The following is a 57,014-nucleotide window of genomic DNA, read 5'->3' on the forward strand; positions in this document are numbered from 1 at the left end:
CCCCCCCCCCCGTGGGGGCGCGGAAGGGGATGGATCGAATCCGTCTCGGTCGTGGATGACCGTCGATTAGTGTGATCACCCCTTTCTTTTCCACCAGACCTGAACGGAAACCAGGGCTTCGGGCCCGGATGACAAGAGTAGGACAGCGGAAAAGATGGACAATCCCATACCCCAAACCATCGACATCGACACCTCAAAAGCGACCCTTGATGTATATGCCCATCCTGCAGGCTGCGAGCGGCAGTTCACCAATACCGCCAAGGGCCACAAGGAGCTGATAGCGTGGCTCGGACAATGGTCGATCGATCGGATCGCCTATGAGGCTACTGGCGAATACCACCGACAGCTCGAGCAGGCTTTGTCGGATCTGCCAAGCGTCAAGCTCAACCCGGCTCGCGCGCGGCGGTTCGCACAAGCGATTGGCACTCTCGCCAAAACGGATAAAATTGATGCGGTAATCCTGGCCCGCATGGCGACGACGCTCCAGCCTCCCGTGCGCCCAGCCAATACGCCCCAGCAGGCCAAGCTCGCCGAATTAATCAGCGCTCGTGATGGCTTGGTCCGCGATAAAATTGCGCTTCAAAATCAAGCGAAGAACCTGACGCTGCCTCTCCTCAAGCGTCAGCACAAAAAGCGTTTGGATCAGATCGAACGGCATATCGAACAGGTTGATGCCGAGCTTGCGGCGATCATTGCGGCTGACTCAGAGTTGGCGCGACGGCACGAAATCATCTCCAGTATTGCCGGGATAGGCACACGCACCGCCGACCAGCTGGTCGCGACCATGCCAGAGTTAGGAGCACTCGATCCCATACAAGCCGCTTCCCTTGCAGGCCTGGCTCCCGTCACCCGACAATCAGGGCAATGGAAAGGGCGCAGCTTCATTCAAGGGGGACGGGCCAACGTAAGACGAGCGCTTTACATGCCGGCCCTCGTTGCCGCCCGCTACAATTCAGATCTCAAGGCAAAATATCAAAGCCTCGTCGCGGCCGGAAAACCGGCAAAGGTCGCTCTAGTCGCCCTTACGCGAAAGCTCATCATAATCGCCAACGCGCTCATCAAAGAAAACCGCCTTTGGGTCGAAAAACGGGCTTGATCACAACGGAAACTAATCGCGCCGCTGGATGCAAGCGGATTCTGCATTGACCGTATGCCGGGCCAGAGTCGTTTTCGCGGTCGGCATGAGCCGCCGCATGTTGGCTCTTCGAGGACGAAACCTTCCTATGTGGACGGCGCACTTGGCGAAGAACCAGTGCATCCCATCAGACGGAATGGTTCAGCCCACGTCCCGGCAGGGACAGAACCGCTAAGCAGCCTCTCGCCGGCGCGTGCTTACGCCGGGGCTCCGGCCGGCCTGTCGAACAGTTCTCCGAATTTCAGCATGGCGTGCAGAATAACGGCCAGTTTGCGGGCAACGGCGACGGCGGCGCGTTTAAAGCCGATCCGCTCCCGCAGCTTGAGGCGCCAGTCGCGCAGGGAAATCTGCGCCGAGCTGCGAGTCAGAATGACAGAGGCCGCTTCGTACAGCAGGCTGCGCACCTGATGATCGCCTCTCCTCGAGATATGGCCGTTATAGTTGACCTGGCCGTAAAATAGGGGCCGCCGCCAACGGTTTTGTTGCGGATAGGGGCTTTCTCCTGGATATTTAATCGCAGTGCGAATTCCGAAAACTCATTTTACCACCTCAAACCTCTGCGATGGGTGCCTAAAAGGAGCGCTTCAATGATGCGCGACCCACGGCAAAAGCTAGGGGCTTCCGCAAATCCGCTTTATCTCCGAACGACAAAGACCGGGTTCGTCCGGCGGAGATGCTGCTCGTTGGTGAAAAACTCTTCGACCTGGTCGTAGAATCCGAACAGCAGATAGCCGCGTTCCTCGAAGTGCGATTTGAAAGTTTCGAGTGGAACATGGCAATTATTTCCAGGGTACATCCCCGCTTCGACTTGGATCGCGGTGATGCGCTTCTCGCGAAGCATTTTTTCGGCGCCCTTTAGAACCTCGAAGTCGTGGCCTTCAGTATCAATCTTCATAAAATCGACATGCCCGACGACGCCGCCCCAATGGTCTACGGTGGAGACCTTGACCTCTTCGTTTCCGGATGGGTCTATCTGAAACATATCTGAAGAACCCTCCGCAGTTTTCATATGAGCGCTGCACGTTTCGGCGCCCAAAGCACACATTTCAGGTCGGAATCGACTAAGCTCGGGTGAGCGCCGATCAAATCGCACGTTCGTGATCAATTGCTGAAAGGTGCTGGCGACGGGTTCAAATGAGTATATCGTCGCGCGTGGAAATTCCTTCAGATACCGCTTTGCCGATTGGCCGATATTGGCGCCGACATCAAAGACAACTTTGGGATCCGGGATGATCAACCGCAAGTCATGGTATAGATCAAATCCTCGCGGCAGGCGCAATGTGGCCTTGGCAATGTTGCGGGCAAATCGGTTGATGGATTGAAGGGTCATTCACGATGACTAGCAAAAAATTCGCGGCCGTGAAGGGCGTTTGTTATGTAGCTATCCTGAGCGGCACAACATCAGGAGGATCGAGCAAGTGGTCAAGAACGTACGGCCAATTAGGTCGAATGGGTTGCTGCCGCGCTTGAACGTCGATTATCGTATGTTGGTATCGGTCGACCTGAGGCTCTTTTGGCAACTTTTAGCATACCCAATTGTGGCCCACCCACTGGCCGGTGCGCGACGATGTCGCGGCCGTGCTCACGGTGCGACTTTTCGAGGTTCTGGCGGCCAGTCCGCAATTGTCGCGTGCCGAGGGGCTGCAGCGCGTGGCGCGGGAGATAAGCGACGATCCGCGCGATGATCCTTACTTCAAAAGGTGGTCACATCCGAGCGCGTGGGCACCCTTTTCCCTGATCGGCGATGCTGGCCGCAACGCCCATGAGACGAGCAGGAACTAGCTGCAACAGCGTGACCCGTCAGCCTGCCATGCGGATAGCCTACCCTGATTCAGCCCGTGCACTTCGATGCTCGGTCTCGCCCTTGGCGCCACTTCTGCGGAGCGCTGCACCATATCTTAACGCGCAGCATGCAATTGTCCTCGCAGCCCCGCCTCTATGCGACCAAGGGAGGCGGGGCGACCAGGCGCTCGGCGACAAGCGGCCGATCCAGATCGGCGCCCGGCCAGGGCAATCGCGAACGACATCGAAGCAGGCGACGACCGTGAGAGTTGGGCGCAGATGGCTGATTTCACGGCGCGGCGGCTGCGGCGCGCGACAGATGATAGCGCGCCATGACCGAGGCCTGCCCGCCCCGCGATCGACGTTTGACCGGTTTCGCACCGGATCTCTTAGGGTTTTGTGACGATCACCTTGAGATAGGTGGCCGGGATCTCCGTCCGGTCAGCACCCGCGCGATTGTGTTGCTCGAAAAGCTGCGCCAAGTCGGCCTCGAGCTCAGCCGTGCGGCCATCCTTCGAAGCGGCGTCGAAGGCGTTCATCGTTGGACCATAATAATGTTTGAAGGTCTCCAGCAACGCGCGCGGGGGAGCGGGGCTGCGAAAGACATAGGTCGCGCGCTCGCAGCCGATGTTCTCGGCGGCCACGCCCGCCGCGGCGAAGCGCTCATAAACATTGTCTTCCACGCCCCAGCTGACGGGGCTGATGAAACCGTCAGGAGGGGGCGGCGTGTAGGCAGCACTCGTTTTCAACAATTGGGCGATCAGCGTCGGATCTCCAGGGATCCAGTTGCCCATGACGATACGTCCGCCCCTGCGGGTCACCCGCACCATTTCTTTGGCCACATCGAACGGGCGCGGCGCGAACATCGCGCCGAAGATGCTCACGACAAGGTCGAAGCTTTCATCCGCCAGCCCGCGAAGGTCGGATGCATCGCCTTCCTGAAACCTGAGCTTCTCCAGTCCTGCCGCAGCCGCGCGCACGTTACCGGCAGCGACAAGATTCGCCGCGATATCGACGCCCAGGACAGTCGCCCCGCGCTGTGCGGCCGGCAAGGCCGTCGTGCCATCGCCGCAGCCCAGGTCGAGTATCTCCATCCCGTCCTTCACGCCGAGGCTTTCGACCAGCTCCTCTCCGGATTCCCGCATCGCCGCGGCAATCCTGGTGAAATCACCCTTTTCCCAAAGCGCCTTGTTCGGATTCATGCGCCTGCTCCCATTTTCCTGCCCAGCCCGCGTCACCACGCTACCACATGCCAGTCCTGCCAATGATTTCCGCAACAGATCTTCTCGTTCGCTTTTGCGCCAGCTGCCAATCGCCAACAGCAGCGGCGCCGCTGCTATCGCTGCCCGTTGCCCGAAGGGCTCTCGCTATCGGCCTATCGGACCGGTTCAGGCGATACCGGCACTAGTGCGGGACGCCGCTGTAAATCCCGATCATCGAAAGCAGCGCGGTCCCTGCCAGCAGCGCCCAAAGCCATGCGCCGTCTTCCGGCTCCGTTTCATGCGGGTCAGTCGGTGGTAGCGGCATTGATCAGCGTGGCCCCATTTGCGGATCTCTCCCCTCGCCTGAACTTCAGCTCATCGCTGGATCAAGCTTTACCCCAATATCGCTGCCGCGTAAATCGAACCCCCATTTGGCGGCGGCCGATCACGGTGTCCCATATTGGACAGGCTGCGTTCGAGCGGAGGTTGACGCCCGAGGCCAATACGGTAAAATTGCCATAACTTTGGCCCTCCTAATTGCCTGGGGGCCGAGGGGGGCTGCATGCAATATGCCGGAAAGGCCGCGTTCCACTGGCGCGGCCTTTTTGCTTCGCCATGACCGACAATCGCGCGAAATATATTGGCACAACAATGGCGAGCAGGCGGGCAGATTTGCGGCTGCGCTGCCGGTTCGCGCCGCGATCGATCGACTGCCAGGCAAGTCAGGCAGCCACGCTAGCCGGGATGCGGACGGTCGCCGCAACCGACGGTCGGCGCCGACCGTCAGAGATTGGCTGGCCACCAGGCCAATCAGGCAATAGAGCGGCGCGTGCCGCGCCGCAGCCTTCGGCGCAGCGCCAGCGTTACGGACGAGCATGGCAAGGAAGATTGCATGAACGAAGAAATCGAATGGTGGGACTATGACAATGCGGCCGAAATGGCTGCCGCCGTAGCTGGCGATATCGGCTTCATCATCGAAAGCGCGATCGACGCGCGCGGCGCCGCGGTGATTGCGCTTGCCGGCGGCAAGACGCCGATCCCGATCTACGAGGCGCTGGCTGCGGCCAAGCTGGAATGGAAGCGCGTGACGATCGTGCCCGGCGATGAGCGCATTGTCCCGCTCAACGACCCGCTCAGCAATGTGTCCATGCTGGCCAAATTTTTCCTGCCGAAAGGCGCGCGCGTAATGCCGATCGTTCCGAACGCTGCCGCAGATTACAAGGCGGCGGGACGGTCCGCAGATGCCCTGATGCAGGATCTGCACTGGCCGCTCGACCTGTGTCTGCTCGGCGTCGGCAGTGACGGTCATGCCGCCTCGATCTTTCCGGGACCGGATTTCGATGAAGCGATGAGCGGCCCCAAGACGCAGCGCGCCCTGGGGGTCATGCCCGATCCGATGCCCGCCGACGCCCCGGTCCCGCGCGTGACCCTCAGCCTCGGCGCAATAGCCGCGGCCAGGGCCCTGCTGATCGCCGTCCGGGGCGACGAGAAGCGCGCCGTGATCCAGAGCGCGATCAATCAGGGCCGCGCCTCGCCCTACCCGATCGGCCGCGTCCTGGCAGAAACCGAACTACCAGTCGACATTCATTGGGCGCCCTAAGGCGATAGCACTGGTAGGGTCGTGCGGCCGCGTCGCGGCCCGGTCGAAAAACGACGCCAGCGACCAAGGCGGTCCGCCTTCGGCGTCAGTTTCCGCCCCATGCCGACCAGTTGTCTGAGCAGCGCGGCAGGCTGTGACAATCATTCATCGCTGTGCCGGAAACTCAAATTTTTCGTCGCTCTGAGGTCTGGCCGCTTCCGATTGGCGAGAAGGAAACCCCGAACGCTATCATGCCCATCTAATTTTAATCGGCGGGCGATCGGGTAGCTTCGGAAGCTTCAATGCGGTCATCGACGTCAGCTCCCGGTCCATGGACGCAGCACGAGATCCTTGTGGACGAGCACGTGCACGGGCGTGCCTGCCCGAATGATGAGCGTGGGCTTGATGTCGAGGCTCCGCCCAACGAGCCTGTCGCCTGCCCTGCTTCCGCTTTGCTGCGCGGAGCCGCGCATTGCGCGCACGAGCTCGCTCTCGTCGTTTCCGGTGCTCAATTCGGTGCCGACACCAAGGAGAGTGGAGAGCGCCACGCCCTTGATCAGTTGCCAGCCGTGCGCATCGACGCGGTCCCTGATCCCGGCAAAGCCGGAGGCATCGCTGGCGGGCGCATCGTCGAGGGTCAGCGATGCGCCATCGGGCCAGATGATCCTTTGCCACACGACGAACGCACGCTGCTGCCCGTAAGCCGTATCGCTCTCATAACGCCCGATCAGCCGCGCCCCCTGCGGTATCAGGAGCGTGCGCCCCGTGACGCTGTCATAGATATTCTCGCTGACCTGGCCGACGACGAGACCGGGCAGATCGCTATTGAGGCCAGTGACCAGGCTTCCCGCGATGACGCTGCCGCTGCTGATAAGCCACGGCGATGCCGCTGCCTCGATACGATGCGGGCTGACGTTCGAACTCGCTGCAATCGTCGGCCCCGGGCCAGCGGCTCGCGCCGATGGCACTTCTGGCTCGGCCAATGGCGGTGAAACTCCGCTTCGCGCGCCACCGGAGGACAATTCCTCGCGTCGCCCGCCAATCGACATCATGACGGCCGACTGGCGCGCCGCCGTCTCCTCGGCCGCTCGCCGCTCACGCTCGGCTTCGAGCGCGGCAGCGCGGTCGTCTGCCGCGAACGCGGGGGGATATTGCCCGTCCATCTTGCGCTGATGCTCAAGGATCGGCCGACCGAGGTCGCCCGGCAGCGGTGGCCCGAGCTTGGGAATCTCGTCATAACGGCCGGGTGTTCCAGCGAGCGCTTCCGGCGTCTTGCCCTGCGCCTTTTCGAACATCTCGTCGCCGCTCGCCGCGAGCCTGAAGGACATGGGCTTGAGCGCGATCCATGTCACGGCCGCAATAGCCAGGGCGCCCACGACCGCCACGCCGATGATGATCTCGCGCCGGAAACGCGCGACCCGGCGCGGCGAACCGCGCAGCACGAGCGTCTCGGGATCGACCTTGGTCGGCGCTGGGTTGATATGCGTATCAGGGCGATCTTCCGCGGCCGCGTCGGCCTCTTCGCCCGTGGTGTCTCGATCTTCCCCGCTCACCGTGCGTCCCCTGCGCGGACGATATGGATAACCGTCTGGCGTTTGGTGCCGTGCCTTAGTTGGGCGCGGTCGAAGATACGGTCGACGACATAATAGCGTCCCGACACACGATAATTGACAAGTTCAGGGCTGCCGCTGTCCCCGGTCACGAACAGCGGCGGCGCCTCGCCCTGCGCCAGGCTCGGCGGAAACTCGATGAAGGTTTGCCGCCCATCGTCGAAGGCGCGCAGCGGACGCCATCGCGCGCGGTCACCGCTGATGCGATAGCCAAAGTTGAACGCCGTGGGATCAACCCCCAAGCGCCCGACCGTCTGCTCGCGCATCGCCGAGGCGGCCCGCTTGATCGCGAGCAGCGCATCGCCAGGATAGGTCCAGCGGATTGCAGCCATTGCGGTGGCCGCCGTACTGGTGAGCGCGAGATGATAGACGCGCCGGTCGGTCGTGATGATGAGGTTGGTGGCGAGCGATGGCGCCAGCGGCTTGATCATGATGTGGATGCGCTGCTGCTCGCCTGCGCCGCTCACCGTATCGCCGACGGTCCAGCGCGCGGTGTCGCCAGCGGCCACCGCGAGCAGCGCTTCGCCGGGCTCGAGCGCGATCGCGGTCACATGGCCGGGCGCGGCGACGAGCCGGTAGATCGCGCCCTCGGTATAGGCATAGGATTGGATCGCACCGCGATAATCTTCGCGCCGCGGTTCCTTGATGGCTGCCGCGCCAGCGGCGCGAACGCGCTCCGCGCTCCCGCCCGGTGCCGCCTGTGCAGGTGGCACCACCGCCGTTCCGGCGGCAAGCAGGCAAATCAGAATCGGCTTCATGGCATTTTCCCTTCGGATGCGGTGGAAATCGGTATGGCGGGCGCCCGCGGCAGCTCCGGCGCGGACCCGGGAAGCGGCGCGGCCTCGCCTTTTTGACCATCGCGCCGTGCCCGCACGGGCTCGGCGGCTTCATATTCTCGGCTCCAGTCGATCGCCTCGACATAGAGGCCGAGCGGGTTCTTGCGCAGAATCTCGGCCGTTCGCGGCGGTTTGACGGCGACGGTCAGGATCGCGGTCCAGCGCGACGTCGAGGCGAGGCTGCCGCGTTCGAATAGGCTCTCGCGCCATTTGACCTGGAACGTCCGGGGCGAGGCCCGCACCACACTGACGATCTCGACCGAAACCGATCGCGCCCCGACCTGCGCGAACGGATCGGCCGACCGGGCATATTGGTTGAGGAAGAGTGCGCCGCGCTCGCCCGCAAAATCATAGGCGGCGAGCCAGTTCTCGCGCATCAACACGGGGTCGAGCGATATGCCGCGCACGTTCGAGATGAACCGGCCCAGCGCCCAGGCGATCTGCGGGTCGGTGGGATTATAGTCGGATGCCGCTGGCGCGACGCTGCGCGCTTCGCCGAGCCGGTCGACTTCCACCACATATGGGGTCACGCGGCTCTGCACCGACTGCCAGACCAGCCCGGCGGCAAGTCCGGTCGAAAGCAGCAGCCCGCCGAACGCCATGATCCGCCAGCCTCGCGCCTGCACGCGCGCGGCGCCGATCCGGTCGTCCCAGGCCTGGGCCGCGCGCTGATAGGGCGTGACCGGCTCGGGGGTGCGGCCGTAACGCTGGATGGGTCGTTTGAATTTCATCGGATCAATCCTCCTTCTCGGCGATGTCGGGACTCGCGCCGCTACCGCCGCGGCTCCCGTCGGAAATCACATGGACCGCCGCCTGGCGCGCTGCGCCGCGGCGCTGGTCAGCCTTGAGACCTGCCGCCCACGCAGGGGCGACGCTCGACGATGTCGCATTTTCAGGCGATGACGGCGGCGCGGCGCGGTCGGTTCGCTTGCCCGCGTTCCAGGCGCCATCGCGCCCGGCGGCCGCCGCCTCGCTGATGCCCAAGCCCGCGCTCGCGCGCCGCGCCGCATTGGCAGCGGCGCCGTGCAGGGCGGTCGCGACCCCGCCGAGACCGGCGCCAACCGACGGCGAGCCCGAGGTTTCCTGGCCGAGCTTGTAGGCGGTGGACGCGGCCGCTCCCATCGACGTCCCGGCGCGGACCGCGCCGAGCGCCGCCCCGCCGCCCGCGCGCGCCGCCGCCAAACCGGCGCCGCCCGCGACGACCATCGTGCCCGCGGCGGCGGCGACCGTGCCGACCGCTGCGCCGGCGCCAAGCTGCGGTGCACCGGCAACAAGGCCGGACGCAATGCCGGGACCGAATATGCCAAGCCCGAGCAACGCGAGTGATCCAAGCGCCAGCGCCATTGCCTCTTCAAGATCGGGCTCGGAGCCGGCGACCGCGCCGAGAAAGTCGGGAAAGAAGCCCGAGCCAATGCCGACGATGACGCCGAGCACCATGACCTTGACGCCCGACGACACGACGCTGCCCAAAACGCGCTCAGCGAGGAAGGCGGTCCGGCCCCACAGGGCGAAAGGAATGAGGGCGAAGCCCGCAAGGCTCACGAGCTTGAATTCGATGATGGTGATGAAGAGCTGGATCGCCAGGATGAAGAAGGCGAGGATGATGATCACCCAGGCGATCAGGAGGACCATGATCTCGAGGAAGTTTTCGAAGAAATCGATCGGTCCGAGCATGTCCTTGATCTGATCGATCAGGGGATGGGCGGCCTCGAATCCTGCCGCGGCGAGGCGTCCGGGTTTCAGAAGATCTTCGGCCGAAATGCTGCCGCCGCCGGCGGTAATGCCCAGTCCTGCGAAGGATCGGAAGATGATATCGGCGATCGTGCCGAAACTGCCGATGATGAAGGCAAAGACACCGACATAGAGGATCTTCTTGAGCAGCTTTGCGATGACGTCATTCTCGCCGCCCATAGCCCAGAACAGACCGGCCAGCGTGATGTCGATGCCGATCAAAATGCTGGTCAGGAAAGCGACATCGCCGCCGAGCAGCCCGAAACCGCTGTCTATGTAGCGAATGAAGGCTTCCATGAAGCGGTCGATGACATTGAGATCGTCCATCGGGCAGGCTTTCAAGAGCGGTGAAGATATCCGCGGGGTCTCGAGGGGGAGCGACCGAGACCCCGCGGCGAACGGCGGGCCAGGAGAGGGGCAGCCACCGCCGTCCGTGTCGAAAATCAGCGGATCGGCGTGTAGGCCTTGCCGTCGCCAAGGAAGCGGCGCGTGCGCTCGCGCGCTTCCGCCGCGCTCTGCGCAGCGCGCGCGCGGTCGAGCATGTCGGCCTCATAGGCGGCCGCCATCATCTGCTGGACCTGCATCTGCTGCTTGGCGGCGAGCGCGAGCAACTGGTTCGTCGCCTGGCTGGCCTGCAGGCTGCCCTCGGCGGCCGAGCTGCGCGCCGCGACCTCGGCCAGCGTTGCCGCGTCGTCCTTGAGGTCAGCGGCGATGCGCGCCTGGACCGCGAGCGTGCGGCGGTACGACGCCATCGCGGTCTCGAGCCGCGCCTTGGCATTGGCGACACTCGCCGAGCGGGTCATGTCGGAGAAATCCTTCGGAAACAGCGCTGCCATGCGCGCGTCGAGCCGGTCGACGCCGAAGTCGATCCCCTCGGCCCGCGCCATCAGGGCGTCGACGCGCGCGAGATTGCCCTTCAGCTTCTCGATCTCGGGGAAATCGAAACGCTTCAAATGCTTGTCCATGTTGGCGAGCATCTTCGCTTCATTCTGTAACTGCTTGATTTGCTGATCGATCTGTTTGAGCGTGCGCGCCGCGGTGAGCAGGTTCTGTGAATAATTGGCGCTGTCGAACACCGGCATTGCGGCGGATGGCACGGCCAGCAGCAGCGCCGGGAGGGCGGCACCGATCGACAACAGGCGGGCAAGCATCTTCATGGCAATTCTCCTTCGGGGGGGATGGATGGGTTGGGCATTTGGGTGCTGGGAAAATCGGCGAGCAGCTCGGCCGCCCAGCCGAGGCCGGCGGCGCGAAGGAAGTGCGCGGCAAAATCGGCGTCGCCATTTGCGGCGAGGATGGCATCGATGCGCGCCTGCGTGACCGGATCGGAGGCGCCGCAAAGCGCGAGCGCGACCGGACCGAGCCCCAGCTCGAACAGCCGGTTGCCGCGCGCCGATTGGAGATAATATTGGCGCTTCGGCGTCGCGCGCGCGACGATCTCGATCTGCGCCGCGTTGAGCCCGAAGGCGGCATAGGCGGCCTGGGCTTGCGGCTCGACCGCCCGGTCGTTCGGCAGCAGGATACGCTGCGGGCAGCTTTCGATGATCGCGGGCGCGATGCTGCTGTTCGAAATGTCGGCAAGGCTCTGCGTCGCGAAGATCACCGCGACATTCTTCTTGCGCAGCACCTTCAACCATTCGCGGATGCGCGCCGCGAAGAGCGGATTGTCGAGAAAGATCCAGGCCTCGTCGAGGATCAGCAAGGTCGGTCGTCCGTCGAAGCGCGTCTCGAGACGGTGGAAGAGGTAAGACAGCACCGGCTCGACCACACTCGCCTGCCCCATCAGCGCTTCGGTCTCGAAACATTCGATCGATCCGAGCGACAGCCCGTCCTCGGCCGCGTCGAGCAGCCGCCCGTGCGGCCCCTCGAGCGTGAACGGCTGAAGCGCGGCTTTCAGCGCGTTCGACTGCAAGAGGAGCGAGAGCCCGGTGAGCGTCCGTTCGGATGCCGGGGCGCTGGCGAGGCTGGTCAGCGCCGACCAGATCGCATCCTTGATATCGGGGGTCACCGCGATACCCTCGTGCGCGACGAGCGCGGCGATCCAGTCGGCCGCCCAGCTGCGCTGCTCGGCGCGGTCGATATGGCGCAGCGGCTGGAAGGCGAGCGGCCTGTCGCCCTCGCCCAGCGCATGGTGGCGTCCGCCCATCGCCAGCACCGCGGCGCGCGCCGAATTGCCCTTGTCGAAGATATAGAGCTGCGCGTCGGCATAACGGCGGAACTGCAGTGCGATCAGGGCAAGCAGGACCGACTTTCCCGCCCCGGTCGGGCCGGCGATCATCATATGGCCGACGTCGCCGACATGCGTCGAAAGTCGAAACGGCGTCGAGCCGCCGGTTTCGGCCATGAGCAGAGGCGGGCCGCCGAGATGGCTGTTCCAGACCGGCCCAGCCCACACCGACGATAGCGGCATCAGGTGCGCGAGATTGAGGCTGTGGACGAGCGGCTGGCGGACGTTGGCGTAAACATGTCCCGGCAGGCTGGAGAGCCACGCCTCGACCGCGTTGACGCTTTCACGGATCGCGGTGAAGCCCAGCGAATGGACGATGCGCTCGGCGGCGCGCAGCTTTTCCTCGGCGCGCGCGCGATGGCGGTCCGACACGGTGATCGTCGTGGTCAGATAGCCGAATGCGACATGATCGCCGCCGAGCGCCTGAAGCGCGGCATCGGCATCGACGACCTTGTTGTCGGCGTCGCTGTCGAGAAGTTGCGCCGGCTGGTTGTACATCACTTCGCGCAGCAGCGCCGAGAGCGACTTGCGCTTGTTGAACCATTGCCGCCGGAGCTTGGTGAGCGCCGCCGTCGCTTCGGCCTTGTCGAGCGCGATGAAGCGCGTCGTCCAGCGATAGGCGAAATCCTGCGAATTGAGCGCGTCGAAAATAGCCGGACGGCTGACCGACGGGAAGCCGAGGACCGTCAGCGTGCGCAGATAGCGATCGCCGAGCATCGGTTCGAGCCCGCCGGTGAGCGGGGTGTCGGCAAGCAGCGCGTCGAGATACATCGGGGTCGCAGGAACGTGGACGCCGTGGCGATGCGGCGAGATCGCGCGGTGGAGATAAGTCAGCGTCTCGCTGTCCCCCAGCGCCTGCACCTCGGGCATGAACGTCGCCATCAGGTCGATCGCACGCAGGCTCTCCGCCTCGAACTGCGCCAGCGTCTTGCGCCAGTCGCGGGTGCCCCTGGCCGCATCGGGCCGCTCGATCAGCGCGCGACCGGCACTGTCGGCCTGGTCGGCAGGCGGCATCCAGACGAGGGTCAGATGGAACAGGCTCTCGAAGTGCTGGCGCTCGCGATCCTCGAACGCCGCGCGCCGTTCGGCATCGACAAGCCATGACGCCGCGTCGGGGAAGCAGCTTTCGGGATAGCCCCCCGCGGCGACACGCTCGGCCTCGAAGAAGAGCGCCCAGCCCGATCCGAAGCGCCGGAGCATATTGTTCGCGCGCGCGCAGGCAGCGACAAGCTCGGCCTCGGTCGCGCTGTCGAGATCGGGGCCGCGAAAGGCGATGGACCGCATGAAGCTGCCGTCCTTGTTGAGGACGATCCCCGGCGCAACGAGCGCCGCCCAGGGCAGATGATCGGCAAGCTGGTCGGCGCGCCGCTTATATTCGGCGAGGTTCAGCACGACAGTTCGCCTTTTTGCCGCAGGTGGCGCGCCAGCACCGGCGCGAAATCGGGATCGCGCTTCGCGGCAAACACCATCAGCGTGTGCCCGAGCGCCCACAGGATGAGCCCGGCGACCCATTGCTGGAGCCCGAGCCCCATCGCGGCTGCGATCGTACCGTTGACGATCGCAAGCCCCCGCGGCGCGCCGCCGAGCAGGATCGGATCGGCGAGCGAGCGGTGAATCGGCGCCTCATAGCCTGCCAAATGGCTCATGCAACGAGCGCCCCGCCGCCGAAGCTGAAGAAGGACAGGAAAAAGCTCGACGCGGCAAAGGCGATCGAGAGACCGAAGACGATCTGGATCAGCCGCCGGAAGCCGCCCGACGTCTCGCCGAATGCCAGGGTCAAACCCGTGGTGATGATGATGATCACCGCGATGATCTTGGCCACCGGCCCCTGCACCGATTCGAGGACTTGCTGGAGCGGCGCCTCCCACGGCATTCCCGATCCGGCGGCGAGCGCGCTCCCACACGCAGCGCCGACGGACAAAAGCACGGCTAGCGGCAAAGCCACGGGCGATTGTTTTAACGATATCAGACGCATCGAGTATCTCCTTCAGTCTGGGTCTTGGGGATGGATGGGGAGTTCGTTGAGCACATAATCGCCGCTCGGGCCGACGCCCTCGACGCGCGCGATCGTCGCGATGCGGCGCGCGGCGCCGCGCCCGGCGATGAAGACGATGAGGTCGATCGCCTCGGCGATCAGGCGGCGCGGCACGGAGACCACGCTCTCCTGGACAAGCTGCTCGATCCGGGTGAGCGCGGAGGCGGCGCCGTTGGCATGGACGGTCGCGATGCCGCCGGGATGACCCGTGTTCCAGGCCTTGAGCATGTCGAGCGCCTCGGCGCCGCGGACCTCGCCGACGATGATGCGATCGGGACGCAGCCGCAGCGTCGAGCGCACGAGATCGGCCATCGACACCGCACCGGCCCGCGTGCGCAGCTCGACGCGATCAGGCGCCGGGCATTGGAGTTCGCGCGTATCCTCGATCAGGATCACGCGCTCGTCGAGGCTCGCCATCTCGGCGAGCAGCGCGTTGGCGAGCGTCGTCTTGCCCGAGCTGGTGCCACCGGCAACGAGGATGTTGAGCCGTTCGGTGACGCCAAGCGACAGAAGGCGCGCGGCCTCGCCGCTTGCGATGCCGGCGCTGACATAATCCATCAGCGTGTAGACCCGGGCTGCCGGTTTGCGGATCGAGAAGCAGGGCGCGAGACTGACCGGCGGCAGCAGGCCTTCGAAACGTTCGCCTGCCCCCTCGCCATGCGGTGGCAGTTCGGCGGACACGATCGGCGCGGCCGCATGAACCTCGGTGCGGGCATGGGATGCGACGAGGCGGATGATGCGCTCGACCTGGTCGTGCGCCATGCGCACGCCGGTGTCGACGCGGCCTTCGCCGAGCACATCGACGCGGAGCGCGCCATCGGGATTGACCATCACCTCGACGACATGGGCGTTCGCCAGCGCCGCCTCGATCGCGGGGCCCATCGCGGTGCGCAGCATCGCGCGCCGCCGGTCGGCGGAGACGGCCAAGCTCACGACCCGCTCCTTGTTCCGAAACTGCCGCGACCGGCGCGGAACGCCTCGGCGACCTTCATCGTGAACCATTCGAAGCGCTCGCGGCCCTGCGCGCGCCCGGCATCGTCGCCTTCGGCGAGCGGGGGGACAGAAGTGAGGAGATAGCGCGCGAGCAGCGCGAGGATTTCGATCTCGATCTGGCTGTTGCGCTCGATCCGGGCGAGCGCGCGCGTCATGGTGTCGAGCCGCGGGCCGAACCGCTCCTGCAATTCGCTTATCCCCTTGCGCGACAGCCAGGCATCGAGCGCCTCGGCGAGGATCGACGACCTGGTGACGCCGGGCCTGGCGGCGAGCGCCGCCAGCCGCTCGCTCAGCTCGCGCGGGATGAAAAGCTGGTGGCGCACCAGTCCGCCGCGCCTGCTCACAGCCCAAGCCCCAGCTGCTCGCCGACCGCTTCTTCCATGGCGTGGCCGACGACGGCTGGCGCTAGCGGACGCGCCCGGTCCATCAGCTTCTTGTCGATCGCGGGATCGACATCGTCCTCGATGCCGAGCGGATTGGTAGGGCGCTGGGCGGCAGGCGGCGGCGGAGCGGCGTCGGCAAGCTCGGGTTCACGCGCCTGCTGCGCGCCGCCATCTTCCGGACCAGGTTCATCCGCCGCCGCAGCTGGCTCCTCCGGCAGCATGGCCGCCGCGGCGCCGCGCCAATCGTCCCCGCGCTCGGCAGGCCGGTCGGCATAGCCGGTGTCGCTCAGCGCGGGCGGCGGCCCGAGCCGCGCCTGAAAGTTCGCGTCGTCATAGTAGCGCAGCTTCTTCGCCCGGATCGGGGCAAGTCCCGCGACCAGCACGAGCTCGTCGCTCGGCGGTAGCTGCATCACTTCGCCGGGCGTCAGCAACGCGCGCGCGGTTTCCTGGCGACTGACCATGACGTGCGCGAGCCAGGGCGCGAGCCGGTGTCCGGCATAGTTGCGCATCGCGCGCTGCTCGGTCGCGGTGCCGAGCGCGTCGGAAATGCGCTTGGCGGTCCGCTCGTCGTTGGTCGCAAAGGCAACGCGCACGTGACAATTGTCGAGGATGGCGTTGTTCTCGCCATAGGCTTTCGAAATCTGGTTGAGCGACTGGGCGATGAGGAAGGCGCGGATGCCGTATCCCGCCATGAAGGCGAGCGCGGTCTCGAAAAAGTCGAGACGGCCGAGCGCCGGGAACTCGTCGAGCATGAGGAGCAGCTGATGGCGACGCACCGTCGATTGCTGGACTTCGAGTTTCTCGGTGAGGCGGCGGCCGATCTGGTTGAGGATCAGCCGGACCAGCGGCTTGGTGCGCGAGATGTCCGAAGGCGGGATGACGAGATAGATCGAGAGCGGGCGTTCGGCGGTCACGAGATCGGCAATGCGCCAGTCGCAGCCGGAGGTGACCGCGGCCACGGTCGGATCGCGGTAGAGCCCCAAAAATGACATCGCGGTCGACAGCACGCCCGAGCGCTCATTCTCGCTCTTGTTGAGCAGCTCGCGTGCCGCCGACGCCACAACCGGGTGGACGCGGACTGCGTCGGCGGTTCCGAGGTGGTTGGTGCGCATCATCGCGACAAGGGTCGCGGCGAAGCTGCGCGACGGGTCGGAGAGAAAGGTCGCGACGCGCGCGAGCGTCTTTTCTTCCTCGGCATAGAGAATGTGGAGAATCGCGCCGACGAGGAGGGCGTGCGACGTTTTCTCCCAGTGATTCCGCCGCTCGAGCGCGCCTTCAGGGTCGACGAGGATATCGGCGATATTCTGGGCGTCACGAACCTCGCACGCGCCTTTGCGCACTTCGAGCAGCGGATTGTAGCGCGCCGAGCGGATGTCGGTCGGGTCGAAATAGAGACAGTGCGAGAAGCGCGAGCGCCAGGCCGCGGTAAGCTGCCAATTCTCGCCCTTGATGTCGTGGATGACGGTGGAGCCAGTCCAGCTCAGCAAGGTCGGAACAACCAGCCCCACCCCCTTCCCGCTTCGCGTCGGCGCGAAGGCCATGACATGCTCGGGACCGTCGTGGCGCAGATAGCGACCGCCGAGCGAACCCAGAAAGACGCCGGCATCGCCGCGCAGGCCCGCGGCATCGACCTCCCGCTCCTTGGCCCAGCGCGCCGCGCCGTAGGTCGTGACCTGCCCCTTCTGGCGCGCGCGCCAGAGCGAGCCGCCGATCGCCGCGCCGCAGCCGATGAAACCGCTGGTCGCCGCGAGCGCGCCGGCCTTGTCGAAGACATGCGGCGCATAGGCCTCATAATGGTACCACCATGCGAAGAGCGCCCAAGGGCGATAGACGGGAAACGCGCCGACGGCGAACCAGGGCGCGCCGAGCTCGCGCTGATAGCCGAGCATGGCCGCCGCCCATTGCGTGGCGGCCCAGACGCCGAGGATGACGATCGCGAACACGATCAATATCTGGCCGATGAGCAATTTGGTCGGGGTCATAATGGGCTCCCGCCCGGACACTGCGTCCGGGTCCGAGCCCTCAAATTCCCATCTAGACTTGCCGGAGGACAGTCGCTGTCGGGGTCGGTGAGCCGGCTATTCGAGCTGCTTCGAAGCCGCCGCCGCAGCAGCATCGTACCCCGCTCGCCCGACCAATCAGTCGCGTCCGGACCCGCACTGTGTAAATTCCTCACGGAGCATCCGGAAATCGATATTACGCTCGAACTCGACGATCAGTTTGTCGACGCCGCGGCCGATGGGTTCGATGCCGTGCTGCGGCATGGCTCAGTCAGCGACACGCGGCTGATCGCCAAACGCCTCGCCACAAGTCGGCGTCTGCTCGTCGCCTCGCCGGGCTATTTGCTGGAACATGGCCAACCAACTTCGCTGGCCGAACTAGCTCACCATCGGGGCATTTTATATTCCAATCGCGAAAGTGACTGGCGCTTCGACAGCCTCACCGGGTGGTCGGTAGTTAGGCCAACACCCGCGCTACGCGTTAACAACGGCATGATCATGAAAGACGCGGCGCTCGCCGGGATCGGGATCGCGCTGTTGCCGACCTTCTTCGTGCACGACAGCATTGCCAGCGGCGAGCTGGCCGAAGTGGATATCAGCGCCCGAGCAGAAGGAGCCGAGCTGTTTATCACCTACCCTCGCGATCATGGCGCATCGGCTAAGATTATTGCCCTTGCTGAAAGTTTACGACGAAGTTTTGGAGACCCGCCCTATTGGGACAAGCTTTTCGCGGTTTGAGGCAACGTCTGGCCGTTTTAAGACGTTCCGCTCTCAGGGCCAAATCAGGTTGATGTAGCTTACGGGCGTGATGGTCGCCATCGCACCCAAGTTCACCTTTACGGGCCCGTTAATTTACGGGCCCGTTAAAACGCAACGCATTTGTTGCGTGTTCTATGCTACAAATCGCCAACGCGACCATAATCAGCATGTGGGCTTTTCTGGTACTGGTGACGCCGCCCGCGCGCTGGCGCTCGCATCGGCAACGTCGATCGCGGTGCCTGCCACGGAGTTGGCCACTGCGCCGCCGGTTCCTGTTTGACCAGCCACGATATTGAGGAGCCCGGAATTGCGCGCCGCGCGCAATATCCCGCCTAGGCCGCCACGCTTCTTCTTTTCCTTCTTTTCCACGCTGCACGACGCGTCGGCGGGGACGACGACGGCCGTTTCGACCATCTTGTCATCCTGCTTGGGCTTGGGCTTGGCCGCAGAGGCCGAGGTATCCATGCCCAGCACCAGAACGGGCATGAGCGCCCACACCATCGGTTTCATCATACGTCCTTTGTCGTTAGGTTAGCGACCCCGGCAGCACATCGATTGGCGACCCTGCGCTCACCGGAGTCGCCATGATCGTGCCGCCGAGGGACGAAAACACAGAGCGTTCCGCGACAAATGATTGAATGAGCGCGACGAGCGCGCGCGGCGCGGCGGGCTTATGTCGTGGCCGCCGGGACAGGCCTCTATCGGCTGCCTAGCGCTGAATTTCCAGCGGAAGGTGGATCGTCGATCGAAAGCCGCGTTCGGCTGGCTCCGCCTCGAGCTTTGCGGCGTCGCCATAGCGCAGCAAGAGGCGCGATTTCGTGTTCGACAGTCCAATACCGCCCCTGCCAGCATCACTCCTGGCCGTCGATACGCCGGTTCCGTTATCCTCGACCGAAACAACCAACGTATCCGCCTCTTGCCGTGCCGATACCGACAGCGTGATCGTTTCGGTCGAGTGGGTCACCGCATGTTTGATGGCATTTTCGACCAGCGGTTGCAGAATGAAGTTCGGCACCAGCGCATCCTCAAGGTCGACCGGCAACGTCAGCGAAACCCGCAAACGATCGTCAAAACGGAAGCATTCGATCGCCAGATAGGTATCGACGATGTCGAATTCGTCGCTGAGCAGATTGTCATGGCTCTGCCCCGAATCGGCGACATCGCCCAGGAACCGCGCGAGCTTCTCCACCGTCTGATTGGCCGCATCATGCTGCCCTTCGACAATCATCGTCGAGACCGCGCCGAGCGTATTGCACATGAAATGGGGATTGAGCTGAAGCCGCAGAAGCGAGAGTTCCGCCGACGTCGCCTTGCGCTCCGCATCAGCGGCGCGCGCAAGTTGCGCATTGGCATCGGCCTCAGCCACAAGTTGCAGGCGCTCGCGTTTTCGGGCCTCTTCATTGTGGAGGAGCGCCATCATCGCCGCCGCCCACAGGCAGAAGGGCACGAACCAGAATAATCCGCCCGAGAGAATATTGGGCCCGGTGACCGCCGTCGCGACGGTAAGCTGCGCAGCGTCCGGGCCAAAAACCGTTCGGATCAGCTGGAATCCGACGTCAAAGACAAACACAAAGACGAATATTGTCGCGATCACCGCGATCGCCTGTTGCTTGATCGGCAAGCGCATCAGCCGGGCGAGAATATGAAAGACCCCCAGCCCGGTCACCGTCGCATAGACGATGGTGGTGGCGTCCAGAGGGACGTTGATCCAGCCATATTGATATCCGCGCAAAACAGCGCTGACTGACGTCACCAGAACGAAACTGACCCAATAGAGCATCGCGATGGGCACGATGCCGAGATTCATCGAGACGCGTGATCCGCCCCACCCTATCTTCACCATGTCGCGGACTTTCCTTCCTAGCGCGTTCGCTTTGTTGGCACGCTCACGGTCTTATCCCGATTTCCCTGCTCATCGCGACGATGCCCACCTCGCGATAGTGGACCAGGGCGTCCAAGGGGAATAGTGGATTTTGCTTGAGGATTATTTTGCCAGTTCGTCGAGACGTCGACGCCGACTCACTCGTCGATTCAAACCGTGCAATCGTCGCAGCAGACCACCCAAAGCCACAAAATATGGCAACAGCGTCCGCAGGTGCATGGATACTCCATGGATCTGGGAAACCGTTTCCAGAACATCCTCGCTCTGGGTTGCGGCGGGGCGGCCTTTACCCCCAATGGTCGCCCCACCCCCTCGCCGCACCATGCGAGGGGGGGAATACGGCAGGCGCTTCGTCAGAGGGACCACTGAGCAATATTAGACACGAGCGCCGAAGCCGCGTTATTGCGACGCGGTGTGCGGCGCGCTGCTGGCGCTGGCGGCACATTTGTCGGCGTGAAGGGTCCCGACATGCTGCATCCGCTGCGCCATGACGGTCTGCTGTTCGATCACCGGCTGGAGCGCACTCATCATCGCCGCAGCGCGCTCGCCGTTCCCCATGTCCGGAGAGGTCGCCGCACCCATTCCCATGCTGATCAAACCGCCCGCGCCGGGGATCAGCGTGCTGGCCAGACCCGAGAGCGCCTGTTTCGCAAGATTGCCAGCCGACTGCTTCGCCAGCATACCGGTGGTCTGCTGCTTGGCGATCGTTTCAACCTTCTTCGTCATGCCGAGCAGCTCGCCCTCAAGCGCGCTCATCTCTGTTCGCAACTGATCGCACGTCAGCGCTTGGTCGCCGGGCTTGGCGCCATCGCTGGAGGTGGCGTCGGCATCTTGCCAAGCCATTGCGGGCGCTACTGCGGTCAACGCCACAGCGGCAAGAATCGACATTGTTGCAGTTCTGAACATCATTCTCTTCCTCATATTCTCTCGGTGATTGGCACCGGGGCGTGGGAAACGGGGGCGAAGGGTTTCGCGGAATGCGGGCTTCGGCACGCTTAACGTCCACCCCCGGCGCAGCGCCGCTGATAAAGGCCGTGCAGATAATCCATGCGGTCGAGCGCGAAATCGAACTGCGTCTGGAGCGGCGCATAAGCCCGCTTGAGATCTTCGCTGGCGCTTTTGAGATGCGCCATCGATCCGGCGCCTGAGACGACCTTCGAGATAGGTGCCGGCACCTGCAACATCACCGAAAGAAGACCCACGGCGTGCATGGCGGCCGCGATCGCTTCGGTTTCCGCGCTAGGGTTCACCTCGACCTTATTCATGGCGTCCTGAAGCACATCAAGCTCGTCGTTCCTGAATTTTACTTCCGAAAGGATGTTCGGGCAGGTGAGCGCGGCGTCGGTGGGAAACGCCACCTGGATTTGCGGCACCGCGCCCTGCGCTACCCCGGTTGCCGACGCGATCGCGACCAACGCGAAAGCCGCGTGTCCGGCGAATTTGGCAAGGGACACTAGGCGAAGCATGAGGCGATCCTTTGCTCTTTGGGATTGGTATGCAGGCGGGATGGCCCGGGCCATCCCGCCAGCCGGCCTGTTCAGAAAAGGATCGAAGCGCCGATTGCGACCGACGAACGCTTCGTGTTGCTGAATTCGCCGGTATAACCGACGCGGACTTGGACATTCTCGCTCAGGCGTGCGCCGACACCAAGGCCGAGGCGGCCAACGGTCTTGTCACGCTCGACACCGTTCACGATAATCGGTGCACCGGGCGCGCCGTCAAAACGGCCGGTGACGAGAATGTCGGCATTGTTGAGCATCTGGCGAACGCCAACCTCTGCGTAAGGCATCAACGTTGCGCCACCCAACTCGACCGTGCCCGAGAACACCACGCCGGCGTCGGCGAGCCACGCGCTGTTGTGATCGCCGGCCACGGCCAGATCAAACGCGTCCGCACCTTGCTCGACGACAGCACCGCGGGTGGTGCTGATATACGAGAGGCCGAGCTTCGGCGTCATGGTGAGGTCACCGATCTGGGCCGAATAGTCGACGCTGACGTCCGCAACCCAGCTTTTCAGACCATAGTCACTCTGTGCCTGGGTGCGCGACGCCATCAGGTTGCGGCGCGTCTCGGCGTCGAGGTCGCTATACGAGACCATGGCATGGACCCGGAGGTTGCCGATCGCGGCATCGGCGAAGACGCCGCCGAGGAAGCCCTCGGCCTTGGTCGTCGCGTCGAGGCCGACGAGCCGCTGATCGGTGTCGCTGCGCCCGATGAACGCGCCTACGCGCGCCTGACCGTCCGCCATGCCGTAACCGACCCCGCCCAACATACCGTTGGTTCGCAGGTCGGCTCGGCTGGTGCCGGTATCCGCCTGACCGCGGATGTCGCTGCCGCCGGTCAGCCCGTGTGCGAAGCCGTAGAGGCCGTTGGCCTTGGGCGCCGTCAGCTGGAACGTGCGACCGACGTCGATCAGCTGGAGTCCGTTCTCCATGCTCGTCTGCATCGCCGAGCCATAGGCTTCGGGCGTCAGTTGCGCGAAGGCACGCTGGTTGATCGTTCCGTCGGCGGCCGTAAGCGCATTGAGCGCCGCGGTATAGGCCTGCACCCCATAGCTGGCGCGCAGCACCTGGTTCGAATAAGCGACGCTGGCCTGAACATTGGTCGGGAAAGCGCTGCTGTTGTTGAACTCGCTGCGGATCTGGATGCGGTTGCCGTTCTGAACCACGAAGCCGAACACCGTCGCCGACTTGTTGATCGTTGTGAAGCGGCCATTGATCGCGTCCGCGACGACGATGTCGAGCACCGCGCCCGGCAAATTGCCAAGCGCCCCGGTGATGTCCATCGTCGCACCCGCATCGATGGTCAGCGTGCCGTTGATATTAAGCAAGTCGGTGCCGCCGGTCGGCGTCAGTTCGATCAGCAAGTTCGAGCCAGAGCGCATCGTGACGTCGCCATCGACCGTCATCGTTCCCGGCGAAGCGCCCGGCGAGAGCGTGCCGAACACGTTGATATCGCCATTGACGATCCCGGCCGACCCAAAGATTCCGCCCTGGGTCACGGTGATCAGGTCGGCGGTCAGGATCGATCCTGCCTGACCGATCAGGCGGCCGCCGATGGTGACGTTATCCCACTCCGAGGTGCCGGTGAGGCTGACCACGCCGCGATTCACACCGAGATTTTCGAAGCTGTCGAACAGGTTGCCCGCGAGCACGAACGGCGCAGCATAGGTGGCGTCGGTATCGAACACCACGGTATCGCTGCCGTCGCCGCCCTGAACCGAACCGCTGATACCGGTGAGCGAGTTGATCACAAGACGATCATCGCCGGCGCCAAGATCGACGTTGCCCGCGATGCTGCCAAACACTTCAAGCGTATCGGCATTGGCGCCGCCAGTGACGTCGGCGGTCAGGGTATTGCCCGCATCGACGCGCGCCGTTCCGCCGTCGAGCCCGACGCCGCCCGTGAAGGTCGCGTCGCGATCGATGCGCAGCAGGCCATTGCCCGACGCTTCGAGACGTTCGAAGTTCGTCGCCTGAACCAGGCTGAGCAGGCGTGCAAACTGCGGCCCCTGGACGAGCGCCAGCGTGTCGTTGCCGGCGCCGCCGTCGATCGTTCCGCTGACTTCTGCACCATCGCGGATGGTGAAGCGGTTGTCGGCGCCGTCGAACACGATGCCGTCGGCGACGCCGAGCTGCGAATTGGAGCCCAGTTCCAGATTGCCGCCATTCACCGCGAGACTGTCAAAGCTATAAGAGCCACCCGTCAGCGCCAGCGTGCCGACGCCGTTTGAGATCAGGTTTTCGAAGTTGCGGATCTGGGCCGTAACCACGGTGCGCTGGTCAGCGGCGCCGGTCTCGATTTCGAGAAGGTCGTCGCCCGCGCCGCCATCGACGAAGCCCTGCAACGTCGCGCCCGCGGTCAACGCGAGTTCGTTGTCGGTGTCGCCCTCGAACGTGATCGACTGATCAGCGCCGATCGCGACCGTGACCGTCAACCGCACGCCGTCGGCGGCGGTGACGCGAACGGTTTCAAACTCGTTCATGCCGCCGATCTGCGAATCGCCACCCAACGTCAGGTTGAGGCGGTCGTTATCTGCGCTGCCATCGGCATTCTCACCGCCGACCAAGTTGCCCGACAACGTGCCGTCGAGGTTTAGGTTGAGCGTGTCGTCGCCGCCGCCCAGATCGACGCCGCCGGTCAGGGTCGATCCGATCGTCACTTCCTGTGCGCTGTCGTCGCCGATGATCGTGCCGATCGAGCCGCCGAGATCTTCGGTGATCGAGAGGTTGGCGCCTTCGAGCAGCTCGAAATTCTCGTACCGCTGTCCTGCCGCAAGCGCGATTTCCAGCGTTCCGGCGCCATAGACGCCGATTGAGTTGAAGTTGGCGACATTGCCCGGGATCGATCCGTCCAGCCCGCCGAGGCGGAAGATGAACGTATTGTCGCCCGTACCGCCGTCGATCGTGCCGGTGACAACGCCGCCGTCGCGAGCGATATAGCGGTCATCGCCCGCGCCGAGATCGACATTGCCTTCGATCCGGCCGCGGTTGTCGACGGTGTCGTTGCCGCCGCCGAGCGCCACATTGCCCTGGACCGTGCCCTGAACATTCAGCGTGTCATCGCTGGCCGCCGCCGTCGGATCGGCCACGTCGCGGCCAATGACATCGGCCGTCAGCGTGCTGCCTGCATCGACGACGAGGTTTCCGCCTTCCAGCACGACTTCATCGAAAGCCGCCAGATTCTGATCGATGTGGAACTCGCCCACGCCAAGCACCGCCATCTGTTCAAAGCCGGTCAGCGTCGACAAACCAAAGGCGCTGAGGCGACTGATTTGTCCGCCCGCCTGTTGGAAGGCCAGCACGTCGCGGTCGCCGGCGCTCTCGCCGGCATCGACTGCGCCCGTGATCCGCGAGCCCGCGCTCAGCGTCAGTCGATCGTCGAACGCGTCGGTGAAAGTCACGTTCGCGGTCAGATGCGTATCGGTCCCGAGTTCGAGATTGCCGCCCTCGAGGACATTGACCCCGTTCGCGAAGCTGTAATCGCCACCGGCGAGCGCCAGCGTACCGTCGCCTTCGACGTCGAGCGTTTCAAAGCCGTTGATCTGCGCGGAAATCAGCGTGCGGCTGTCGGGTGCGTCGGTTGCGACCGTTATCCGGTCGATGCCCGCGCCGCCATTGACAGTGCCCCCAAAATCGGCACCCGATGCGACCACCAAGTGATTGTCGCCGGCGCCGAAGTTGAGCGTCTGGCCCGTGGCAAAGTCGCCGTCGAGGATCAAATCGGCAGTGCCGTCGACGTTGATCGTTTCGAAACCAGAAGCGCCGCTGCCAAACGTCGTGGTGCCGATGATGTTGAGGTTGAGCACATCATTGTCGAGGCCGTCGGCATCTTCACCGCCGTCGAGCACGCTGCTGAGCACGCCTTGGAACCCGTTCATCGTCAACGTGTCGCTGCCGCCGCCGAGCGAAACGCCGCCGGTCAGATTGCCGTTGATCGTCACATTCTGGTCGGTGTCATCGCCGGTGATGCGGCCCACCGTCACGCCGTCGGCAATGGTGAGGTCAAGATCGGCGCCGTTGATCAGCGAGATCGCGTCATAGCTCTGCCCGAGCCCGAGCGTCAGGCGGTGGTCGCCCGACACCTGGATCGTTTCGAAATTGACGGCATTGTTGACGATAGCGGGGACCGCATTCATGTCCTGCGTCAGTTCGAAGCCGATGATGTCGTTGTCGAGACCATTGGCGTCTTCGCCGCCGTCGACGATCCCGCCGATCGTGCTGCCGCTGCCGAGCAGTAGCGTGTCGTTGCCGGTGCCGAGTTCCAGATCGCCGCCGATACCGCCGCTGTTGCCCATTTCCACGCGGTCGTTGCCGCCGCCGAGCCGGACCGAGTCGTTGATCGTGCCGTCGACGATCAACCGCTCGACTTCGTCCGAGCCGTCGAAGGTGCGATCGCCAGTCGTCCGCACGGTTTCACCCGCTCGCACGCGCAGGGCGACGCCGCGGATATCGAGCGACACGGTGTCGAACGAACCGAGGATATTGACGATCCCGCTGCCCTCGACCTCGCGAAAGATATTCTCGAACCCGCTGTGCTGCGCCGCGCTGATCGTCTGTTCGGCGACCGAAAGATCGACCGCGATCGTGTCTTCATCGCCCAGCCCGCCGGCGACGTTGCCGGTGATCGTGCCGCCCGCCAGGAACACGGTGTCGTCGCCGTTGCCGAGCCGCAAGTCACCCTCAAGCCGCGAGGTGCCGCGCGCCTCGAACCGGTCATTTTCCGAACCGAGATCGACATTGCCCTGAATCAGGCCCGCGCCCTCGTTGACGATCAGGTCGCGTGTGCCATCGGTATGGATCGCACTGGCGACGGTGCCGGTGAAGAATGTGTTGCCGGCCGCGCGCAACGCCGTGCCAGTCGTATCGGCGCCGCTTCCGATGACGCGGCCACTGTTCGTGAAGGTGAAGTTCGAAATGCCGACACCGTCGGCCGCCACCGCCACCGAACGCGCCTGCGTCGCCGAAATGACGCCGTTCGCTCCATTGGTGATGTTCGCCGAGCCTCCGCTGTTCAGGTTCACGGCCATGCCCGCGCTGAGCGCCACGTTCCCGGCGTTTTCAACGCCAGCCCCCGTCGACTCGATCGTGCCTGTATTCGTCAAAGTCGCCTGCGGAGCGGTGAGCCCCAAACCGGCGCTACTTGCTCCAAGGCCACGCAGAACGCCCGAATTGGTCGCCGTCAGCGCCGCGCCGCGAAACGCCAATCCGAAATCGCGCCCTTCGAACAAGCCGCTGTTGTCGACGTTGCCCTGGCCGCGCTGACCCAACATAATCTCGGCGCCCGACTCCCCACCGACGATCTGTCCAGAATTGGTGAAGTTGAGGTTGCCGGGAAGGGTCGTGGAGTCACCTTCGACCTCCAAATACAATCCGTCCCCGCCCACGCTGCGGATCGTGCCGCTGTTATCGAAGACGAACGCCTCGGGCTTGGCGTCCGCTTGAATTTGAACCGCTTCGTTAAATTGCGTAGCGATTAACGTGCCGTGGTTTGTGAATGACGCGAGACCGTCGCCGTCCGAATGGAATGCTTTGTTATCAACGCTCACCACCGCTCCGGTATCGTTGATGAAATCAAGCCCGGTCGCCGAATCGTGGATGACAATCCCGATTTCGTTTCCAAGCGTGATGTCCGCCTGGTTCACGACGGTGCCATTGCCGAGCACGGTCAGACCGTTCGCCAGAACCTCGTCGCTGGTGAAGGTCGCGGTCACGTCGGCGCCGAAGGCTTCGATGCCATGGCGTTCGAAACCGATCGTCTGCGCCGTCCCCAGGACATTCGACGCGGTATAGGTGCCGCTGGCCGACAGCGAGCGCCCATAGGCGTCATGGTCGCCGACGCCGCCGTCGATCTGGCCAGTGACCGTGCCGCCAGCAGTCAGGAAAACGTCTGCGGCTCTGGCTTCTGTGTTGAAAATCGTGCTGCCGCCCAGCGTGACGTCGCCGTTGATCGTTCCGGCGTTGACGACGACGTCAACGCCGTCGCCGCCTTCATAGGCGATAGTATAGCCGAGGTTGTCGCCATTGGTGTTGGTGATGATGCCTTGGACGGTGCCATTCGCATTGTTGCGCAAAGTCGACGGCCCGTTCACGCTGCGCGAGGTTATCGCGGCGTAGGTTTCGGCCTGACCGACCGCCTTGTCGCTTTGAATCAAGCCGTCGTTGATGATCGTCCCGCCGCGGCCTTCGACCACCACGGCATTACCGTGCATCGCAATGCGGCCAAAGCTGGTGGCGCTGGTGCGCGCATTGTGGAACGTGCCTTCGCCGGTCACTAACACACCCGTCGCGACTTCGTCGGGCGTCGTTCCGGGACCCCCGACGTCGCCCTGTTCGACAATATTGCCGTAATTAGTAACGCGCCCGTCGCGAGACAGCCAGACGAGGGTGGCATCCTGGACGTCAAGCGACGTGCTGTCCTTTGCCCGCAGCTCGGACAATGCGTCGATCGTGACCTCTTGATCCGTTGTATAAAGTGCAACGCCGCGACGAACATCGATTCGCGCGCCGATCATGTTGAATATGCCGGCGCCTGTTACATCGACGTGAACATCCGCATCATTTCCGTTGATCGAACCGCGAAGATTCAGCGTCAACCGACCCTGTTCGCCGTAAACGTCGCGCGCGGTGCTGCCTTGCTCGACAAGGATCGCAGCCGTAGAGCCAGTGGGCGCATTCGATGCGTTCAGGTTAATCGTGCCGTTGCCCCCAAGGCGCAGCGTCTGGTCATATGTCGTCCCGTCGGCGACATTCAAGGTCAGCTCGGAATCTGCGCCATAAGCCTCATAAACAAGCCCGCCGTTGAAACCTGCGACCGACACATCATCCGCAAGCAGCGTGCGCGTTCGCGTTCCTGACGAGGCGAGCCAGAGGGTGTCGACGCCTCCCGCTACCCCTCCTATCCCCGTAGAGATCGAACCGACGTCGATCTGTCCGGCGTCATTCACGCGGTCGATGTCGACGATCAGTCGGTCGGAGGCCGCCGTCATTTCGATCGCCGTTGTGGGGTCGCGGTCTTCGCGCGCATGGATAAAGACTGCACTGTTGTCCTGTGCGTGCGCTATCATAGGAAGAGCGATCGAAAGCGTTGCCGCGCCGGCAAGAAATGCTGTCCGCCGACGCGACAGGCCACCCTTGTTCGCCGAACGGGAAGAGCTGGGGGCGGATACGAATTTCATGGTGAACATCCTCAAAAAATCTCTGTCGCGCTGGAAGCGGTCGCGTGAAGCCATGGGAAAGGGCGCCGCCAAGGCGCACCGAATCCCGGCCGCCGCGTCGCATTTCAGTGCCTTGGCCGGGACCCATCTGCGACCAATGCCGCAGGTTTCGTCGACGAATGAGGAGGATAGCGACGGTCGGCGCTGGCGGCGGCAGACACGCTTGCGAATCGCCGCCGCGCGTTCGTCGCGCCAACCGGGCCTCTTTGTCTCGCAAGCGTGGCGAGACGCATCAAGGCGGCATGAGGGCGGCAGTAACGTCCCCGCCGATACAAGGGCCAGCTGGTGTCTTCTTATGATTCTTCGCCAACAATCCTCGACAGCGCGTCCGCGCTCGAACTTGCCGCCCTCGCTTCGCTAAACGCGCGCGGACTGGTTGTCCGCGAACGCGACAACGCAGAGCGCAACGCCGCGCCCTATGTGACGCGGTCTGTTCGCGAAGAATGCGGTTGCGGCCTGTCGGACGATCATCACGAACTGACCCTGTCGATTCACGTCCGCGGGCTCGACCGCAAACTCAAAGAGGTGATGAGACTGGCCGATGACGCGGAACGCGCCGCCCTGACCGTCGGAACGCATCTTGCGGACTGGCAAATCCTCCAAATTTCGGTGGAACGGACCCGCATCCTGCGGCATAAAGGCGAATGGACGGGATGCCTCAGCTTCCGCGCGATGCTGACGAGGAAGGACTGAGCCGGTGTTTTTGGATAAACCCAGCGCGCGGCGGATCCAGACGCGCGGGCGCGGGCGGTCTTCGCATCAACGCAGATCCGCAAAACGCACGTTCGACGTGTTTCCGCAACCGAAGCTGGCGCTGCAACTATCGCTCGTGCTCTGGCTGGCGCTGCTGTCGTTCGTCGCGCCGACGGCGATCCTGACCGGGCAGGTGCAGTCGTTCGGAGAATATCTCAGCCTGTTCACGGGCCTCTTCACCGCCCTGGCAATCGCTTATGGCCTGTATCTCTGCTTCACGGCGGTTTCCGGAAAATCATTGTGGCTGGCCTATGCGGCTATCCTGTTCGCCATCCTCGCGGCCGCTTTTTTGCAGACCGCAGCGGATTATGGCGGCCAGTTCCTGTTGCACGCGCTGCTCCCCGATATGGTCATGCCCCAGACCACGCCATCCATCATCGGTCGGACGGCGCTGGTTTACTGGTGCCTTTATGCCTGCAACGCGGCGCTGTTCTGGCTGTCGTTCGTCAAGGGCCATGCCGAGAAGGAAAAGGCCATGCGCACCGAGGCAGAGCTGTCGATGCTCCGGCTGCAATTGAACCCGCATTTCATACTCAATACGCTCGGCAGCCTATCCGACCTGATCACCACGGCGGAAAACAAGGAAGCCGCGGCGATCACCGACAAGCTTGCGGATTTCCTGCGCTCTTCGTTGCAGATATCGGGCAGCCCGCTGATCCCGCTGAGCGACGAATTGTTCGCGGTTGAATCCTATATCGGCGTCGAGGAAATCCGGTTTCGCGATCGTCTCGACCTGACGATTGCCTGCCCCGCCGAGCTCGACGAGGCGCTCGTCCCGAACTTCATAATGCAGCCGCTCGTCGAAAATGTCCTGAAGCACGCCACGGCATTGTCGGGCGAGCGGCTGCACATCGAGATCATGTGCCGCGCCGTCGGGCAAAGGTTGCACGTGCAGGTCCGCAATAATTTTGCGGAAGGCGCCCGGATGGCGACATCGAAAGGGTTGGGTATCGGTCTGGCCAATTGCCGCGCCCGGCTCGAACTGTTGTTCGGAGCCGGGGCAATAATGCGCACCGAAGCCCATGCCGGGCAGTTTCAGGTGACGCTGGAAATGCCGCTGACCTTTGATTCGACCGATGCCGGAAGCCGGCATCCCATCCCGCTGGTCGGATAGTGCGAAGATGAAACCGTTGCGCCTTTTTCTTGTCGACGACGAACAGTCCGCGATCCGCCGACTGACGCGCACGCTGGAGGGTGTCGAGGATGTCGAGATCGTCGGCATGGCGCATGATGGCGAAGACGCGTTCGAGAAACTGTGTGCCGCCGATGCCGACGTGATCTTCGTCGATATCGAGATGCCGCGGCTGAACGGCGTCGAACTTGCGCGTCGCCTCCGGCAATGCTCGACCGCGCAGATCATTTTTGTGACGGCGCTCAGCGAGTGGGCGGTCGAAGCGTTCGAACTGGAGGCCGCCGACTATATCCTGAAGCCGGTCCAGCAAGACCGGATCGCCGAAGCACTCTCGCGCGCCCGCCGGCGGATGGACACAGAGGCCGTGCGCGAGAAGCGGGCGACAAGTCCCCTGCCCGGTGTCGACGACGAGAAGCAGGCGTTCTGGGTACCCAAAGGCAATAGTAAGGTGCGCGTCTTCGTCGACGACATCGTCCGGATCGAGGCCAGCAAAGACTATGCGCTGATCTATACGTCGAACAACACGTTCATCCTGCGCGCGACGATGAAGCAACTGTCCGAACGTTTCGATGGCACTGGTCTGATCCGCGTCCACCGATCAGCATTCCTGAATCTGAAACTCGTGCTTAAGGCGGAATATGCCGGACGGCGGCTCACCAAGCTCCACACCGAGGACGGTGCGGTCGTCGAGGTTTCGACGCGATATTCGCGTCATGTCGAAGATCTGATCGGCGCCCGCTGACCCGACGGGCGCCAATCAGTCGCACCCGCGAACGCCACTCCGCCTATCCCGCGCGCTTGGTAAATTTCATAAAGATCAGCTTGTTGAAAACACCCGTGCTCGCATCCATCAGATCCATCTGGAACGTCCGCGACGTGCCCGCGAAACGCTCCGTGATCCGCAACCGCGTCGTCACACCGTCGGGTTGCAGCGTGTCCGCTTCCCAATGGATAGTTTTCGACGCATGATCAAAATAGCCGATGTCATGGCGAACGAGATAATGGTCGCCGTCCATCCAGATTCCAGAATAGCGATTGTGGTAGGCATCCCACCCCCATAGGCCGGTCCCTTCGTAGCTGCCGTCGGTATAGCGAAAATCGTTGAGCATGTAGCGGCCTTTGGAAACCAGGCGATTCGTCTGAATCCCGGTTTTGCGGACGGGCTGCTTTTCATGCTCGCCGACATAGAGTTCGACATCGGCATCCCAGACGCCGACTTCTTGCAGTAAAGGTTCCAGAACGTCGTCTGGCGTGTTGCCAGGAAATATCGAATTATACTTCCTCTGGCGGTCCTTCAAAACCCGTGCCTTTGCTTCGGCCGAGGGTTCAGGTGGCAAGAATGCCAACGCTTGCGAATGTCGATCGCCTCCGATCGAAACATATCCCGCGACGACAAAAGCAATGATCAAACGTTTCCTGAACATTTTATACAATCCCCCAAGACTCATTATTTTGGCCGAGTGATAGTCGCTCCCTTGAATGGGAGCGCGCGCGTTCGACCATTTTGGGGATTGCTGCGACGAGCGCAGCGCGTGGAGGCCAGTTGTGCGAATTGGCGGCGCCGGTCCTCCTTTCCGAACTTGTCGAATAATTCGGATAATCAGCCTATCGATCGAACCGATATCCGTTTCCGTTCTGAGTGGATCATTTAATATTATCCGCCTGGTGGCCTGCCGCTGGTTCGATGTACACCGAGAACCTGCGCCCAATGAAGCTCATCGCCGACGATCCCTTTCTCTGCCTGCTGAGAGGCCAACCAATATGCCCATCCTAGATGCAGACCTCGTCATCACGCGATTTTCATGCTGCCGAGCTGACCGCGACGCAGTTCTGCCGCTCTTCATTGCTCGTGCCTCGGGGGTACCAATCTTGAATGTTAGTCCCGCCATTCAGAAAAATATCGCAAATGATCATCAGAGAGGTGGCAGCAGGTTTCCTAACGGCAGTCGAGCAGCTCGAGAGCGCAAAGCCCCTGAGTATGTTCTACCCACCGGAACCACTAGCCCGTTCCTCAATTTGAGGAGAGTCCGGTGCTCCGACCTGATGACCTCACAAATAGCATCGTGAGCCACCCACCAGCTCCTGTGTACCTGGAGACCCAAGTCAGGTTCAATCGCCGCAACGGCATCTGATAGACGCATTAAAACAAGATCCGACCCAAGGGCCGTGTGAACCCGCAGATAGTGGTCCTCCGCCTCGAGTCCGACAATATCTTCGCCCAAGCGGTTCGGCAGGCGCGAAAGCAAAGCGCGCGGAAATGGGCCTGACGAGTACCGACATGGCTCCGCTAGCGGTAGTGACGGTACACTTGACTTCCGCAGTAGCGTGAAAACAATTGCGAGCTGGACGGCAGCGACAGCGGCGAACAACGCTGGGAGCTGAATCGGTTGGTAAACGTGACCGGGCCGGACGAGTGGGATCACCCAGGCTGCAACAAACGTCAACGGCAACGCGGAGGCAAACGCCGCCGCACCAAGACGCAGCTCAGGACGCGAGATGGACGTTGCGGGAACGAGTTTCTTCGCCACGACCGCCGCAGCGTAACCCAAGAACACCATGCCAATCCAGAATGCATACCGGACCGGCGCACTGAGTGCTGGATAAGAACTGAAGGGCGCCGCAAAGCCAAGCAGCACGCCCATGCCGAGAATAAGCGCGGCACGCCTTGCTAAGGGCCACGCTGGTAGTTCGCGCATCGTGAATGGCATCCGCCCGGCATCTCCGAAGCGCCAAAAGCTACTCGCGAAAATCCGACTTGTCTAGGTGAGCAGCGGGCGAGCAACGGCCACATGCGGCAGGTGCCGCGAAAACCAGAGGACTTATCATGAAACGCTTGCATGCTATTCTAATTCTTTCCGCGGCACTTGCCGTGTCGGTACCCCTGCGGGCAGAGCCCGCTCCGCCTTCGCTCACGTTGTGTGAGGCCGCACGTTACCTTCCGGCAGGGAAGGCACCCGACCTCCAGGGCCAATGGGATTTCCTGATGCAGGTCGGCGCAGCCCCCTCACCAGGTCTTTTGGCTCTGGGCCATATCGATGGAGCCTACGCGGGATCGCTCACGCCTTATCGAACAAACACTCTCGCCGTTCGCCGCCTCACGCTCGACGGCGGGGCCGTGAATATGTCGGTCGCGTCGCGGGAAGGTGAGGTGCGGTTCGAAGGCCATCTAATAGGCGGGCCGGACACCATGTGTGGGAAGGTTTTGTATCATGGAGGGCAAGTGGTCCAGATGGTGGCCGTCCGCCGGCCCACAAGCTATGTGCCGCGATAGGCAGGCAAGTTTGTCACGACGGCGACCGTATGAGACCCGCCGCCGTCGGAAGCGGCCTGCACTGGCCGCTAAATGACTGACAGCTTTTGGCGGCCAAATAAAGAGAGCGGACGTTCCGCAGCAGTCCGGAGCGCTCGCTCTCTAGGTTGTCGAGCATTGATCGTTAGACTTCGATGCCTTCCGCCAAAGTCAGGGCATCTTCCACATCAACGCCGAGGTATCGCACCGGTTTTCGATTTTGGTGTGGCCCAGAAGAATTTGTACGGCGCGCACATTCCCAGTCGCCTTGTAGATAATCGACGCCTTCGTTCTCCGGAGCGAATGTGTTCCACAGTCTTCGCTTCGTAGGCCGACCGCCGTGACCCACTCATCAACGAGACGCGCATATTGCCGCGTGCTCATATGGGCAGAGTGGTCGATGCGGCTGGGGAACGCATAGTCCTCGGTCGATCCGCCCCGACGCTCGAGCCACGCCAGGAGGCACCCGCGCGCGTCCGACATGATTTCGAATTGAACTGGTCGGCCCGTCTTCTGCTGAATTACGATTGCCCGCGTTCGCAACTCTCCGCCCGTCACTAGACCGCCGATCTTGATTTTCACCAGATCGCAGCCCCGCAGTTTGCTATCGATTGCAAGATCAAACAGCGCCCGGTCTCGAAGTCGGTGCTCGCGATCGAGGTGAAAGCGAATGGCCCAGATCTGTCGCGGCTTTAGCGGGCGCTTTGTTCCAACCTTTTTGCCGGAATTCCACGCCGGACGTGCTACCGGATAGTCAAATTCTGACCTTCCCATGATCGTTCTCCTGAGGCCAACATGGCCGAGGAAGAAACGCTTCAAATTCTTAGGTCGCAGGCATTTTCCTGCCTTGGTCTGGCACGCTGGATGGCCAACGCTCGACCAATGCGCGCGCCGCATGTAGCATCAACCTTTCAAAGCTGTTTCCGGATGGGCGATGGACCGCATCGATGCGATGAAGATTTTTGTGACGGCGGTCGACGAGGGCAGCCTCGCGGGCGCAGCGCGTCGCCTCCGCCGTTCGCCGACCGCGATCAGCCGCGCGATCGCATCACTCGAGGCTCATGTGGGCGCGGAACTGCTCCACCGCACGACTCGCAGCATCCGCTTAAGCGACACAGGCCAGCACTATGCGGCATCGTGCCGCCGCATTCTTGCCGAGCTGGAGGAGGCCGACCTGCTCGCCGGGGGCGAGCGTGCGGCACCGCGCGGGCTGCTGACGCTCACCGCGCCGCCGATCAGCGGTGAGGAAATATTGCGCCCCATCCTCGATGAGTTCCTCGATGCCTATCCGCTGGTCACGGCGCGCCTTCTTCTGGTGGACCGGTCGGTCAACCTGATCGACGAAGGGGTCGATATCGCGCTCCGGGTTGCCGAACTGCCCGATTCGTCGCTGCTCGCGACGCGGGTTGGCGACGGCGTACGACGGGTCATCGTCGCGGCGCCGCATTATCTGGCACAGCACCCGCCGATCGAAGCGCCGGGCGATATCGTCGGGCACCAGATCATTTCGCTGACTCATTTCGGGCTGGAATCCTGGGCCTTCTCCGCGACCGGCAAATCCGGCGCCGCGCGGACCGTTCACTTCGCGCCCCGTCTCATCGTCAACAGCGTGCGCGCAGCGGTGGCGTCAGCGGTGGCGGGTGGCGGATTGACGCGCGTCTATTCCTATCATGTCGCGCACGAAGTGAAGGCGGGGCGGCTGCAGGTCGTGCTCGCCGACGCCGAACCGCCGGTCCAGCCGGCGCACCTGCTAACGCCCGCCGGGCGCCGGGCAGTGCCAAAGGTCCGTGCCTTCATCGATTTTGCAGCGCCGCGGCTGCGTGCCGCGTTCAACCGGTTGGCTCTCGACGCGAGCAAGCTCTAAGCCATTATGCCGTTAGTCGGCAGGATGTCTATCAATATAGCTGGATTATCGCATAAACCGACCTGCCCTAGATAGGTCCTGTCGACGCGAAATGCGCCGGCCGGACCAATGAAATTTGGCCCGCGATCATTCAAAGGAAGGTCAAATATCATGAGCAACGGAAAGAAAGTCGTCGTCATCACCGGCGCATCGCAGGGGATCGGCGCTGCCCTCGTCAGCGCCTATCTCGATCGCAACTATCGCGTCGTCGCAACGTCGCGCTCGATCCAGCCGTCGAACAATCCCGACGTCCTGACGATCGCCGGCGACATCGGCGATCCCGAAACCGGGCCGCGCGTGATCGCCGCAGCGATCGAAAAATTCGGGCGCGTCGACACGCTGGTCAACAACGCCGGCATCTTCCTCGCCGGTCCGTTTACCGATTACAGCACGCAGCAATATGCGGATGTCGTTTCGACCAACATCAACGGATTCTACTACATCACCCAGGCCGCCATTGAAGCGATGGAAAAGCTTGGCCGCGGCCATGTCGTCAGCATCACGACGAGCCTCGTCGACCATGCACTGTCGCAGGTACCGTCGGTGCTAGCTGCGCTGTCGAAGGGCGGTATCAACGCCGCGAGCAAAAGCCTCGCCATCGAATATGCGACGCGTGGTATCCGCGTGAATGCCGTATCGCCGGGTGTGATCAAGACGCCAATGCACAGCCCCGAAACCCATGATTTCCTGTCGGCGCTGCACCCCGTCGGCCGGATGGGCGATATTTCGGACATCGTCGAGGCCGTGCTGTATCTTGAAGGCGCCGGTTTCGTGACGGGCGAAATCCTGCATGTCGATGGCGGCCAGTCAGCCGGCCACTGATCCGGCGAGCGCGAGGAGACAGATCATGCCGATTGTAACCGTACAGGTCACCAAGGAAGGCACTGAAGCCGGTGTCGATCACGTAACCCCCGAGCAGAAAGCCGCGATCTACAAGGGTATGAGCCAGGTCCTTTTCGATGTGCTCAAAAAGCCCCCCGAATGGACCTGGGTCATCTTCCAGGAGATCGAGATGGAAGATTGGGGCTGGGGCGGAATGCCCGTCGCAGAATATCGCAGGAAGCTCGCTGGTCCCCCGGGCTGAGTTTCGTCAAGGATACCTCCAAACACCCGCCATCGATCGCCGATGGCGGGTGTTTGCTCGAGACGCCCACGGTAGGCGCTCGACGCTGTCACGGTCAGATAATTTCCGCTATCATCGTCCAAGGCGGGAGAAGGAAGCAGATGGATCGGCTCGATGCCATGCGGGTCATTCTGGCGGTCGTCGACGCGGGCAGCCTGTCCGCGGGGAGCCGCAAGCTGAATGCGCCGCTCCCCAGCGTCAGCCGCAAGGTCGCCGAGCTCGAACGGCATCTCGGCACCAATCTCCTCGTCCGCACCAGTCGCAACATCCAGCTCACTGATGCCGGGCGCGATTATGTCGAGGCCGCCCGGCGGATCATCGCCGACCTCGACGAGGCCGAACGGCGCGCATCGGGCGAATATAGCACCCCGCGCGGCGAACTGACGGTCACCATGCCGGTTGAATTTGGCGCGCGTCATGTGATGCCGATCGCGCTATCGTTCATGGCCGAATATCCGGAAGTCACTCTGAACCTCATCGCCTCCGACCGGCGCACCCATATGGTCGACGAACATATCGACGTCGCCATCCGCCTTGGCCATCTGGCCGACAGTGCGCTCTATGCGGTCAAGACAGGCGGCTTTCGCCTGATCACCTGTGCGAGCCCCGACTATCTCGAGCGGCGAGGCACACCGACCGATCCGCGCGAATTGTCCGCGCACGATGGCATCCTGTTCGGCACCCACCAAATGTTCTGGACCTACCGCATCGCCGGCGACGATATGATCTGCGCGCCGCGGACGCGAATTGCCGTCAACAGCGCCGCGGGCAATCTGGCGGCGGCGCTCGGCGGCGTCGGGATCGCGCGCCTCTTCGATTATCAGCTGTCGGGGCAGGTCCAGTCGGGCGCGCTCGTGCGTGTACTTCACGACGGCGACAGCGAGCCGCGCCCGGTGCATATCGTCTATCCGCGCCAAGGGCTGCTGCCGCTAAAGGTGCGCGCCTTTATCGACTGGGCGACGCCGCGGCTGCGCGCCGCATGCTCGGGTTTCGACTGCCCCTGACCCGACCCTTGCCGCGATTGAGAGGCTCGCTCTCGCTTTCGCCCGCTACCGGCATTTTCCCGCACGACTAAATCGTTCTGGTCCGTCCCGTCCATCACGGCCGGTCGGCGTCCATCCCTTGTTGGAAAGGAAGAACGATGAACGAAGCAAAGGGCACCGCCCTCATTACCGGAGCGTCGAGTGGAATTGGCGCGCTTTACGCCGATCGCCTGGCTCGCCAAGGCTATGACCTGATCCTTGTCGCACGCAACGCCACCAAACTCGAGCGCGTGGCACAAGCGATCCGCGAAGCCACCGGCCGCCAGATCGACACGCTGCCCGCCGACCTGGCGAAATCCGCCGATCTTCGTCTCGTCGAAGCCCGGCTCGCGAACGACCGCAGCATCACCTTGCTGGTCAACAATGCCGGCATCGGCTCGACCGCTCGCGCCCTTGACGCCGACGTCGACACGATGAGCGCGATGGTATCGCTCAATGTCGATGCGCTGATGCGCCTGACCTATGCGATCGTGCCTGCCTTCGTTGCGCGCGGCCGCGGCACGATCGTCAACATCGCGTCGATCGTCGCGGTCGCCCCCGAAGTGCTGAACGGCGTTTATGGCGGATCCAAAGCCTTCGTCCTCGCCTTCAGCCAGAACCTGCGTCACGAACTCGACGGTACCGGGGTCAATGTACAGGTCGTCCTGCCCGGCGCAACGGCAACCGACTTCTGGGACATCGCGGGCACGCCCGTCGAGCATCTTCCCGGCGAGATTGTCATGCGGGCCGACCAGCTCGTCGATGCCGCGCTGACCGGACTCGCGCGCGGCGAATTTGCGACCATCCCCAGTCTTCACGACGAATCCCGCTGGGCCGCCTTCGAGGCAGCCCGGCAGGCCATGGCGGGCGAATTGTCCACCAGCACCCCCGCGGCCCGATATCTGGCCGCTTGATCCCCGAAGCCTAGCAGGAGTAAAACCATGTCACAGAATATCGTCTATACTGGAAAGACCCATACCACCGGCGGCCGCGACGGCGCGTCGCGCAGTTCGGACGGCGAACTCGAAATCGCGCTGTCGCCGCCCGGATCGAACCGCACCGGGACCAACCCCGAACAGCTGTTCGCGGCCGGTTGGTCGGCCTGTTTCCTCGGCGCGATTGGCAAGGCTGCCAGCGAACACAAATTGCGGCTGCCTGCCAACGCCGCCATCGACGCCGAAGTCGATCTTGCGCTCGACGATGGGGGCTTTTCGCTGATCGCGCGCCTCAATGTCAGCCTGCCCGGCATCGATCGCGAAACCGCCGAAACGCTGACCGCCCGCGCGCATGAGATCTGCCCTTATTCGAAGGCGACGCGCGGCAATATCGCGGTCAACATCAACATCGTCTGACCCACCCCAAAACCGCCGCGCCTGTCGCGTGACATGGCGCGACGGTTTTTGCCGCCAAGCTGCGGATGAATAAGGACCTGGATCATGAACATCCAAATGAAACGGAAAATCGCCTTCGCCCTCCTGATGGGGGTCGTGACAACCGGGATTATTTCCTTCACCCTCCTCGCGCTCAATCTCGGTTTTGCGACCGGCTTTGTCGGGACATGGCTGCGGTCCTGGGCGATCGCCTATGTCATCGTCATTCCCGCGATCCTTCTGATCGGGCCGCGTTTGCAGGCCCGGATCGACCGGGTCATCGGCAAGGAGGCTTAAGGTGAAGCACGCAGTCTCAAATTTATTTGCCGTCATCCTTTTGACGACTGGCGCGGCATCTGCTGCAACTCCCACGCCCGCAGGCGTCACGCGCACCGACCTGCAGCGGCACGACCTGTCGATCGCGGGCCGCGAAACCGTCCAGGCGCGCATCGATATTGCCCCGGGAGCGGTGGCACCATGGCATCGCCATCCCGGCGAGGAGGTTATCTACATCATTGAGGGAACGCTCGAATATCAACTCGAGGGTCAACCGCCAGTCACCGTCACTGCCGGCCAGGTTCTTTTCGTGCCCGCGGGCGTCGCGCATATGGCCCGCAATCGCACCGCCAGCAACGGCGCCGAACTTGCGACCTATATCGTCGAAAAAGGCAAGCCGCTGCTCGTTCCTGTGGTGGTATCAACAAGCGAAACCGGAACGCAGGAGAAATCGCGATGATCCGCGCGATGCTCTTTGCCGTACTCGGTTCGATCTTGGCCACCACCGCAGCGGCGCAAACGACCGATGCCGGGCGCGAAGCTTCGCAATTCGTGCCGATAATCAATGAACCGCCTGCCGAGCTGTTCGTCGATCCGCCGCTTGCTGGTCCGCTTACACGGGGAGCGGTCATCATTCCCTACCGGACGAACCATTTTCGGATTCTGCCGATCTTTGGGGCAAGCGCCGTCGATGTCTCACCCCGTGCAGGCCATCTTCACGTCAGCGTTGACGATCTGCCTTGGCGATGGGCTGATGCCGGTGACAACGGCGCCGTCGTCGTGAACGGACTTCCTGCAGGCCCCCATAAAATAACGATCGAGCTGGCGACGCCCGAGCACAAAATTCTGACTGGCAGATCCGTGTCCTTCATCGTCCCAGACTTCACGAAAGCAACCGCGACTGGGCCGTCACACGATCACTGATGTGGGTTCTGGTCGGAAGCAGCCCGTATTTTGGCCGAACCATGCGACACCGGACATCCGATCGATATCGCGGCCGACCTCGCGTTGCCGGCCCTTAGCGCCCGCAGTTGCGCAAGCCGATCGGTGTGATAGACTGATGGTTGTGAACTGCTACGCCGCTTTTGCTGCCTTGGCTGTCGCGCTCGCTTCGCCGGGCGCCGCAGCCGAGCCTGTGCATGTTACCCTTCACCGCGAAACGGACAGATCGCAGACAATGGTCCACGAGGCCCTTGTAGACGGCGCGATCACCGACGTCTGGACAGCAATTTCGACGCCCGAAGGGTGGATGTCCTGGGCGGTGCCGCTGGCGTGGATATCTCCCGCGAACGCTGATGTGCTCGAGACGAGCTACAACAGTGCAGATCGACCAGGTGGCCCGAATACGATCCAGCAACGGTTTATCGCGCGGATCCCGGGTAGACTGCTGGTATTTCGTACGATCAAGGCCCCTGAAGGGTTTCCACATTGGGAAACCTATCGCGGCGTGACGAGCGTATTTGAGCTGGAGCCGGCGGGACGCCAGACTCGCGTCCGGCTGACGTCGCTTGGCTATCCCGATACCAACGCAGGAAACGCGCTGGTCGGCTTCTTCGAAAAGGGCAATGCCAAGACGTTGGAAAACCTCCAGCAGCGTTTCCTGGCCGGCCCGGTCGATTGGAATAAGCGCTGAAACATCGCGCAGCCGCACAAGATCACGAGGCGATATCTGGCCGCTTCCCGTCAGGCCGGTTTCGGTCGCAGATCACAAAATGCGGACGTTTCCCAGGGGACCTCAGCGAGACGATGTTGCGGCCACATTTCGAAATCTGAAGTATATTCATGCGTGCTGGAGCCCACCGCAGATTTGATGCAATCTGTTCCGGCAAACGCTTGCCCCGGAGGAATTCGCATGGACACCCGCCACCTCGTCGACCGTGAGATTGCGCCGTTGATCGACCTGTTTCCGCGCGTCGAACTTAATTCGGCGCCGATCGCCGATATTCGCGCCAAGGCGGCAGAGACCTATGCAATCCTGCCGCCACCGGCGATCGTGCCAGAAGAGTTCATCATCCCGTCGGTGCATGGCGGACCCGATATCGCCGTCTATCTCTTCCGCCCCGAAACGATCCGACCCGATGCCGGTGCGATCCTGCACATCCATGGCGGCGGTATGGTGATGGGGTCGGTCAAGCTGATGCAGGGAGGTCCAGCGATGCTGGCCGCCACTGTGGGCGTGCCCGTCGCCTCGGTCGAATACCGCCTTGCGCCCGAGCACCCCTTTCCAGCGCCGCAGCAGGATTGCCATTCGGCGTTGACGTGGCTCGCGGAGCAGGCGGGCAGCCTCGGTTTCGACGCAAGCCATATTGTTGTAGCGGGCGAAAGTGCGGGCGGCGGGCTAGCCGCAGCGCTCGCGATCATGGCGCGCGACCTCGGCGGGCCCGCGATCGCGGGACAGTTGCTCACCTATCCGATGCTCGACCACCGGACCGGCAGCGACAATTGCCCCTACTCCAATCCGGTAACGGGCGAGTTCATCTGGACGCGCGCCGCCAACCGATTCGGGTGGGCGGCGCTCAAGGGGGGATATGAACTCGACGATGAACGGCGCGGCTGGTTCTCGCCGAGCTGCGCCGACGACCTGTCGAACCTGCCACCCGCCTATATTGCGACTGGTAGCCTGGACCTCTTCTTCGACGAAAATCTCGACTATGCTCGCCGCCTCGTTGCGGCGGGGGTGCCCGTGGACCTCCACAGCTATGCTGGAGCAATCCATGCGTTTAACGCCATCCCCGACGCGGCGCTGTCGCAGCGCTTCAACGGTGGGGTAATGGCGGCGGCGGCCGTGATGACGCAGCCATAGCGGTTGAGTGGCCGGGCCCAGCAATGGCCGTTGCACGACCCGCTATCGCGGATTGGCGCTAGCCTCGACGTAAAGCCGTCCAGCGAGCGCCGCTCCTGATTGAACGTCCGCGGCCATAGGCAGACCCTTTCGACTCCTTCAACTGAGGAGTCGAACGATGAATGAGCTTATCCAGATTGGCCCGATCAGCCGCTACGTCAGCGCCTGCTCGACGACATGGCGATGCGGCGGTTCGGGCCAGAGACGCAGCGTAATTATCTGCGCGACGTCGGACGGTTCGCAACCTGGCTGCAGCGCTCTCCCCACACCGCGACCGCCGAGGATATCCGGCAGTTCCAGTTCGAGCAGCTCGAGGCGGGCGTACCGGCGCCCACGATGAACAGCATCGTTGGCGCGCTTAGGTTCTTCTTCACGCACACGCTCGACCGCCCCGATCTCGCGCGCAAGCTGATCCGCGCCAAGCAGGTTCGCAAGATCCCCGTCGTCCTGACCATGGCCGAGGTGAAACGGCTGCTCGATGCCACGCGCTGCCTCAACACCAGGATGCACTGTCGGTTGTCCTGCTGGAACAGGTGGGCGGCTTCGTGTGCGAAGAACCAGTCGAGCCACAAAGCGTTGTCCGAAGCCAGCCGGACACGGGCTCCCTCACCGTCGAAGTGCATGAAAATCTGGTTCGGCAAAGTGCCGCCCTGGCTCGAGATGCGGCCGTTCTTCTCCCGTTCGTCGTCCATCGACACATAAAGTTCCGGCTTGAAAGACAGCGGACCATATATCGAAGCGAAATACTTTATGGCCTGCGGAAGCGCTCGGTCTCCACACCCTCGGCAACGACCTGCAAATCCAAGCCCCGCCCGAAATCACAGCCTTCACGATCGAGCGCGCATGGGTGTTTTCGAGCATCTCAGCGATAAACGATGGATCGATCTTGACCTTGTCCAACGGGAACTGACGGAAGTAGCTGCAGCTCGAATAGCCTGTACCGAAATCGTCGAGAACGATCTGGACCCCGAGATCGCGGATTCGGTGGACGCCGCCATGTCAGAGTACCACCGACGTGCTGGCCCGACGTCTCTTGGTTACAGGGATGCGTTGAAACCTTGCAAACCCGACAAATAGCTCCATATACCATCCATGTGGATGGAGGATGGATGATATGAACGGGAATGTGCATCTGCTACGCCCAAAAGCCGACAGCGAAAAGATAACGATTAACCTCGGCTTCGTTGACCTCGGCAATATCGACCTGCTCGTTCGCGAAGGCTTTTACTCGAACAGGAGCGACTTGATCCGGACCGCGATCCGCAATCAAATCGAACGGCACGCGGAATCTACCCAACGGTCGCAAGTCCGCAGCGAGCTCGATCTCGGCATACGCCATTTTACGCGCGGCGATCTGGAACAAGCGGAGGCATCGGGCGCTCAGCTGGATATCAACGTCCTGGGGCTCGCATCGATCGCGGACGATGTTTCGGTGGAACTGGCATTAAGCGCCATCCGGTCGGTGACTGTCCTTGGAGCTTTTCACGCCAGCGCAGAAGTGAAAGCCGCACTTGCGGACCGCACTCGGTAGTCCGCCAGGGCACCAACTTTGAGGAATCGAATGACATGATTGCAACACCATCGCTGATGGCAGACGCGTTGCGGCTCACAAGATCGGGCGATCTGCGCGAAGCCACCCGTCTAATTCAGGCGGGCTTGTCGAAGAATCTTTCGAATGCACCTCGTGCAGATGCTCGGTCGGCAGCCGTCGTCGACGTTACGCCTAGCCGACTGGCCTTGGCTCTGCCCAGTCGTGTGCCAGAAATTATGCCCGACGCAGCCACCCCTTCCGGATTGCGGGACCCGGGGATCTTCGAGGAACGCCGTTTTATCGGCGCCGAAGGCAAAATGAGTTATATGCTCTATCGTCCGTCGAGCGTGAAAGACGGGATGCCGGTGGTCATCATGCTACACGGCTGCACACAAGGGCCAGAAGATTTCGCTCGCGGCACCGGCATGAATGCGCTCGCCGACGAGATGGGCTTTGTTGTGGCTTATCCGCGCCAGACATCGGCGGCAAATTTGCAGCGTTGCTGGAACTGGTTCAAACCCGGTGATCAGCAGCGGGACAAGGGAGAACCGGCGCTGATCGCCGCAACCACGCGCCAGATCGTTTCCGAACTCAAAGCAGACGCTCACCGTGTCTATGTCGCCGGCTTGTCAGCAGGCGGCGCGGCCGCAGCGATCCTGGGTGCAGCATATCCGGACATTTACGCGGCGATTGGCGTCCATTCAGGCCTGGGGTGCGGAGCAGCTCGCGACATGCCATCGGCATTTGCCGCGATGCGCAATGGACCGCCAAAATCGCAACTAGGCGGGAAGTCCCGGCAATTCGTGCCTGTCGTCACCTTCCATGGCGACGGTGATGCGACCGTAAATGAAGAAAACAGCGCGCACATCATAGCTGACGCCGAGCACCAGTGCGGAATAGATTTGATCCTTCGCAAGGAGACAGGCGGATGGCCGGCTGAGCGCAGATATACCCGCGAAACGCACAGCGAGCCGGGTGGCAATATTATGATCGAGCGGTGGACAGTCCATGGCGCAGGGCACGCCTGGTCTGGTGGTCATCCGTCGGGAACCTATACCGACCCGAGCGGCCCGGACGCATCGCGTGCGATGATGGGTTTCCTCCTCCGCCATTCTCTGGCGAAGGACGCCTGACGGCGCGCTGCCATTGCAGAAAACACGAACGTGGAAATCCTGCTTTGGCTGGTTTCTGACCAGCGGCTTTCGGGCGTGGATCCAAGATAGCCGACGTTCGCCAGCACCTCGCGCGGGCGCGCGTAAAGCGACGAATTGCGGACGTTCGCTATTTTTGATCAAGCGCCAAAATGTCGCGTGTGATCTTAGCCTCATCGCTCGCAATCTCAAATATGAACGCGGGCGAACAGGGTGACTGAAGAACCGTCATGAGGTCAGGATTGTGATGAAATATTTTTGGCATCGTAGCGTTGGCAGATGTCTCGGGCGATGGGGCGCGTAAGGCGATCAGGAACGGGCCTTGGCCCATTTCGTCAGGCAGGGCAAAAGTCGAGTTGTCCCACCTCGCTGTGAAGGTCTGTTTGACATCTCCGATCAGTGCCTCCTCAACTCGAACCGTCAATCTAGCATAATAGCCTTTGTCGCGGATCACCTCGTATTCCGAGATCCTTCCGACAACTACCACATCGGCATTTTTTACGTCGGGGAGGTGTAACTCGTTCGTTACTCGGCATGCCAGAGCTGGTTGGCTCGCAAGCATCGTAACGACGGCCGCCACCGCTAACCTAAGGCCCGTCTGCATAAGACTTGCTCCTGAAAACTGCGCCTTGCACGGCACCTTCACAGAGTAGGCCGCTGATTGTTAATGTCCGCTCACCATCCATTCCGGCCGCGCCAGCCACCTTAGCGACTCCGGGCAATGCAACCGCTGGGACTGGCCGACAGCGTGCTGGTGGCTTTTGGTTCGAGATCGGCGAAAGCTGACGTCGCAATTATTACCGGTGGATCGAGGCGGATCGACCGCTCGGGCCTTACGTGTTAGGTCGAGTCATGGGTGAGAAGGTTTCCGGCTGGCCGGACGAACTTGACGACGAGGGGGCGATGGACCGACTGCAGTCGATCCTGCTTCTCGGCTGTGAGGGCAACCAAGACTTATCTCGAGGACGGGACTACAAGGCGATGCGCCGCGCGCTATTGGATCGCTCCGACTTGGCCGATGTGGTGCCGAGATTCGTCCGGTCACAACGCGATCTTTCTGGATTTTGGACCTATATAAAGAACTTCGCGCCCAGCTACGAACAGCGGCGTGCCCACGTGCGTGAGAATATGACACCGCTGTTTGACCGGGTGGAAGGACATACGAGGCCGCCCGTTAGATCGAACAGATGGACCGGCAAACGTACGGCCAGCCAGCAAGCCCAGGTCGTGCTGGCGCTGGGACTTGACGCGCTCGCGGGCGTTGACGCTTTGCTGGATGATCAAGAGCGCTCTCTTCACAACGGCGGACCGATCGAACCGGAGCGGCTTGAAGCCATTGAACACCTGAAAGCTCTTCATGCAGAGCTGGGGGAGCTCATTCGCCTCGCGGAAGCTGAGTTACCGTTAGATGATCAGCTACGCCGTGTGAGATCATTGAAAGATCAGGCACTAAGCTGGGTCAAAAGCCCTGCTGGTTTCGCAGCTGGAATGGTACCATTGACGGGCTTCTCCTGTGTTTTAGGCGTAGGGGTGTACTACTTGGTCAACGCCATTGCACCGGAAGCTGCGAGCGCCATAGCGGCGGCAACCACCGGTGCTCATGTGACGGGTGCGACTATTTTAGGGGCTCGGGAAAGTGGCAGTCGTTAAAGGAAACGGCATGTGGAAAGCAGTGGTCCTCGCGTTGGTGCTAAGCGGATGTGACAGCCGCCCCGACCAATGGGACGCCTTTGTCTATCCAAACTCCGCGGATCTCTCCGGATATGAGCGTATTGCGGGCTTCAAAAGCTTTGAGTTATGCCAGAGGGCTGCGATCGACAGGATGCGCTCGATCCAACGCGAGAGCGGGGGCGATTATGAATGCGGCTATAAGTGCGAGGCCGATCCAACCCTTGGAGGTCTAAATGTCTGCAAAGAGACCCGCAAATAGCCGCTATAAGGCCTAATCATTTCATCGCTGATCCGACGTAGGACCCCGGCGGGATTTGAAAAATCCAAATCGATCATCGGAGGGAACCATGATGAAAGACGTGCTGGAGGTCGTCGCCAATCTAGCTGCCATCCTCACGGGCATAATCGCGGTGCTCGCCTATTTTCACTTCATTTGGGGCGAACGGACGCGGCGGCTCGCGCTTGAGCATCACCTTCGACAGGAAGCGCTGAACTCCCAGGACGAAGGTCGCCGCACGGCGATCCACCTAATGGCATATTTGTCGATGACCGAGGCCGAGGTCTTGCGCGCAGGATTCCAGAGCAAGCTAGTTTGCTCGGAGCCTGGGGTCGATGATCAGGGCCGCGCCCACCGCCTCTACTTTCGGTACAATGGCGCAGACGTTCAACGCCATCCTCCGTTTTAATTCTTCCAACGTGGCCGAAGGCAGTCAGCCGGCTTTTGGTCCGGAAGTGCGGCAAACCAGACTACGCGTCAGACTTCGACCCTGCATCATCTAACCCGCAGGGTTGGAGAACTGGACCGGCTCATGCCCCGGAATAGTCAGCACCGCCCGATCGGTTTCACACCATAAATGGCCCGTTCCGCCGCACTCGAGTTTTCCGTAGTCCTCATCGGACACGATCAGGATCGGGATAGCCGCACCATAAAGATAGTCGGCGACCAGCGCGCCGATGGTGAGGATCGGGTCGCTCCGCGTCGTAATCACCCCGGCGGGTGCCCGCCTGGTCCGCGCGAGTTCGACGAGGGCACTCGAAGAGGAAGAAGAACCCCGGCTTCCTGGCAACGCGAGCAGCCGATTGGCGAGCACCGCGCCCCGCTGGGGGTGCGTGGCATCGACGATGCGCCCGGTTTCCAGGTCGACCCCGCCCCACAGGCTCAGTGGCTCTGTGAGCTTCAGTAAGGCCCCGCTCGCCATTCCCTCGATCAAAGCGTGTCCGTGGGTCAGCATGGCGTCGCCACCGCGCCCGTTTCGGCCGACCGGATGCAGCGCTCGAGCGTCATCAGCGCCACGCGCCGCCCCAGATTGCCGGGACCATAATGGGCATATTTTCCCGATGTCGTCAGGATCAGGCCCGACGTCTGGCGAACCACGGGTGCGAGATAGGTGCAGGTGTCGACGATCATGTTAACGCCAAAGGCGCGCAAGGCGTCAAACGCCGGATTCGCCGCGACCGCGGCCGCGATCTCGCGTGAGGTCGATACATAGACCTCGGTCTCCGGCGACCGGCGGCGGCCCTCGACCGCGCGGTTAAGCTGTGCGAATTCGCGGATCGAATAATGCGGAGTACCGAGACACACCGCCGCGACCACCTCGCCCTCGACCGCGCTGCAAAGGGATGCGATTGCCGCCGCGGGCTCCGTCGGTGCTATAACCTCGATCTTCACGCCCTCGGTCGGCATGGCTGCGGCCTCTGGCGTCACGCCTTCGGCATGGAACAGCGCGAGCGCACCCGACGAGGCACCCGTCGCCCCGAGCGCTTTCAGTTCGTCCTCGCTCGCATCTAGCGGAAGCCCACGCAAGTAGGGGACCATGCCCGGCGCGCGGCGGCCGACGACATAGCCGATCGCCGCGAAATAGAGGTCGCGCGGCAATCCGGCCGCCCGGACAGAGGGCAGTTCTAACAGAATCTCCGGTCGCCTCGCTTCGTCGCGATGCAGCCCCGCGAGCGGTACGCGTCCGGTCAACGCCGCGCAGAGGTCGGTGAAATCACCATAACGGTCGGTCCGCGCGCCGAGCACTGAATTGATGAAGACGATCGCATTTGACTCCGCCCACGCGACATGCTCGCCGCGCCGCGGACGCGCCATCCGCTGATAGGGCGCGCAGGTGAGCGTCGGTAGGCATCCGAGCTGCTCGTGCAAGCGGGTCAGCGTCTCCTGCTGCGCGATGATTTCCGGGGGACCACAATGCCAACCGGGGTGGGTGACATCGACCGCGGCGACATTGAGTGTCGTCGGAACACGGACCTTTCCACCGAGATCGACAAAATGCCGCGCAAAATCGATACTCGACGGTCCGTGATACAGGCAGCCGTCGATATGCGCCGACTCGATATCAATGAAGCGATCGGCACCGCATGCGGCGCCGTAACGCACAAGAAACGCCATCGCGCGCGCAGCAGCCGCGCCATGCTCGCCCGCCAGCAGCGCATCGTCGATCGGTTCGAGCTTCACGGCGCGACATCCCCCACGACGAGCTCGGCCGCCGCCAGATCCTCGATCGCGGTGCCCACCGATTTGAACAGGGTGATCGCCTTATCATCCATACCGCGTCCCGGATGCGCGCCCGAACAAAGCGCCGCGAGATCGGCTTCGATCGCGTCCATGCCGAGCGCGCCCGCAGCGACCGCCTGCTGCAGGTCTCCCGCCTCGTCCATCGCGCCTTCATGCGTATCGACGAAAACGCGCGCACGAGCGAAGGCCTCGGCATCGGCCTCGCACATGTCAGGGCGGAAGGCGCCGATCAGGTCGATATGCATGCCGGGCCGCAGGGCCGCGCCCGCGATCAGCGGGTCGGTCGCGAGCGTCGCGGCCGACACAATATCCGCTGCCGCCAATCCCGCCTCAATCGTCGCGATCGCCGCTGCCGGATAACCCTGCGCGCGCGCGGCGCACGCCGCCGTCTCGGCCTTGTCCGCGTCGCGGCCCCAGACCATGATTTGGTTTATCCCAAAAGCAGAGGAATAGGCTTCGATGATCGCCGCATTGAGCGCGCCGGTGCCGATCACGAGCAACGTGTTGGACGCTGGCCGCGCAAGCCGCGATGCCGCAAGAACCGACGCCGCGGCAGTGCGGCGACGGGTGAGAACAGCGCCGTCGATCGCTGCAATCTGCCGCCCGGACACCCTATCACTCAATATGTAAGTCGACTGGATCGACGGACGCGTGCGCGGATCGACGGTGACGATCTTCGTCCCGACCCGCTCGCTCCCCTTCCACGCCGGCATTACGAGCAGCGACGCGCCGCCCATATCGGCGGCAAACCGCGACGGCGCATGATATTCGCCGGAGGCAAAGGCGCGCCGCAAGGCCGCGATCAGCGCGGGCATCGGCGTCGCCCGCGCGACCGCTTCAGCGTCGTAAAAGGGAATTGTCGCCGCCGCCCCGGTCATGCGCCAGGAGTTCTGAGCTTCAGCATTTCGCGCGTTTCGGCAGGCGTCGCGACCCCATAGCCGCCGACCGCGTTGACGAGCGTGTACGCACGCTCGACGAGCTGACCATTGGTCGCCCAGACGCCGCGCGACATGTAGAGATTATCCTCCAGTCCGACACGGATATTGCCGCCGAGCAGCAGCGTGTGCGCAAGCATCGGCATCTGTTCGCGCCCGATGCCGAATGCGCCCCAGATCGTGCCCGGCGCCATCAGGCTTTTCTGGTACAGGATCGTCTCAACGCCGTGCGGGGCCGCCCACTGCACCCCTAGCACCATCTGCATCATCGCCGGGCCGTCGACCAAGCCTTCCTCGACCAGCTTGTTGCCGAACAATATGTCGCCGGCTCCGAACACTTCGAGCTCGGGCTTCACCCCCGCGGCCTTGAATCGCTTCGCCATCGCGCGCAGCGTGTGCGTCGGGCTGAAATAGATATATTCGGTCGGCCCCTCGACCTGATTGTTCGTGACGATGTCGAGTGTCGCGATTTCGGGAAGCAGTTCCTCGACATGAGCGACCCGCTCGTCGACGCCGACGACATCGCTCCCGGGCAGCATATGGCCTTCATTCTCCGGGTCGGGAAGGAAATAGGCGCCCATGCCGCAAGTGAGGTTGAGCACGATATCGGTGCCGGTCTGGCGAACGCGGTCGACGACTTCGCGAAAATGCGCACGGTCGCGATTGCCTTCTCCCGTCTCAGGGTTGCGGACATGGATATGGACGATGCTCGCGCCCGCAGAGGCCGCCTCGATGCAGGCGTCGGCGATCTGCTTCGGGGTGATCGGCATCGCCGGATGCTTCCTGTTGAAAGGCGCGCCGCCGGTAACGGCGCAGGTCAGGATCGTCTTTTTGCTCATCGTCATTCTTCCCATTCCATATTGCCGCTCACGGCGATGATCTCGCCGGTGATTTTCTTGCCGGCGTCTGAGGTGATGAATTCAACCATGTCGGCGAACTCGCTGAGTTCGACCTTGCAGCGCAGCGACACATATTTGAGATAGTCGTTTTCGATGTCTTCGAAGCTGCGGCCCGTCGCATCAACGTTGCGCTGGACGATGAAGCGAAAGCGGTCGTTGTTGATGATGCCGGGCAGGATCGCGTTGACGCGGATGCCCGACGGACCCAGCTCACGCGCGCTGTTCTTCGTCAGCCCCTCGACCCCCGCCTTCGACGCGATATAGGGCGCGCGGAACGGGATGCCGGTGCGCGTCGAGCAGGTCGAGAAATTGACGATCGATCCGCCGCCATTAGCCTTCAGCATCGGGACCGCACGCTTCATCGTGTAAAACATGCCCGACAAATTGACCGCGATGGTCTTGTCCCACTCATCCTCGTCTAAATCCTCGATCGCGGCGCGCGGACCCGCCATGCCGACGACGTTCACCAGGATCGTGAGGTCGCCAACCTGCGCGCGCACATCGCCGAACAAGGCTTCGACCTCGGCGCGCACGCCGACGTCAGTGACGCTGCCGCTCATCCCCGGATTGGCTGCAAGCGTTGCGGCGACCGCGTCGCCGCGCACATCGCAGATATGCACCTTCGCGCCCTTCTGCAGGAAACGCTCCGCAATCGCGCGACCAACGCTGTCGCCCGCTCCTGTAATCAGCACTCGTTCCATGCAGCCTCCTTGATCAGATTGTTTGCGCCGGCAGCATCAGCTGCTCGGCGATGCCGCGTTCGCGATCGGACAAGGGCGTCGCCTTGCGCCCGTCGAGGTCGAAACGAACGGTGACGCCCTCCAATATCGTGCAGCGTTTACCGTCGGGGCGCCGCGACAATATCGTGCGGTGCCGGAGCGACGAGCGCCCGACCGACAGGATGCCGCCGGCAAGGACAAGCAAGTCCCCCGCGACCAGTTCGTGAAGATAGCGAATCTCGTGCGAGACATCGGCCCAGCCAACGTTGCGGCCATCGACCTCGCCCGCGGTGAGTCCGAAATACCCGAGCAGATGGTACACCGCATTGTCCATTAACGGCATCTGGTGCTGGACCGACATGTGCCCCATCGCGTCACAATGCCAAGGGAAGACGACTCCGCGGAAGGTCTCTACCGGCACTCTTCCTATTGATTCCAGGGTGTTTTCGGATTTCATCGGGCGCCTTTCCGTTACCGTTCGCATCGAGGTAATCGCCGATGCTTGACTTGTCTACACAGATTATACACAATGTGTTCACTGATTATCCGCACTCTCGTCACAATCCATAAAACGTGCAAAAGGGGATATTATGCGTAGCAAGCTGAAGACTGGATCGGGCCTCGGGGCACTCGCCGCACTGCTATGGACGGCGCCCGCCTTCGCGCAGACGGCCGACGACGCCGACAAGAGCGGGAGTGCAAATGAAATCGTGGTGACCGCGCAGAAGCGTGAGGAACGGCTTCAGGATGTTCCGATCTCGATCACCTCGCTCGGCGGCAAGGATCTCGACGCACAGGCAAGCGGCGGCGTCAGTGAAGCTTTGCGCTCGGTTGCTGGCATTTCGATCACTAGCTCGCCGCAGGGCGGCGGAACTCAGCTTACGATCCGCGGTGTCGCTGCCAACGGCGCGACCCTCTCAGGCTCCAGCACCTCGGCTTTTTATATCGACTCGGTTCCGTTCGGCCTCGTCAAGTCGGCGATCCTTCCCGACACCAACGCCTACGACATGTCGCGGATCGAGGTGCTGCGCGGACCGCAAGGCACGCTTTATGGTGCCAACGCGCTGAACGGCGTCGTTCGCGTGCTCACCAACGATGCCAGTCTCGACCGCTTCGAGTTCAAGGCCCGCGCCGGCGTAGCCGCCACCGAAAGCGGAGATCAGAGCTATCGCACCGACATGGCGGTCAACATCCCGCTGGTTGAAGACAAACTCGGTCTGCGTATCGTCGGCGGTTTCGAAAATGCCGGCGGCTGGATCGACCAGCCGGCGCGCGGCATCAGGAATGCGAACGACAGCCAGTCGCGCAACATCCGGATCAAGCTCAACGGCCAGCCGACCGACGCGTTCAGCTTCGGCCTGTCGGCATGGATCTCGCGCATCGATCAGGATGCGCCCGCCTATGCCAATGAAGACGGGAACCAGCTGACCACGGTGCCTCTGCCGCAAAAACTAAACTATGACGCTTTCAGCGCCAAACTTGGCTACGACTTCGGCGCGTTCCAGGTATCGAGCGCGACGAGCTATCTCAAATTCACCAACCTCAGCGAGCGCGACTATACCAATCTCGCCGCCAATCAGACGCTCCACACTGAAATCAGATCGAAGATCTTCACCGAGGAGCTGCTGATCAATTCTTCCGGCGACGGCGACTGGCGCTGGTCGGTCGGCGGCTTTTACCGCGACGCATCCGACCTTCTGAACCAGACTTTGTTCGTCCTGCCCGCGCCGATCAACTTTAAGGACAAGTCGCGCTCGTTCGCGGCGTTCGGCGAAGTCACGCGCAGCTTCATGGACGGCACGCTCGAGGTCACCGGCGGCCTGCGCTACTTCAAGGACCGCGTGACCCAGATCGAGCTGACGCCGACCACGGGCAACCCCGCGCAGCCGCTAGCGCGCCGCACCGACAGCTTCGAAGCGGTGACCCCGCGCGCGGTGGTCACCTGGCTGCCGAGCCGGCGCTTTACCGCCTATGCCTCCTATTCGCAGGGCTTTCGCAGCGGCTTCAACCAGAGCCCGACGATCATCCGCACCGCCCCCGGCATCCCGCCGGTCAAGGCTGACCGCCTGTCGAACTATGAAGTTGGCGCAAAAGGCAGTCTCCTTGGCGGCGCGCTGACCTTCGATGCCGCGGTCTACTATATCGACTGGAAGGATATTCAGCAGAACCTCAACGTCGATATTAATGGCGTCGTCTTTGCAGCGACGGTCAATGGGCCGAAGGCGAGCGGATTGGGCACCGACCTCTCGTTAACGGCGCATCCGATTGAGGGGCTCGACATCGGCGGCACTTTCAGCTGGAACGGGCTCGACCTGGCTGGTCCGATCGTGACGCAAACCGCCGGCGGCCCCGTCACTCTGTATCAAAAGGGCGACCGTCTTGCCTTCTCGCCCGAATATACGGCGAGCGGCTTCCTCGAGTACCGCTTCCCAATCGGGCAGGCGGGGCTGAAGGGCGTGCTGTCGGGGTCGATGACCTATCGCTCGAAAATTCCTGCGCGGTTGCTGGCCGCAGGTACCGCGCGCTATTTCCTCAGCGACGAGCCGCTGCTTGCCCGCGCCAGCCTCGGGCTCGAATCGCCCGACAAATGGACCGCCTCGCTTTATGCCGAGAATATTGGCGGCTGGAACGGCATCACCCAGCCTCCGACGGATATCAGCCAGCAATATCGCGTGCGTCCGCGCACTTTCGGGCTGCAGTTCGAATTCCGTTATTGAGTCTCTTGTGGGGGCCGGATCGCTCCGGCCCCTTTTTCAAAAGGTTTGCCCGTGCCCTCCCCGGAAAGCGATCTCCCCTCCCCCGCAGCCGAAGCGATCGAAGCCCAGGTCCGCGATTATTTCGAGCGCCTCTACCGGCCCGGCACGGGGCAGTTTCATGGGATAGTCCATGTCGCGGCCAATCCGGCGAGCGGCGTCATCGCCTTTTCGGGCCCGATGATACGCGCCGGCGGCGGCTTCCCGGTCACGCGTATCGGGCTTCTCGCTCCCGACGGCGCGGTCACGCTTCTCGGCAGCGATACCGCGAACGACAGCCAGCCGAAATGGTCGCCCGACGGTTCCCGTCTCGCCTTTCTGTCCGATCGCGATCATGGGGCGGGCAACTTCCAGCTGATGATCGCATCGGCCGAAGCCCCCGATGCCGCCTCCGCGCCCGCGCCCATCGCCGGCGAGGCAATCGAGAGTTTCGTCTGGGCTGCCGACAGCCGTCACTTGCTGCTTCAGAGCGCCGACGCAGGCGCCGATGCCGCCGGATCAGCCGCGACTGCGCGGATCGGGGGCGGTGCCAGCGAACGGCCCTCATGGATGCCCACCGTCGAAACGGGCAGCCACGACGGCCTGTGGCGCCATGCGCATATCCTCGACATCGAATGCGGAGCGCTCGGGCGCGTCGGTGTTGATGGCCAGAATGTCTGGGAGGCCGACTGGTGCGGCCCCGACGCCGTCGTCGCGATCATCTCGGCCAGTCCGACCGAGGGCGGCTGGTACCAGACCGAAATCGCGATCGCCCCGGCTGCCGGCGGGGCGTTCGAACGCTTCGCCGCGAGCGAAGTCGAGCTTGCGGGGGTGACGGCCTCGCCCGATGGCAAGACGATCGCGGTGATCGAGGGACGCTTCCACCGCACCGTCCAGCTCGGCTCGCTCATCCTTTACGACCGCGCGACGGGCGCGCCGCGCGAGCCCGATATCGGCGCGCAGGTTTCAGCGCTCGCTTGGCGCGATACGAAGCGCCTCTTCTTCACCGGCTTCACCGCTCCCGGATCGATCGCAGGAACCCTGAATATCGCAAGCAACACTGTAGCGATCGAATGGCGGGCATCGGGCACGGCCGGGCGCAAAGTGCCCTATGCGGTCCCCGAGGGACGCGATGCGGTTCTCGTCCCCGGTCATGCCTTCAACCGCTATCCCTATCTCGCGCGTTCGGGTCCGACGGGCGAAGAGTTGCTGCTCGACCTCACCCCGCCCGATCTGGCGCCGATCCAGGCGCGGATGAAGCCGGCCGAGGTTGTTCGCTGGCAGGGCCGCGATGGGCTCGAAATCCTCGGCTATCTTGCGATGCCTGATGGGGTAGAACGCCCGCCGCTCGTCGCCTTCATCCACGGCGGCCCTTCGCACCTGTTCCGCGACAGCTGGACCTTCGACAACCCGCTCGCGGCGTTGCTCGTCAGTTCGGGCTATGCGGTGCTCTTCCCCAATCCGCGCGGCAGTTCGGGGCGCGGGCTCGATTTCGCGAGCCGCGTAATCGGTGACATGGCGGGCGAGGATGCCTACGACATTCTGGCGGGTATCGACCATGTGATCGCCAACCGTCCGGTCGACGGCAGCCGGCTGTTCGTGACCGGGGGCAGCTACGGGGGCTTCATGACGACGTGGCTCGTCGGTCAGACAGGACGCTTCCAGGCCGCCTGCGCGATCGCGCCGCTGACCGACATGCGCAGCCAGTTTTTCACAGCACATCATCCCGAATTCCTGTCGCTCTATTCGGGCGGCGATCCCTATGACGTCGGCGGCGTCTTCGACCAGCGTAGTCCGCTGGCGCATGCGAACAAGGTGACGACCCCGACGCTGCTCATCGCGGGCGAGATGGACAAGACAACGCCGCCGGCACAGGCGGTGCAGTTCCACCATGCGCTCGTCCTCGGCGATGTGCCGACCAATCTCGTTCTTTATCCCGAAGAGGGCCACGCCGCTGCGCGCTACGAGGCTCAGATCGATCAAGGAACCCGCGTGCTGCGCTGGTTCGCACAATGGAAAGATCGCAATTGAGTACGCCCCCTCCACCCGCGGCCGTGCAGGGCGGCGGCGCGGCGCATCTCTACACCCCCTCCCGGCGCTGGCTGTTCCTCTCCATTCTTTTCTTGGTAGGCGCGTCGAGCTCGATCGACCGCGTTGTCATCTCGGTGCTGCTCGAACCGATCAAGCAAGAGTTCCAGGTCTCCGACACCCAGCTCGGCCTGCTAAGCGGCCTCTCCTTCGCATTGCTCTATTCGGCGTTCGGTCTGCCGATCGCGCG

54 protein-coding genes and 2 pseudogenes (1 of these 56 running past the window's edge) are annotated in these 57,014 nt (G+C 62.9%); 26 read left to right on the forward strand and 30 right to left on the reverse strand.

Going from position 1 to position 57,014, the window contains the following annotated elements:
- Positions 1-154: 154 nt before the first annotated feature.
- Positions 155-1,096: an IS110 family transposase gene (locus tag K0M74_RS00475; protein ID WP_293966854.1), complete on the forward strand. Its 942-nt coding sequence runs from the start codon at positions 155-157 to the stop codon at positions 1,094-1,096.
- Between the two features lie 236 nt (positions 1,097-1,332).
- Here K0M74_RS00475 and K0M74_RS00480 read toward each other — a convergent pair.
- Positions 1,333-1,587 (reverse strand): annotated as a pseudogene (locus K0M74_RS00480) (transposase); the annotation flags it as partial.
- A 182-nt stretch (positions 1,588-1,769) separates the two neighbouring features.
- A complete protein-coding gene (locus tag K0M74_RS00485) occupies positions 1,770-2,465 on the reverse strand; it encodes an FkbM family methyltransferase (protein WP_293966856.1) in 696 nt (231 codons plus the stop codon).
- A 227-nt stretch (positions 2,466-2,692) separates the two neighbouring features.
- Between K0M74_RS00485 and K0M74_RS00490 the strand changes: the two genes are divergently transcribed.
- Positions 2,693-2,917: a CHAT domain-containing protein gene (locus K0M74_RS00490; RefSeq protein ID WP_293966857.1), complete on the forward strand. Its 225-nt coding sequence runs from the start codon at positions 2,693-2,695 to the stop codon at positions 2,915-2,917.
- 389 nt (positions 2,918-3,306) lie between these two features.
- Here K0M74_RS00490 and K0M74_RS00495 read toward each other — a convergent pair whose 3' ends face one another.
- Positions 3,307-4,119 carry a class I SAM-dependent methyltransferase gene (locus tag K0M74_RS00495; RefSeq protein WP_293966859.1) on the reverse strand — a complete coding sequence of 271 codons (813 nt, stop codon included), beginning with the start codon at positions 4,117-4,119 and terminating at the stop codon, positions 3,307-3,309.
- A gap of 892 nt (positions 4,120-5,011) precedes the next feature.
- On the opposite strand from K0M74_RS00495, the gene pgl reads away from it, so the two are divergent.
- Complete coding sequence (pgl, locus tag K0M74_RS00500; RefSeq protein WP_293966861.1) at positions 5,012-5,719, forward strand: 6-phosphogluconolactonase; 708 nt, start codon at positions 5,012-5,014, stop codon at positions 5,717-5,719.
- 296 nt (positions 5,720-6,015) lie between these two features.
- Here the strand turns inward: pgl and K0M74_RS00505 are convergent, their stop codons facing one another.
- The 11 genes from K0M74_RS00505 to K0M74_RS00555 all read right to left on the reverse strand — a co-directional run bounded on the left by K0M74_RS00505 (position 6,016) and on the right by K0M74_RS00555 (position 17,495).
- Positions 6,016-7,251 carry a TrbI/VirB10 family protein gene (locus tag K0M74_RS00505; protein ID WP_293966863.1) on the reverse strand — a complete coding sequence of 412 codons (1,236 nt, stop codon included), beginning with the start codon at positions 7,249-7,251 and terminating at the stop codon, positions 6,016-6,018.
- Entirely contained in the window at positions 7,248-8,066 is an 819-nt protein-coding gene (gene trbG, locus K0M74_RS00510) for a P-type conjugative transfer protein TrbG (RefSeq protein WP_293966865.1), read from the reverse strand. Before trbG ends, K0M74_RS00505 begins: the two co-directional genes overlap by 4 nt.
- Positions 8,063-8,875, reverse strand: coding sequence for a conjugal transfer protein TrbF (trbF, locus tag K0M74_RS00515; RefSeq protein ID WP_293966867.1), 813 nt, complete (start codon positions 8,873-8,875; stop codon positions 8,063-8,065). The genes trbG and trbF overlap by 4 nt, the downstream gene beginning before the upstream one ends.
- A 4-nt stretch (positions 8,876-8,879) precedes the next feature.
- The gene (gene trbL, locus K0M74_RS00520) at positions 8,880-10,202 is read right to left on the reverse strand and encodes a P-type conjugative transfer protein TrbL (protein ID WP_293966868.1); all 1,323 of its coding nucleotides are present in this window, start codon (positions 10,200-10,202) and stop codon (positions 8,880-8,882) included.
- A gap of 116 nt (positions 10,203-10,318) precedes the next feature.
- Entirely contained in the window at positions 10,319-11,032 is a 714-nt protein-coding gene (trbJ, locus tag K0M74_RS00525; RefSeq protein WP_293966870.1) for a P-type conjugative transfer protein TrbJ, read from the reverse strand.
- The gene (trbE, locus tag K0M74_RS00530; protein ID WP_293966872.1) at positions 11,029-13,494 is read right to left on the reverse strand and encodes a conjugal transfer protein TrbE; all 2,466 of its coding nucleotides are present in this window, start codon (positions 13,492-13,494) and stop codon (positions 11,029-11,031) included. The genes trbJ and trbE overlap by 4 nt, the downstream gene beginning before the upstream one ends.
- Complete coding sequence (locus tag K0M74_RS00535; protein WP_293966874.1) at positions 13,488-13,748, reverse strand: VirB3 family type IV secretion system protein; 261 nt, start codon at positions 13,746-13,748, stop codon at positions 13,488-13,490. The genes trbE and K0M74_RS00535 overlap by 7 nt, the downstream gene beginning before the upstream one ends.
- The gene (locus K0M74_RS00540; protein ID WP_293966876.1) at positions 13,745-14,077 is read right to left on the reverse strand and encodes a TrbC/VirB2 family protein; all 333 of its coding nucleotides are present in this window, start codon (positions 14,075-14,077) and stop codon (positions 13,745-13,747) included. Before K0M74_RS00540 ends, K0M74_RS00535 begins: the two co-directional genes overlap by 4 nt.
- A gap of 12 nt (positions 14,078-14,089) precedes the next feature.
- Entirely contained in the window at positions 14,090-15,070 is a 981-nt protein-coding gene (gene trbB, locus K0M74_RS00545) for a P-type conjugative transfer ATPase TrbB (protein ID WP_293966878.1), read from the reverse strand.
- Entirely contained in the window at positions 15,067-15,474 is a 408-nt protein-coding gene (locus K0M74_RS00550) for a CopG family transcriptional regulator (RefSeq protein ID WP_293966879.1), read from the reverse strand. The genes trbB and K0M74_RS00550 overlap by 4 nt, the downstream gene beginning before the upstream one ends.
- Positions 15,471-17,495: a conjugal transfer protein TraG gene (locus K0M74_RS00555; RefSeq protein ID WP_293966881.1), complete on the reverse strand. Its 2,025-nt coding sequence runs from the start codon at positions 17,493-17,495 to the stop codon at positions 15,471-15,473. The genes K0M74_RS00550 and K0M74_RS00555 overlap by 4 nt, the downstream gene beginning before the upstream one ends.
- An 87-nt stretch (positions 17,496-17,582) precedes the next feature.
- Here K0M74_RS00555 and K0M74_RS00560 point away from each other — a divergent pair, with 87 nt between their 5' ends.
- Entirely contained in the window at positions 17,583-18,251 is a 669-nt protein-coding gene (locus K0M74_RS00560; RefSeq protein WP_293966883.1) for a substrate binding domain-containing protein, read from the forward strand.
- 183 nt (positions 18,252-18,434) lie between these two features.
- Here K0M74_RS00560 and K0M74_RS00565 read toward each other — a convergent pair whose 3' ends face one another.
- The 5 genes from K0M74_RS00565 to K0M74_RS00585 form a co-directional block, all read right to left on the reverse strand.
- Positions 18,435-18,782 (reverse strand): hypothetical protein, encoded by a 348-nt coding sequence (locus K0M74_RS00565; RefSeq protein WP_293966884.1) that lies wholly within the window; start codon positions 18,780-18,782, stop codon positions 18,435-18,437.
- Between the two features lie 199 nt (positions 18,783-18,981).
- On the reverse strand, positions 18,982-20,115 hold the full coding sequence (locus K0M74_RS00570; RefSeq protein ID WP_293966886.1) for a histidine kinase: 1,134 nt from the start codon (positions 20,113-20,115) through the stop codon (positions 18,982-18,984).
- Between the two features lie 438 nt (positions 20,116-20,553).
- On the reverse strand, positions 20,554-20,997 hold the full coding sequence (locus K0M74_RS00575) for a hypothetical protein (protein ID WP_293966888.1): 444 nt from the start codon (positions 20,995-20,997) through the stop codon (positions 20,554-20,556).
- Positions 20,998-21,149: 152 nt separating this feature from the next.
- Positions 21,150-21,569, reverse strand: coding sequence for a hypothetical protein (locus tag K0M74_RS00580; protein WP_293966890.1), 420 nt, complete (start codon positions 21,567-21,569; stop codon positions 21,150-21,152).
- Between the two features lie 122 nt (positions 21,570-21,691).
- Entirely contained in the window at positions 21,692-28,720 is a 7,029-nt protein-coding gene (locus K0M74_RS00585; protein WP_293966892.1) for an autotransporter outer membrane beta-barrel domain-containing protein, read from the reverse strand.
- Between the two features lie 435 nt (positions 28,721-29,155).
- Between K0M74_RS00585 and K0M74_RS00590 the strand changes: the two genes are divergently transcribed.
- The 3 genes from K0M74_RS00590 to K0M74_RS00600 all read left to right on the forward strand — a co-directional run bounded on the left by K0M74_RS00590 (position 29,156) and on the right by K0M74_RS00600 (position 31,497).
- Positions 29,156-29,563, forward strand: a complete 408-nt coding sequence (locus tag K0M74_RS00590; protein WP_293966894.1) for a hypothetical protein — start codon at positions 29,156-29,158, stop codon at positions 29,561-29,563.
- 97 nt (positions 29,564-29,660) lie between these two features.
- Positions 29,661-30,737 carry a histidine kinase gene (locus tag K0M74_RS00595; RefSeq protein WP_293966895.1) on the forward strand — a complete coding sequence of 359 codons (1,077 nt, stop codon included), beginning with the start codon at positions 29,661-29,663 and terminating at the stop codon, positions 30,735-30,737.
- Positions 30,738-30,744: 7 nt separating this feature from the next.
- Complete coding sequence (locus K0M74_RS00600) at positions 30,745-31,497, forward strand: LytTR family DNA-binding domain-containing protein (RefSeq protein ID WP_293966897.1); 753 nt, start codon at positions 30,745-30,747, stop codon at positions 31,495-31,497.
- A gap of 43 nt (positions 31,498-31,540) precedes the next feature.
- Here the strand turns inward: K0M74_RS00600 and K0M74_RS00605 are convergent, their stop codons facing one another.
- The 3 genes and pseudogenes from K0M74_RS00605 to K0M74_RS00615 form a co-directional block, all read right to left on the reverse strand.
- Positions 31,541-32,179 (reverse strand): DUF1579 family protein, encoded by a 639-nt coding sequence (locus K0M74_RS00605; RefSeq protein ID WP_293966899.1) that lies wholly within the window; start codon positions 32,177-32,179, stop codon positions 31,541-31,543.
- Positions 32,180-32,668: 489 nt separating this feature from the next.
- Positions 32,669-33,463 carry a LytTR family DNA-binding domain-containing protein gene (locus tag K0M74_RS00610; RefSeq protein WP_366932615.1) on the reverse strand — a complete coding sequence of 265 codons (795 nt, stop codon included), beginning with the start codon at positions 33,461-33,463 and terminating at the stop codon, positions 32,669-32,671.
- 726 nt (positions 33,464-34,189) lie between these two features.
- Positions 34,190-34,818 (reverse strand): annotated as a pseudogene (locus tag K0M74_RS00615) (tyrosine-type recombinase/integrase).
- Positions 34,819-34,978: 160 nt separating this feature from the next.
- Here K0M74_RS00615 and K0M74_RS00620 point away from each other — a divergent pair.
- From K0M74_RS00620 to K0M74_RS00675, 12 genes are all read left to right on the forward strand, one after another.
- Positions 34,979-35,908, forward strand: coding sequence for a LysR family transcriptional regulator (locus K0M74_RS00620; RefSeq protein ID WP_293966901.1), 930 nt, complete (start codon positions 34,979-34,981; stop codon positions 35,906-35,908).
- Positions 35,909-36,058: 150 nt separating this feature from the next.
- Positions 36,059-36,769, forward strand: a complete 711-nt coding sequence (locus K0M74_RS00625; RefSeq protein WP_293966903.1) for an SDR family NAD(P)-dependent oxidoreductase — start codon at positions 36,059-36,061, stop codon at positions 36,767-36,769.
- 25 nt (positions 36,770-36,794) lie between these two features.
- A complete protein-coding gene (locus tag K0M74_RS00630; RefSeq protein ID WP_293966905.1) occupies positions 36,795-37,031 on the forward strand; it encodes a 4-oxalocrotonate tautomerase family protein in 237 nt (78 codons plus the stop codon).
- A 140-nt stretch (positions 37,032-37,171) separates the two neighbouring features.
- A complete protein-coding gene (locus tag K0M74_RS00635; RefSeq protein ID WP_293966907.1) occupies positions 37,172-38,074 on the forward strand; it encodes a LysR family transcriptional regulator in 903 nt (300 codons plus the stop codon).
- A 137-nt stretch (positions 38,075-38,211) separates the two neighbouring features.
- A complete protein-coding gene (locus tag K0M74_RS00640) occupies positions 38,212-39,006 on the forward strand; it encodes an SDR family oxidoreductase (protein WP_293966908.1) in 795 nt (264 codons plus the stop codon).
- A gap of 27 nt (positions 39,007-39,033) precedes the next feature.
- Positions 39,034-39,444: an organic hydroperoxide resistance protein gene (locus K0M74_RS00645; protein WP_293966910.1), complete on the forward strand. Its 411-nt coding sequence runs from the start codon at positions 39,034-39,036 to the stop codon at positions 39,442-39,444.
- A gap of 84 nt (positions 39,445-39,528) precedes the next feature.
- Entirely contained in the window at positions 39,529-39,759 is a 231-nt protein-coding gene (locus tag K0M74_RS00650; RefSeq protein WP_293966912.1) for a DUF2798 domain-containing protein, read from the forward strand.
- A gap of 1 nt (position 39,760) precedes the next feature.
- Positions 39,761-40,198, forward strand: coding sequence for a cupin domain-containing protein (locus K0M74_RS00655; protein WP_293966914.1), 438 nt, complete (start codon positions 39,761-39,763; stop codon positions 40,196-40,198).
- Positions 40,195-40,662, forward strand: coding sequence for a DUF6130 family protein (locus tag K0M74_RS00660; protein ID WP_293966915.1), 468 nt, complete (start codon positions 40,195-40,197; stop codon positions 40,660-40,662). The genes K0M74_RS00655 and K0M74_RS00660 overlap by 4 nt, the downstream gene beginning before the upstream one ends.
- A gap of 142 nt (positions 40,663-40,804) precedes the next feature.
- Positions 40,805-41,371, forward strand: coding sequence for an SRPBCC domain-containing protein (locus K0M74_RS00665; RefSeq protein WP_293966917.1), 567 nt, complete (start codon positions 40,805-40,807; stop codon positions 41,369-41,371).
- A gap of 219 nt (positions 41,372-41,590) precedes the next feature.
- On the forward strand, positions 41,591-42,541 hold the full coding sequence (locus K0M74_RS00670) for an alpha/beta hydrolase (RefSeq protein WP_293966919.1): 951 nt from the start codon (positions 41,591-41,593) through the stop codon (positions 42,539-42,541).
- Positions 42,542-42,757: 216 nt separating this feature from the next.
- A complete protein-coding gene (locus K0M74_RS00675; RefSeq protein WP_293966921.1) occupies positions 42,758-43,282 on the forward strand; it encodes a phage integrase N-terminal SAM-like domain-containing protein in 525 nt (174 codons plus the stop codon).
- On the opposite strand, the gene K0M74_RS00680 is transcribed toward K0M74_RS00675, so the two are convergent.
- The gene (locus K0M74_RS00680; RefSeq protein ID WP_366932617.1) at positions 43,187-43,561 is read right to left on the reverse strand and encodes an EAL domain-containing protein; all 375 of its coding nucleotides are present in this window, start codon (positions 43,559-43,561) and stop codon (positions 43,187-43,189) included. The genes K0M74_RS00675 and K0M74_RS00680 overlap by 96 nt on opposite strands.
- Positions 43,562-43,694: 133 nt before the next feature.
- Between K0M74_RS00680 and K0M74_RS00685 the strand changes: the two genes are divergently transcribed.
- Both K0M74_RS00685 and K0M74_RS00690 read left to right on the forward strand, forming a co-directional pair.
- Positions 43,695-44,111: a hypothetical protein gene (locus tag K0M74_RS00685; RefSeq protein ID WP_293966923.1), complete on the forward strand. Its 417-nt coding sequence runs from the start codon at positions 43,695-43,697 to the stop codon at positions 44,109-44,111.
- 35 nt (positions 44,112-44,146) lie between these two features.
- Positions 44,147-45,244 carry a PHB depolymerase family esterase gene (locus K0M74_RS00690; protein ID WP_293966925.1) on the forward strand — a complete coding sequence of 366 codons (1,098 nt, stop codon included), beginning with the start codon at positions 44,147-44,149 and terminating at the stop codon, positions 45,242-45,244.
- 148 nt (positions 45,245-45,392) lie between these two features.
- Here K0M74_RS00690 and K0M74_RS00695 read toward each other — a convergent pair whose 3' ends face one another.
- Positions 45,393-45,866: a hypothetical protein gene (locus tag K0M74_RS00695; protein ID WP_293966927.1), complete on the reverse strand. Its 474-nt coding sequence runs from the start codon at positions 45,864-45,866 to the stop codon at positions 45,393-45,395.
- Positions 45,867-46,114: 248 nt separating this feature from the next.
- Here K0M74_RS00695 and K0M74_RS00700 point away from each other — a divergent pair, with 248 nt between their 5' ends.
- Together K0M74_RS00700 and K0M74_RS00705 are read left to right on the forward strand one after the other, a co-directional pair.
- Positions 46,115-46,912, forward strand: a complete 798-nt coding sequence (locus K0M74_RS00700) for a hypothetical protein (protein WP_293966928.1) — start codon at positions 46,115-46,117, stop codon at positions 46,910-46,912.
- A gap of 371 nt (positions 46,913-47,283) precedes the next feature.
- The gene (locus K0M74_RS00705; RefSeq protein ID WP_293966929.1) at positions 47,284-47,619 is read left to right on the forward strand and encodes a hypothetical protein; all 336 of its coding nucleotides are present in this window, start codon (positions 47,284-47,286) and stop codon (positions 47,617-47,619) included.
- A 90-nt stretch (positions 47,620-47,709) separates the two neighbouring features.
- On the opposite strand, the gene K0M74_RS00710 is transcribed toward K0M74_RS00705, so the two are convergent.
- From K0M74_RS00710 to K0M74_RS00735, 6 genes are read right to left on the reverse strand one after another with little or no spacing between them, the layout of a single operon-like run.
- Positions 47,710-48,165 (reverse strand): DUF126 domain-containing protein, encoded by a 456-nt coding sequence (locus tag K0M74_RS00710; protein ID WP_293966930.1) that lies wholly within the window; start codon positions 48,163-48,165, stop codon positions 47,710-47,712.
- Positions 48,159-49,391: an aconitase X catalytic domain-containing protein gene (locus K0M74_RS00715; protein WP_293966931.1), complete on the reverse strand. Its 1,233-nt coding sequence runs from the start codon at positions 49,389-49,391 to the stop codon at positions 48,159-48,161. Before K0M74_RS00715 ends, K0M74_RS00710 begins: the two co-directional genes overlap by 7 nt.
- Positions 49,388-50,329: a hypothetical protein gene (locus K0M74_RS00720; RefSeq protein ID WP_293966932.1), complete on the reverse strand. Its 942-nt coding sequence runs from the start codon at positions 50,327-50,329 to the stop codon at positions 49,388-49,390. Before K0M74_RS00720 ends, K0M74_RS00715 begins: the two co-directional genes overlap by 4 nt.
- Positions 50,326-51,231 (reverse strand): 3-keto-5-aminohexanoate cleavage protein, encoded by a 906-nt coding sequence (locus K0M74_RS00725; RefSeq protein ID WP_293966933.1) that lies wholly within the window; start codon positions 51,229-51,231, stop codon positions 50,326-50,328. The genes K0M74_RS00720 and K0M74_RS00725 overlap by 4 nt, the downstream gene beginning before the upstream one ends.
- Positions 51,228-51,986, reverse strand: coding sequence for an SDR family oxidoreductase (locus tag K0M74_RS00730; RefSeq protein ID WP_293966934.1), 759 nt, complete (start codon positions 51,984-51,986; stop codon positions 51,228-51,230). The genes K0M74_RS00725 and K0M74_RS00730 overlap by 4 nt, the downstream gene beginning before the upstream one ends.
- 13 nt (positions 51,987-51,999) lie before the next feature.
- Positions 52,000-52,488 (reverse strand): acyl-CoA thioesterase, encoded by a 489-nt coding sequence (locus K0M74_RS00735; RefSeq protein ID WP_366932616.1) that lies wholly within the window; start codon positions 52,486-52,488, stop codon positions 52,000-52,002.
- A 106-nt stretch (positions 52,489-52,594) separates the two neighbouring features.
- On the opposite strand from K0M74_RS00735, the gene K0M74_RS00740 reads away from it, so the two are divergent.
- The 3 genes in view from K0M74_RS00740 to K0M74_RS00750 are tightly spaced (at most 51 nt apart) and all read left to right on the forward strand, a layout consistent with a single transcriptional unit that may run on beyond the window.
- Positions 52,595-54,721 carry a TonB-dependent receptor gene (locus tag K0M74_RS00740; RefSeq protein ID WP_293966936.1) on the forward strand — a complete coding sequence of 709 codons (2,127 nt, stop codon included), beginning with the start codon at positions 52,595-52,597 and terminating at the stop codon, positions 54,719-54,721.
- A 51-nt stretch (positions 54,722-54,772) separates the two neighbouring features.
- Positions 54,773-56,767: a prolyl oligopeptidase family serine peptidase gene (locus K0M74_RS00745; protein ID WP_293966938.1), complete on the forward strand. Its 1,995-nt coding sequence runs from the start codon at positions 54,773-54,775 to the stop codon at positions 56,765-56,767.
- Positions 56,764-57,014, forward strand: the beginning of a protein-coding gene (locus K0M74_RS00750; protein ID WP_293966939.1) for an MFS transporter. It continues 1,048 nt past the right edge of the window; 251 of the gene's 1,299 nt are visible here — the first part of the coding sequence; its start codon is at positions 56,764-56,766; its stop codon lies off the right edge, out of view. The genes K0M74_RS00745 and K0M74_RS00750 overlap by 4 nt, the downstream gene beginning before the upstream one ends.

This window comes from Sphingopyxis sp. (assembly GCF_019459305.1).
Taxonomy (GTDB): domain Bacteria; phylum Pseudomonadota; class Alphaproteobacteria; order Sphingomonadales; family Sphingomonadaceae; genus Sphingopyxis.

What these genes read in the sequence shown, in the direction of transcription:
- trbJ (WP_293966870.1), bottom strand. Translation starts at nt 11,032, where the DNA reads ATGAAGATGCTTGCCCGCCTGTTGTCGATCGGTGCCGCCCTCCCGGCG.
- K0M74_RS00685 (WP_293966923.1), top strand. Translation starts at nt 43,695, where the DNA reads ATGAACGGGAATGTGCATCTGCTACGCCCAAAAGCCGACAGCGAAAAG.
- pgl (WP_293966861.1), top strand. Translation starts at nt 5,012, where the DNA reads ATGAACGAAGAAATCGAATGGTGGGACTATGACAATGCGGCCGAAATG.
- K0M74_RS00700 (WP_293966928.1), top strand. Translation starts at nt 46,115, where the DNA reads ATGGGTGAGAAGGTTTCCGGCTGGCCGGACGAACTTGACGACGAGGGG.
- K0M74_RS00585 (WP_293966892.1), bottom strand. Translation starts at nt 28,720, where the DNA reads ATGATAGCGCACGCACAGGACAACAGTGCAGTCTTTATCCATGCGCGC.
- K0M74_RS00690 (WP_293966925.1), top strand. Translation starts at nt 44,147, where the DNA reads ATGATTGCAACACCATCGCTGATGGCAGACGCGTTGCGGCTCACAAGA.
- K0M74_RS00675 (WP_293966921.1), top strand. Translation starts at nt 42,758, where the DNA reads ATGGCGATGCGGCGGTTCGGGCCAGAGACGCAGCGTAATTATCTGCGC.
- K0M74_RS00620 (WP_293966901.1), top strand. Translation starts at nt 34,979, where the DNA reads ATGGACCGCATCGATGCGATGAAGATTTTTGTGACGGCGGTCGACGAG.
- K0M74_RS00650 (WP_293966912.1), top strand. Translation starts at nt 39,529, where the DNA reads ATGAACATCCAAATGAAACGGAAAATCGCCTTCGCCCTCCTGATGGGG.
- K0M74_RS00705 (WP_293966929.1), top strand. Translation starts at nt 47,284, where the DNA reads ATGAAAGACGTGCTGGAGGTCGTCGCCAATCTAGCTGCCATCCTCACG.
- K0M74_RS00660 (WP_293966915.1), top strand. Translation starts at nt 40,195, where the DNA reads ATGATCCGCGCGATGCTCTTTGCCGTACTCGGTTCGATCTTGGCCACC.
- K0M74_RS00570 (WP_293966886.1), bottom strand. Translation starts at nt 20,115, where the DNA reads ATGGTGAAGATAGGGTGGGGCGGATCACGCGTCTCGATGAATCTCGGC.
- K0M74_RS00475 (WP_293966854.1), top strand. Translation starts at nt 155, where the DNA reads ATGGACAATCCCATACCCCAAACCATCGACATCGACACCTCAAAAGCG.
- K0M74_RS00575 (WP_293966888.1), bottom strand. Translation starts at nt 20,997, where the DNA reads ATGGCTTGGCAAGATGCCGACGCCACCTCCAGCGATGGCGCCAAGCCC.
- trbL (WP_293966868.1), bottom strand. Translation starts at nt 10,202, where the DNA reads ATGGACGATCTCAATGTCATCGACCGCTTCATGGAAGCCTTCATTCGC.
- trbG (WP_293966865.1), bottom strand. Translation starts at nt 8,066, where the DNA reads ATGAAGCCGATTCTGATTTGCCTGCTTGCCGCCGGAACGGCGGTGGTG.
- K0M74_RS00630 (WP_293966905.1), top strand. Translation starts at nt 36,795, where the DNA reads ATGCCGATTGTAACCGTACAGGTCACCAAGGAAGGCACTGAAGCCGGT.
- K0M74_RS00725 (WP_293966933.1), bottom strand. Translation starts at nt 51,231, where the DNA reads ATGACGATGAGCAAAAAGACGATCCTGACCTGCGCCGTTACCGGCGGC.
- K0M74_RS00635 (WP_293966907.1), top strand. Translation starts at nt 37,172, where the DNA reads ATGGATCGGCTCGATGCCATGCGGGTCATTCTGGCGGTCGTCGACGCG.
- K0M74_RS00565 (WP_293966884.1), bottom strand. Translation starts at nt 18,782, where the DNA reads ATGAAACCGATGGTGTGGGCGCTCATGCCCGTTCTGGTGCTGGGCATG.
- K0M74_RS00485 (WP_293966856.1), bottom strand. Translation starts at nt 2,465, where the DNA reads ATGACCCTTCAATCCATCAACCGATTTGCCCGCAACATTGCCAAGGCC.
- K0M74_RS00645 (WP_293966910.1), top strand. Translation starts at nt 39,034, where the DNA reads ATGTCACAGAATATCGTCTATACTGGAAAGACCCATACCACCGGCGGC.
- K0M74_RS00730 (WP_293966934.1), bottom strand. Translation starts at nt 51,986, where the DNA reads ATGGAACGAGTGCTGATTACAGGAGCGGGCGACAGCGTTGGTCGCGCG.
- K0M74_RS00535 (WP_293966874.1), bottom strand. Translation starts at nt 13,748, where the DNA reads ATGAGCCATTTGGCAGGCTATGAGGCGCCGATTCACCGCTCGCTCGCC.
- K0M74_RS00695 (WP_293966927.1), bottom strand. Translation starts at nt 45,866, where the DNA reads ATGCAGACGGGCCTTAGGTTAGCGGTGGCGGCCGTCGTTACGATGCTT.
- K0M74_RS00605 (WP_293966899.1), bottom strand. Translation starts at nt 32,179, where the DNA reads ATGTTCAGGAAACGTTTGATCATTGCTTTTGTCGTCGCGGGATATGTT.
- K0M74_RS00540 (WP_293966876.1), bottom strand. Translation starts at nt 14,077, where the DNA reads ATGCGTCTGATATCGTTAAAACAATCGCCCGTGGCTTTGCCGCTAGCC.
- K0M74_RS00670 (WP_293966919.1), top strand. Translation starts at nt 41,591, where the DNA reads ATGGACACCCGCCACCTCGTCGACCGTGAGATTGCGCCGTTGATCGAC.
- K0M74_RS00710 (WP_293966930.1), bottom strand. Translation starts at nt 48,165, where the DNA reads ATGCTGACCCACGGACACGCTTTGATCGAGGGAATGGCGAGCGGGGCC.
- K0M74_RS00625 (WP_293966903.1), top strand. Translation starts at nt 36,059, where the DNA reads ATGAGCAACGGAAAGAAAGTCGTCGTCATCACCGGCGCATCGCAGGGG.
- K0M74_RS00720 (WP_293966932.1), bottom strand. Translation starts at nt 50,329, where the DNA reads ATGACCGGGGCGGCGGCGACAATTCCCTTTTACGACGCTGAAGCGGTC.
- K0M74_RS00600 (WP_293966897.1), top strand. Translation starts at nt 30,745, where the DNA reads ATGAAACCGTTGCGCCTTTTTCTTGTCGACGACGAACAGTCCGCGATC.
- K0M74_RS00735 (WP_366932616.1), bottom strand. Translation starts at nt 52,488, where the DNA reads ATGCGAACGGTAACGGAAAGGCGCCCGATGAAATCCGAAAACACCCTG.
- K0M74_RS00610 (WP_366932615.1), bottom strand. Translation starts at nt 33,463, where the DNA reads ATGCCATTCACGATGCGCGAACTACCAGCGTGGCCCTTAGCAAGGCGT.
- trbF (WP_293966867.1), bottom strand. Translation starts at nt 8,875, where the DNA reads ATGAAATTCAAACGACCCATCCAGCGTTACGGCCGCACCCCCGAGCCG.
- K0M74_RS00555 (WP_293966881.1), bottom strand. Translation starts at nt 17,495, where the DNA reads ATGACCCCGACCAAATTGCTCATCGGCCAGATATTGATCGTGTTCGCG.
- K0M74_RS00640 (WP_293966908.1), top strand. Translation starts at nt 38,212, where the DNA reads ATGAACGAAGCAAAGGGCACCGCCCTCATTACCGGAGCGTCGAGTGGA.
- K0M74_RS00740 (WP_293966936.1), top strand. Translation starts at nt 52,595, where the DNA reads ATGCGTAGCAAGCTGAAGACTGGATCGGGCCTCGGGGCACTCGCCGCA.
- K0M74_RS00495 (WP_293966859.1), bottom strand. Translation starts at nt 4,119, where the DNA reads ATGAATCCGAACAAGGCGCTTTGGGAAAAGGGTGATTTCACCAGGATT.